The organism is Sporosarcina sp. FSL K6-6792 (assembly GCF_038004885.1).
GTDB classification, from domain to species: domain Bacteria; phylum Bacillota; class Bacilli; order Bacillales_A; family Planococcaceae; genus Sporosarcina; species Sporosarcina psychrophila.
In genome coordinates this window covers 2,620,344-2,677,145 of record NZ_JBBOSA010000001.1, presented here as the reverse complement: position 1 = coordinate 2,677,145, position 56,802 = coordinate 2,620,344, and the positions used below count along the sequence as shown (strand labels likewise).

Here is a 56,802-nt window from a genome sequence, read left to right as displayed (position 1 = left end):
GTTAAGTATTGCTGAAACGGGCTTGCCCAGGGCTTCAAGTTTGTCTACAACCGATTGAATTTCTTTTTTCTTCGCAGCATCTACTGGTTTTTTCAACGGATAGACGAGTGAAATCGTATCTTCGGAAGCACCGGCTTTTTCTAGCATATCAGCCGCTTTTTGCGAATCCGCACTGCTTGGAAGTTGTAGTGAGCCCGCTTCTTCTGCTTGTTTTGCCAAATTTGGTGCTAAAATGAATAACGCAATTGTCAATGTAAGTAAGCCGATGAAAATCGGCCATTTGAATTTTAAAATAGCTCTCAAAATTACATCTCCTTCATTTGTAAAATCTCTTTAAGTTTTCGGAAGGTCTCAACGAATGTCTCCAATTCCTTTTCATCAATCCGATCTTTAAAAAGTTTTTCAATATTTTCATAGACCGCATTATTGGACGTTTGAAGAACTTCGATACCTTCCGATGTAAGTCGTATGATTTTGGCACGCTGATCGTTTTCGTCACGCTCGGATGTCACAAGTCCTTTTTCCTCCAACTTTTTTAAACGGCTTGAGACGGCGCTTTTATGTACACCTTGAATTGTGGCAAGCTTTCCGCTCGAAAGTGCTCCATAAGTAGAAAGGATTTTGAGTACTTGAATTTGCTCAGGAGAATACTCTTTCCAAATGGGAATATCCATGTTTTTAATAACATGTTCTGTCCCGAAAATCATTACTTCTTCGAATAAATCAACAGCTTCTAGTAGTTTTTCTCTCAATATAGTCTACCCCCTAAACCAATAATAGTAGTTTAGGGGGTAAACGAATAAATGTCAACGGCAAAGTAATCGGCCATTTTATGATAAACTGAAGGAAGCAGATACAAAGGGGACTGAGAAGCTATGACAAATATGTGGCATGAACGTTTTTCCGTTGAAGAATACGTCTATGGCAAAGAACCCAACGGATTTCTTGTGGAGGCGGCACAGCAATTACCGAAGGGTAAAGTGCTTTGTATCGCGGAAGGTGAAGGGCGTAATTCGGTCTACTTGGCAACGCTTGGCTTCGATGTGACTGCATGGGATTATGCGCCGGCAGGACTGGAGAAGACAAAGCAGTTGGCAGATGAAAAAAGTGTCGTTGTAAAAACGGAACTGCACGATTTGGCAGAAGTGGCATGGGAAGAAGAGCAGTGGGATGCCATCGTTCACATCTTCGGACATTTCCCGGGAAACGTTATGGACTGTACACTAGCAGGGATTAAAAAGGCATTAAAACCTGGTGGATGCTATGTAAGTGAGTTGTATACGAAAGAACAGCTCCAGTACGGAACAGGCGGCCCACGGGTCGAAGAAATGCTGTGTAATCCTATTAAGATGCTCGAACAATTCGATGGTTATTTCGTCAAACACTTCCATATCGGGGAAGTCAATCGCGTGGAAGGCCAACTTCATACAGGAACCGCACACGTCGTGCAAAGTATGTTTCAAAAAAGAGAGGAAGAATAATATATGAATGGAAAGAATCGTGCAGATGTAACACCAGGCTTAAAAGTAGCAGTTATCTTGAAAAAAGATCAGCGGTCGGGCTCGAAAACGGAAGGTGTCGTTAAAGATTTATTGACGAACTCAAGTTTCCACCCGCATGGCATTAAAGTACGCTTAGAAGACGGACAAGTTGGACGGGTTTGCGAGATTTTATAATAAGAAAAGACTTAAAAAGGATAACCATGCGCAGTCTATTGCCGCGCGTAGTTATTCTTTTTAGGTAATAATTCAGGTTGGGGTGGACCATCAATGAACTTGAAATAAGGAAAGACGATACCAATGATAGATACCAAACTTATCGCTAATCCAATCATTATATATAAAGGTCTAATTCCCCATAACTCACTAACAATACCTCCAAAAACAATCCCAATTGGCATTGCCGTTCTACTAATTACTAATCTAACCGACATCACTTTCCCCATCATATGATTCGGAATCGCCCGCTGACAAATTGTGATGTTGTGAATACTGAAGAAAGCCATCATAATTCCTGCAATAATTTCGACGATAATCGCTAAAATGATTGCATTAATAATTCCTAACGAAATGTAGGTTAATCCACCGATTACTAGGGATCCTAACATGAACATTCTTCGACTTCGGAATTTTATCTTTCCAATTAACAGAGATCCGATGACATAACCCAATGGAAAGCCAGCCATAAAGAGGCCATACTCTTCATAATTCCCCTTCAGCACATCGGTGATATACGGTAAATTAATCACCATTGTGACACCAACGCCAAATTGGACGAATGCAAGGAAGATTCCTAGCCACACGATTGTTCGTTCTTTAAAAAAGTAATGGATGCCTTCCTTGAATTGTTCCAACCAAGTCTTCCGTATATCTTGAGGAACTCGTTGCTCGTCCATCCGTAACAGCAAAAATCCACTTAGCGCAAGTAATATAAACACGAGTAACAAAGTGAAATCCGTCCCTATATAATTAATAACAACTCCACCAGCCATGGGTGCCAAGAACATCATAAGCCTCGTTGTACCATCGAGATAAGCATTGGCCGTACTTAACTGTTCCTTAGCTACGATTGTCGGTGTAATCGCTTGACTTGCAGGAACGTAAAGTGGGGTGACAAGGCCAATGATGACCTGAACTACATAGATATGCCAAACTTCCAAATGGCCAAGGAACATTGATAAAAGTGGCACCAGAAAAATCAATGCCCGCGTCCACTGGGAGAAAATCATAATCCATTTGCGACTCCATTTATCAATGAACGGCCCACTGACGAGTTGAAACACGATTGAGGGGAGAAAGTACAGTAACCACATACTACCCAACGCCAGTTTTGACCCCGTGAGTTCATATACAATAATCGAATTGCAAAACGTGCCAAAGGAGCCGCCCAGTTCGGATATGGCACTCCCCGCCCACAATGAAACGAAGCCCCTGTTTTTTAAGACATGAGTATTCAAAAGTCATCGCCCCTTCTGGCATTATTGGGTTAAATAGAGTTCCAACTCTTTGGGCAGGGAAGCAACGGACTTTTCTTTCAAATAATAATTGGAGGACTTTTGACCAACTAAAGAAGCGGCCTTTAAAATTTTTAAATGGTGATGAACAGTTGTTTTTCCTAATTCGAGCTGCTCAGTTATATCCTTTAACGTGCAATCTTGTTCAGATAAAAGCTTAACCATACGGAGCCGGACTTCATCTCCCAATGCTTTATGTTTCTGAATTAAAAAGTAATCGGGAAGATACTTATCAGTTGGATCAATGCTTGTGTTCGGAATCGGATAATAAAAAACTTTCGTTTCTTCAATATCCGATACAATCGTCCAAGGCCGGTACGTCAATTGGGGAATCAATAAAACACGATGAACGCTTGGCTCAGGAATATACTCTGTTCCATTTGTGGCCCATGCAACAAATTCTTCAGGCGTTAGTTTGTCTTTCATACTTCTTTTTTCATCGAGATCTCTTTCCAAGATGGCTAACAAGGGATTTGTGTCTGCATCAAGAACTGTTTCAGTCCACAAAGACATGACAGTTAGTAAATGCTTTTTAAAGTCAACGCCATTTACATTGCTGATAAAGTCAATATAAGCAGGTAGAAAAGGGTTTTCCTTTGCTACTTGTTTTATTAAATCGACAGCAACTTTATCACCATTCGCCGCAAGCATCCTACTTTCTTGTAAATCTGTTCTGAAGTATGGGAGACAAGTATACTTCAGTTCCACATCGCTTAATTTGTTGACATAAATCTTGAATTTTTCAATGTCATTCGAATTTCTTTCAAAAGCGTGTAAAAGTTGAAGTAAACTTTTCCATGTATTGTGTTCTTCAACGTAATTCAGTTCGATAACTAACTCGTCAGGCATTTCATTTCGAAGTGTTTCAAATGAACCTTTTTTCTCGAGCGTGTCTAGCAGCGGTGTATTTGTGATCGCTGCAATACCTAATGCACATTCCCATAATAGAGAATACTCGAGCTCCACTTTGTACGATTCTCTTTTTCTACCTGTTATTGTTAGTGTATTCATACTAATCCGCCTCCTGCTTGGTAAAGTATACCTATTTGAAATGCGAAGTTCAATAATTATAGAATATTTTGTTCGATTAATTTTGAATATTTAATATAAATCATAAATAGATAGGTTGTGACTTTTATCCATCAAACGTGAAAGTATAAAAAACGTTTGTTTTAGAAATGTATGGAGAGCGACGGACAAGCGTTCATCCTACTCAGTAAGAAATCTCAATAATGATGCAGTAGTTGTTCAGGCCAAAGTGATCCGAGAGCATCTGTGTATAGGGCGTCTAGTGTTTAAACACAAAAGCAAGCAGTCATTTACTGGTTAATCAATAAATGTGTATTGGAAACATTTGTATGGAAAGAAACGTCTCGATAGGAGTGGGTGCACAATGAAGATTGATCTAAAAGTAACCGGAAAAATCAAGCGAAAATCGTTTGGATTGATAGTAATACAGTTTCAATCAATGGAGTTGAACTTAATGTGCAAAAAGATGTGTATGATTAGAGAGAACAATAACAGGCTCAATTGAGGTTCGCTATACAGAAATGTTTTAATACTAAGGGGGACTCAGCTTGAAAAACATCCTAATGATTGCAACCATCCTAATGATTATTGTAGCGGCGACGATATTGGCGTTGCCATTGGCTTTTATATCTGTTTTATTCATAACGCCGAATATGTATTATATAGTACCTTTGCTTATTGCAATCTACGTAATACTGGTTATTTTGATTCTATTCAAAACGATAGGTTGGACGAAATATCCGAACGGAAAAAAAGCTTTTTATGGCGTTGTTGCGCTGATAGCCGTTGTGGCATTGTCTTTCACGGCTTCCGGTATATATAAGCAGAACTTGGACAGGTTGGAGGATACAGAAGTGAACCTGCAACAATACAGTCCGTTCGCATCTGGGACGAAAGCTATGAAACTGGACGAGCCAGCGACCTTGAAGCTGGAATCGGATTTACCTGTCATAGATGGTGCGACCGCGCTTTACCCGATGTATGCTGGATTCGCACAGGCAGTCTATCCAGAAAAGGAATACAACCTCTATAACAGTGAAGTGATGTCGAATATGACAAACGTAGCCTACGAAAAGCTCATTGATGGGGAAGTCGATATAATTTTTGTAGCAGGTCCTTCTTCTACTCAATTGGCATCAGCAGAACGAGCTGGCAAAGAATTAACGCTGACACCAATCGGTAAAGAAGCATTCGTTTTTTTCGTCAATGCGAAAAACCCTGTAAAAACCTTGACGATGAATGAAATCAAAGGGATTTATTCCGGAGAAATAACAAATTGGAAAGACGTAGGCGGAAAGAAAAAAGCGATACGGGCATTCCAGCGGCCACAAGACAGCGGCAGTCAGACTGCACTTCAAAACCTGATGGGTGATGTGTCGATCATGGATCCTCCGGTTGAAAATGTGATTGATCTTATGGGAGGAATTATTGATGAGGTATCGGACTATACGAACTACAACAATGCATTAGGCTTTACTTTCAGATATTATTCAACCGAAATGGTCACTAACGATAAAATCCGATTGCTTCAAATTGAAGGAATTGAACCGTCATCAGAAACAATCCAGTCTGAAGATTATCCTCTTACGGCTGATATTTATGCCGTGACTGCGGGCAGTGATAATCCGCATATCGAGAAATTCATCGATTGGATTTTGTCTGACCAAGGACAGGCGATCATCGAGAAGACGGGGTATGTTACAAACCGATAGGCTGAAAACGGGATTGCTTTACTCGTGATAGTATAAGGAATAAAAACACTTCACGAATTTTTCACAACGAAAAGCTACACTGAAATTGATTTGATTATGTTCAAGTTTTTAAGTCCATAGTTTTAATCAGCAATTAAATTAGGAGGTATTACAGTGAAAAAGTTATTATTAATTACATTTGTCTTCATGTTTATTTTTACTACCAGTGCTCTGGCACATACAGGGTTAGAAACGTCTTCCCCAGAAGATGGAGAAGTTGTTACAGAAGAAATGCGCGAGATAGCCTTAACCTACGAAGGGAAAATCGAACAAGGCGGAACGTTAGAGGTCAGCAATTCAAATGGCCAATCTATTCCAGTTGAAGATATTTCCATAGCAGATACGCAAATGACAGGGACGTTTACAAATGCCTTGGAAAATGGTGACTATACTGTTGTTTGGAATATTATTGGAGCAGATGGTCATCCGATTGCAGGAGAATTTTCTTTCACTGTAGATGTTCCTGTATCTGAAACTGAAACTGCAGTTGAAAATGAAGCCGAGGCCGAAGCCAATTCGCAGGATGTAAATCAAGATGAAACGCCATTAGAAAATGTTGAAGATACTAAAAAAAATGAACAAAGTCAATTACCTTCTTATCTCATTCCTGTAATCGTTATTGTCTTAATTGCAATTATTGTGGGGATATTCGTCGGGTTAAGGAGAAAAAAATAATAAATGTTTATGGTAATTGTTAGTGAAATACTTTTATATCTTTGCGTATCGCTTCTTATAGGAAGTTTTCTTATCGCTCTAGTACCGAGTTCTTTTCGACCGGAAGTAAACATACCAAGAAGTGTACAAATTATAGCTACAATCGGTATCGCAGTGTTCTCATTTGCGCCTGTTTTAGTGCTAATCATATATTTGTACGAGAATATGGGACTTTCTGAAACACTACAGACAGTTCTACTTACTTTTGAAGTCGGCAAAGCATGGATTTTCACTTTTCTAGTTGTCAATGTCTTGTTCATTTTTATCGTTTGGTTTGATGATCGTGAGAAACCAATCTACTCTTATATAGGAATCATTTTTGTTGTCATTTTAATCATGGGAATTGGTTGGGCTAGTCACGCTAGTTCCCTTGATCATGTCAAAGGATTTTTAACGCATACAAGCCATTTTACGGCGGTGAGTATTTGGGTAGGAATCTTGCTTGTAGTTAGCTGGTTTTCAAAAGATCATTCAAACTGGTTGAATTTCTTGAAATGGTTCTCGCCTGTTGCCATTATTTGTTTTAGCATCACCATTGTGTCAGGACTTATTTTAATGACATTTGTAGTGGAGTTTAATGAATATGCCAATGCGTGGATGCTTCCGTATGGTCAATTATTGTTATTAAAACATTTAACGATCATTCCATTACTGGTATATGCAGGGATCAACAGCATACTTATTAGAAAGAAGTTACTTAAGGATAATGACTTTAATCCAATACCTTGGACAAGAGTGGAAAGCATACTTATTTTGGTTGTTTTTTCGATAACGGCTGCATTAGGTCAACAATCGCCGCCTAGCGAAAACATATTGAAAAATGAAGGACTTTCCAAGCTGTTCAGTTTCTTTTATCAAGGTCAGTTTCAGCAAGGAATGAATGTCGAACTTGTAGCAAATGCCACAGGTCTCTCTCTTCTACTGTTAGCGATTCTTTTCGTCGTTTTAACTGTGTACTCATTTATTAAGAAAGCACCGGTAATCGTTACTTTCATTTTGAGTATTCTTTTCATCTTTACAAGTTATTTAGCTTTACTACTTAGTATCCAATAGAAAAAGTGAAAGGTAGCTGACTTAGCTACCTTTTTTTCTATATAATGGGTACTATATATTCGGCACTACTTATTTAGAATTAACTAGGTGGTATACCTCACCAGTATAACGAACAAATCTAGCGAAGGAGCGACAAGTGTGAGCCGGAGCAATAAGACCGACAGTGATCTTCTGACGGGCTTATTGCGTGAGGCCATCACAAAGCGACAAAGCGGTATTGGAAGTACATTCTATTTGTTAAGTACCGACTATATAGCAGTATTTTTAATGAACGCAATGAATTGGAGGAGAGTCGAATGAATAAGCTGAATTTGATGGCAATGTTAGGAATCGAACATCCAATTATCCAAGCACCAATGGCGGGTGTGACGACGCCAGAGTTTGTAGCAACATCTGCAGAAGCGGGGATTCTCGGTTCAATTGGGGCTGGGTATCTTTCGGCCGAAGAGACGCGGAATTTCATTCGTGAAGTGAAAAGTCTTACGATGAAGCCATTTGCGGTGAATTTGTTTGTTCCAGAAACGGTGAATCCGAGTCAGGAGCAATTACGGGGGGCATATGAAGCACTCCAACCGATAGGTAAGGAACTCGGGATTCCTCAGTGGAATACGCCATTTTCAAAAACGGAATTTGAAGGGCAAGTTCAGGTACTAATAGAAGAAGGTGTGAAAGTCTGTTCATTTACTTTCGGACTGCCGGACGAAAAAACTGTGCAATTATTGAAGGGAAATGATGTATTTCTAATAGGGACAGCGACTTCAATAGAAGAGGCAGAACTGGCGGAGCAGGTGGGAATGGATGCAATTGTAGTACAAGGTAGTGAAGCGGGTGGTCATCGTGGTTCCTTTTTGGGCGAATTAACATTGATTCCCTTGAATGAACTACTGCTGAAAGTAGTCGCATCCGTTCGACTTCCAGTTATTGCAGCGGGGGGCATTGCAAGTAAAGAAACGATGGTTGATGTGTTAGCTAGCGGGGCACAAGCTGTCCAAATCGGAACTGTACTTCTGGCTGCTGACGAAAGTGGTGCACATTCGCTTTATAAGCAGGCAGTTTTGGACGCGGATGAAAGATGTACGGTGTTAACAAAAGCGTTCTCAGGTAAAATGGCGCGCGGTATTAGCAACCGTTTCATCAGTGAAATGAATGAAGCCATCATTGCTCCGTACCCATTTCAGAATGATTTAACAAAAGAGATTCGTAAAGAGGCGGCAAAGCAAGGGGAGACTGAATTCATGTCATTATGGGCGGGTGAAAGTGTGCATTTAAGCACCAGTGGAAAACTCAAGAACATTATTGAGAGATTTGTCTAACAACATAGTCCATTAGCTAATCCGGTTTGGTACACTAGATATAAAAACGGCGGTGGATCATATGCGGAAATATATTGGGGAAATTGGACTTATCATTACAGCAATTATTTGGGGCAGCGGGTTTGTGGGCAGTGCCGTAGCCTTGGAATACTACACGCCGTATCAAATTCTGGCAGGGCGCTTTTTAATCGGCGTACTCATTCTAGGAATCGTATTTAATAAACGGCTAAAAACGATAAAGAAAAGCACATTTATAAAAGGGTCGATATTGGGGATTTTCCTCTATATCGCCTTTGCGCTTCAAACGGTAGGTTTACAATATACGACACCTTCAAAGAATGCATTTTTAACTGCTATCAATGTAGTTATTGTTCCTTTTATAGGGCTCGTCATTTATAAAAAGAAAATCGATATTTTTGAACTCGGTGGGGCATTTATGGCGATAATCGGAGTAGCGGTACTATCACTTAAATTCTCTTCTGAAGTCAACGTAGGGGATCTACTAACATTATGCTGTGCAGTTGGATTTGCTTTCCATATTTTCTACACCTCTAAATTTGTAAAAGACGAGGACCCTATTCAGCTAACGATTATTCAAATGATGGCAGCAGCAGTCATCGGGTGTCTGTTTGTAGTATTTAAAGGTGAAACAACTTTTTCTACGCAAACGGAAGGTTTGATACCACTCCTCTATCTGGCAGTTTTTTCGACAACAATCGCATTTCTATTACAAACAGTTGCCCAAAAGTACATAACGGAAACAAAAGCGGCAATCATTCTATCCACCGAATCATTTTGGGGCATGGCATTTTCCGTTGCGATTTTAAGTGAAGTGATGACGGTGAAAATGGGGATTGGTGCCATCCTTATTCTTGGAGCGATTGTATTATCCGAGACGAAGCTTAGTTTTTTGAAAAAGAAACAGCTGAACGGAATGCTTGAAAGGCGGGATGACGGTGTTTAAGGCTGTTTATTGTGAAAAGTGTTCTAAAAAAATTAAGTTTAGGGGAGATTTAGTAACCGCAACTTTATTTTTTGTTATAGTCGCTTATCATGAAGATTGTTATGTAAAAGACTTGAAAGGGTTCAGGGGACTTTTTCTAGATAATCAACCGCTTAACGGTTTTCCGGGTAACTTTTTGTTTGTCACCGCAGTCTTAGTGAGTATCGGATTTGCTTTTGGTTCGATGAAGTGGGTCTCAATTATAGCCTTACTTCCAGTGTTATATAGAATATACTCTTACTTTAGGTTTGAAAGAAAATTGGAAAAGTAGATAGGTAGTGTCCATTCCTCTCAATCCTAGACAGTAAATTTTCGGTGACAGTCACGGAAAAGATGATTTAAAGAAAAAGGAGATTACAATGGAAATACACTACAAGTTAACTGAGGAAGATTACATACACTTCAATTTGTATCACATCAAAAATTCTAAAACTGGTAAGCGGGCGTTGGCGTTACAAAGGTTTATAACGCCATTATTCTTTATCATTATTTCCTATATTTACTCCTTGATAAGTGACATGCCGTTTCTACCGCTGTTTATCATTTTTTTAGTAACGAGTATTCTATGGGTTATTTTTTATCCGAAGTATTTTTATGGCCTCATTGCTCGTAATACTAAGAAAATGATTAAAGAAGGTAACAATGATGGCCTAATAGGGAATCATCAACTGAAATTGACGGAAGAAGGATTAATGGATACGTCTTCAAATAAAGAAACAAAAGTAACTTGGTTAGGCATTACAAGTTTTCAAGAAGACGATGGATATTTCTTTCTTTACAATAGTTCAGTGAGTTCCTATATCCTGCCCAAAAGAGAGATAGATGATGTAGACGAAATGAGACAATATATCCAATCGAATTTAATGCAGTAAAAAAGTAAATTGATCTATACTAAGTTGCCGAATCTAGTGGGGATCACAGAGCAGGACGATTCAACGAATTCATTGAAGGCTTTGGAGCTATTACTTGCACTCAAATATCAAAGTACGAGGAGAATCACAATGAAAACAGAGAAAGAAAAAATGCTAGCTGGCGAATTGTATTGTCCCTCGGATTTTGAATTAACAAAAGAACGAGAAAACGCTCGTCATTTAACGAGATTATTTAATGGGACATTGGAAAATGAACATAGTGAACGGACTAGATTATTAAAAGAGCTATTTGGTTCAACTGGTAAGGAACTTAATATTGAGCCTAGCTTGCGTTGTGATTATGGATCTAATATTCATGTCGGTGAAAATTTTTTCGCTAATTTTGATAGCGTGTTTTTGGATGTATGTGAAATTAGGATTGGTGATAATTGTATGATTGCTCCCGGTGTACATATTTACACGGCTACACATCCATTAGATCCATTGAAACGAATTTCGGGTTTAGAATATGGCAAGCCAGTCGCAATTGGTGATAATGTGTGGATTGGTGGGAGAGCTGTTATTAACCCTGGAATAACCATCGGAAATAATGTAGTGATTGCATCAGGAGCGATTGTGACAAAAGATGTACCGGATAATGTGGTTGTAGGTGGAAACCCGGCAAAAATTATTAAAGAGATTGATGTAGAGGGACACCTACTTAATGCAGCGGATTTTGAGGGAACGCGCGTAAATTCATAATACGAAGAAAAAATCGGTTAGAGAAATAATCATTTCTCTAACCGATTTTAATTTGCACAATATATTCAGCTTGGCAGATAACGATGGGCGAACACAAGAATCCCGAAACTGTTTGTCCAAGATTTAAAAGAGGTTTAAGTGCTGAACGTTAACCTTTAAACAGTAAAGAACTTTAATGCGTAAGTTTTACAGCTTTGAGATTTAAGCCTTGAGCTTTTATCATCATTACTTGTAGATTAAGTTGTAAGTTGGGTGTTGGTTTTACTTGTTCCCCAAAGAAATACCAACAAAAGAAGGGTCTTGTGGATATCGTTTTCGAATACTCATGCAAGGCTAGTTATACGGTAACTGTTGTAAGTGCATTGGATTCAGAAAGCACTGCGTCTACTTCTGCTTTGAAGTTTGTAATTTTTTCATCCAATGCTTCGATTCGTGTACTGATTTTGAGTGGATCGATTAAAATGTATTCATTTCGTTCCATGAATGCCTTTGTATGTAGCTCAACTTCTTCTTTTTTTGCGTTTTCTTTGCTACCTAAAATAGCCGTTAAGTACTCTTCTAAGCGTTTTGGAAGGGACTCATTTTCTTTTGTGAGCTTGTTGATGGCTATTCTCCGGGCTTCAATCATGGAGGTCAGTAACTTTTCTTCATTTTCAATAGAGGTTTTACGCTCGATTGCTTTAGCAACAGTCATAGTTTCACCAGCGACGATTACTTCTGTCATTGCGTTCGATTGCACAATTGCATCTTTAATGTGGATGCGCCGTTCGATTAATGAAACGACTTTATCAAAACCTGATTGGATTGTTTTTTCGTAGTCTTCGATGGAAATGCCTTTAATCTTTTGAGCAGATTTGCGGTCTGTCGCCACATGATCTGCGTCGTTAATAGCTTTCGCAATGCGCTCGTTTAAGGTTTTTAATTCTGATAAAGCGCGATGGATCGACATTGTTTGCATAGTCGTCATTTAATCATCCTCCATAATGGCTTTGTTTATGAAAGTATACCATAAATATCCAAAAGAAGTAGCGAGGAAGCAGATATATACAAATGTTAGAAGCCATTGGCGAGATTGATTATATTCTTCCACAAGATATTTTGTATATGTATCGAGACGAAAAAGTGACAAAATTATTATTCAAACTCCTGCTAACTAAGATCACCATGTAAAAAGCCGAGTAGATGTACTTGTTGAGCCTCCTTGTTTTCCTGTAATTCTTCCAAACTAGCATGTTACGCCAAACGCTTCTATTTTAGAAAACCTGCCATAGACTGAATATGTGGGGTTACATTCCGAAAAGGGGAATGAGAAGTATGTAGCGCGGCGAGGTAGATTCAAAAATAGTAAATGGGGGTGTATACATGATTACATTTTTCGGTTCAATTTTACTGTTAGTTGTTGCATATTTTACGTACGGAAAGTTTATTGAAAAGATTTTTGGCCCTACCGATGCTAGGAAAACACCTGCTTATGCAAATGCTGATGGAATCGATTACGTACCAATGAATAAACAAAAAAATGCGTTAATCCAGCTATTAAATATAGCGGGAACAGGCCCTATTTTTGGTCCTATTATGGGTGCCCTCTTTGGCCCGGTCGCATTTTTATGGATTGTTTTCGGAGCGATTTTTGCCGGAGCTGTGCATGATTATTTAACGGGTATGATCTCTATTCGGAATAAAGGGGCACATATCCCGGAATTAGCAGGGAAATTCTTGGGTAACGTTTCTAAACATATTGTAAACATTTTCGCTTTGTTACTCCTTCTGTTGGTTGGAACTGTATTTGTTACGACACCAGCATCACTATTAAGTCTGTTATTTAATGGTAAAGTTGCTTTGTGGATTATAATTACTGTTATTTTTATTTATTATTTCCTATCTACAATTCTTCCAATCGATAAAATTATTGGTAGACTCTATCCGTATTTTGGAGCTGTTCTATTAGTTGGAACAGTAGGAGTTGGGGGAGCTTTACTACTCTCGGATTATTCAATTCCAGAATTGACGTTAACTAACTTACATCCGGATAATTTACCTATATTCCCAATCCTATTCTTTACAATTACTTGTGGTGCACTATCTGGTTTTCATGCGACACAATCACCGATTATTTCTCGAACAGTAGAAAAAGAATCACAAGGTCGCTATGTCTTTTATGGCATGATGATTACTGAAGCGGTTATAGCAATGATCTGGGCTGCAGCAGCAATGAGTATGTTGGATGGGCAGACATTAAGTGAATTCATCTCAACAGGTACTCCTTCCTCTGTTGTGAATGAAGTATCCATGACATTGTTAGGTGCTGTTGGTGGAACGATTGCTGTATTAGGTGCTGTTGTACTACCCATTACGTCAGGGGATACAGCGTTCCGTGCCGCACGATCTATTATTGCTGATTACTTGAAGATTGATCAGAAGAAAATAGCGAAACGTTTAATGATCGCTGTTCCTCTGTTCGCTCTCTCGGTTTTGCTTACACAGATTGACTTCAACATCTTGTGGAGATACTTCTCTTGGGCGAACCAAGCGACTGCTGCTATCGCATTATGGATAGCGACCATGTATCTATTTATTAAAGGGAAGAACTACTTTGTGTCGTTAGTACCCGCGTTATTTATCACCTATATGGTATTCGTTTATATCTTAAATCAAAAGATCGGATTTAATTTAGATTTAAAATTATCGTTTATAGTTGGGATTGTGTTAACTGCTATTTTGGCGGTGATGTTCTTTGTGAAAGCTAAGAAAAATAAAGCAAATAAGATAGAGACAGATGTAATTATTGAATAAGGATAAAAATGGACGGTAAGAGTCCCTCTGACTGAAATTTCATTGTATAGTGGAATGAAGGAGGAGATTCACATGGAAACATGTATCGTTGAAGTTGAGGAGTTCACAGTGAAAGGGTATGGATTGAAAGGACCGCTGTCAGAAATTCCGAGTAAATGGGATGTACTGAATACGGAAATTGCCGAGGAAGGCATCGTTGCGGAAGAATCATTTGGGCTTTGCTTAGCGATGAAAGATGGGGAAATTCACTACATCGCCGGCGTCAAATCGAATCTTGCCAAAGGATTGCAGAATACAGAAGAAGCTGTGGTCCCGGCTGGCAAGTTCATCGTAGCAAAGGTAGAAGGTGGAATTCACGCGATACCAACCGCGTTTAATGCACTTATGAAAACGGATGGTATTCAACTGCGAAATTGTTTTAGTTTTGAACGATATGTTCATCCTGAAGGTTCGAAAGGGTATGACATTGAGGTTTGGCTACCGATTGAGTGATAGAAAAAAAGGTAACGAATTGTGTGTAATGAAGAGATTACGGTTCAGTCCGTGGATCTCTTTTTTATTATTAGAACATTTGGATAGTAGTTGACAATTGGTAGTCTAATCCATCAACATGACGGGAGGGGAAGGTGGGGGGGGAAATTGATAGAAATCTATAGAAAGACATGGATTTCCAGTTTTGTTATCGGGATAGGACTGTCGATTTTTTGTATTTTATTTTATTTCATTGGTTATACAAGTTTCATGGAAAATGGAGATGTGCTAGTTATAAATGGCATATTTGCGTTATGTTCGATTGGGACGGGATTTCGATTCAAAAGCGTACATGAGAAATTAGTCAATGAAACTATCGACATACCAGTAAGCACGTTGAACTTGGAGAATTTAGACGAATTGATACTAAAACGAATCCCTTCTTTATTGTTCAAAATGTATAACGTCGATTCAGATGGCAATCCACTGTTTGTCATTGAACCATCCAAAGGGCGGTTGTCGAGATGGCTAACATTTTTCGAACTATTTGAGAAGGGGTTTATCGTTCCGGTGCACTACGACGTCTTAGATACAAACGGACAACTGCTAGCGACACTCACAACCCGAAGTAATATAAAGCATGACGAACTTACATTAAAGAAACCGGATGGTACAGTAATGGCCGCTTATATGCAGCAACATTGGAAAGCAAAAGTCAAAAACCGAGGCGTTTTGTATCATGCAGATGGTTCGGTTTGGCGAGAACTTGAAGCGAAGTCAATAGCGGGCGATATCGACGTGAAAGATGATGAGGGACGTATGACGGCCAGATACCGTTTTGGTATTTTTCCATATGCAATGAGACCGGTCTTTCAAAGCACTGCCCATCATGAGCATATCCAGTTCGGGGCACATATTTCTTCTGATGAAAAGCTGGCGTATACAATGGTGTTTTTCCTATGGCTCAAAGGATGAATTAAATCTCTTTTAGGTGTTGACTCTCACGTTACGTCATACTTTATAGTTAGTTTTGAAGGGAGGCGGGTAGCGATGAAAGTGAAAGAAGTATCGCAGTTGACCGGTGTTAGTGTGCGCACACTCCATCATTATGATGACATCGGTTTGTTAACGCCGAATTGTACAACAGAAGCAGGGTACCGGCTTTATTCGGACGATAATTTGGCAACGTTGCAGCAAATTCTGTTCTTTCGTGAACTTGGCTTCTCTTTGAAAAAAATCAAAGAACTGCTTACGAGTCCTGCATTTAGTCGGCAGGAAGCTTTTGAAATGCAGCGTAAAATGCTCCATGAAAAGCGCAAGCAGCTTGATAGTATGATCAAAACGATTGAGAAGACAATTCAACATGGAAAAGGGGAATTAGTAATGACAAACGAAGAGAAATTTAAAGGGTTCGATTTCAGCAAGAACCCATATGAACAAGAGGCGAAAGCGCGTTGGGGCGATAAAGCGGTAGATGCATCTAAAAAGAAGGTTGCACAGTTCGGACCGGAAATTCAAGAGGAAATGAATCGCATATACTTTAATCTTGCGGAGCTCCGTAATACTTCACCGTCTTCGGACGAAGCGCAAGAAGCAATCGGCGATTGGTTCAATATGCTGAATACTAATTTTGGAACGTACTCGCTTGAGGCCTTTAAAGGACTTGGTGAAATGTATGTTGCGGATGAAAGATTTACGAAGAATATCGACCAGTTTGGAGATGGCCTTGCACTGTTTATGAGGGATGCGATGGCGGTTTATGTCGAAAAGGGAAACTAAGACAGAGAGTCTAGGATATAACTTTGCATCTCTGTAGGTCTGTGTTAAAGTCATGTATAATGGCTCACGAGAGACGTATAGTAGAACAAGGACTTTAAAATGGGAGCACCCGAACAAATGGGTGTCTATTATGGCTGTACTAATTCGCAGAGCGAACAAATTCGTTCGCTCTGTTTTTTTTGATTCGGTATCCGAACCATCTCGGGGAAATGAAACCCCAGCCCCTTATGAAACGTATAGTAAGTATAAAGAAATTTAGTTTATCCCGCATTAACGGGCAGTAAGATCCCCACTTCAAGTCATCAAGGACACGAGAAGAATAAGTGGGGGATCAACTCCTCGTAAAAGCCCGAATGGTTAAACTAACAATCAGAGGGGGATGATAACCCCCCTCTGATTGAAGATTAACTTTATCAACTGTCTTAAATACCCGTTACTATCTAGGTCCCGGGTCTTAGACAGTTTCCATCCACAGCCGGTTTAGTTAACCTATCGGAACGTACATAATGGATGTAACAGTAAGAGATCGCAAGGGGTTGATAGTCATGAAAAAAACAATATATATCGTGCTTACGGATACGGGGACGTTGCTGTCAAAAGCGATTGGGATGTATACGCGGAAGGATTTAAATCATACGTCAATCGCGTTTGATGAACAGCTGAACGAGATGTACAGTTTCGGTCGAAAGCAGCGGCATAATCCTTTCGTAGGTGGGTTTGTGAAAGAAAGTGCTACAGAGGGCATATTCCGGCAAGCAACATGTGAGGTTTATAGTTGTGAAGTGACAATTGAAGAATACACACGCATGCTTGATAAAATCCGCTTAATTGAACAGAATAAAGAACTTTATAAATATAATTTCATTGGTTTATTTGGCGTGGCTCTGAATAAGGGAATTCAACGCAAGCATGCATTTTTCTGTTCACAATTTGTGGCGATGGTCGTAAATGAAGGCGGCTTACAAATGTTTAATATTTCACCAAGTTTAGTGCAACCACATCATTTTTCACAATTGCCCTGTTTGGAGCCTGTTTTTGAAGGTGATTTACAGACGTATTTGGATCAGACGAGGGGCCAACAAGAACGACAGCCTATCCGTATGAGTGTGTGGAAGAGTTTAGCATTTCGATTACTGGCCTAAATAAGTAACCTAATTTATCGTGAGAGTACTTCGGTTTATCGAGGGGACTCTCTTTTTTATACCCGGTTTAAGTTCTTTGAAACTAGTAAGTAGGAAATGAGGGATGAAGTTGGATGAAGAACTGAAGGTTATTTTGCAACGGGTGTCTGATCTAGAAGGGGAAGTAAGCACGTTGAAGCGGCAATTGGCTGAAATGAAAACCCCTCCAAGCCCTGTTACGGAGAAAGTGGAAAAAGTTCATTTAGCCTCGATAATGGCACGTTTGCCTGAGCAACCAGTTCGGGAAGAAGTTCCGATTCAGCAGAAAATAAGGAAAGAATTCGATCTTGAGAAAGCGTTAAGCAACTGGCTTCCGCGAATATTTATGTTTATTCTACTACTTGGAGTTTTATGGGGATTGAAAGTTGGAATGGATAATGGATTTATCACCAATCCAGTACGAGTTGGAATGGGCTACACAGGAACAATTTTGCTCTATTTTCTTGGGACGCATTACTACAATGGTGGAAAAAAAGGGTTTGGTCTAACATTACTTGGCGGTTTTATCGGACTCGGAATTTTGACGACATTCGCGGCACATCTTTTATATGGCTATCTGAATTTCACGATTGCATTTGTGATAGGCGTGGCTTATATTATCGCCGGGTTGTTGTTATCGAGAAAAACAAAATCGGAAACGTTGACGATATTTTCTGGGATTGCAGGATTTTTACTTCCTTTTTTATTAGAAGGAGAAGGAGCAACTTCCATTCAATTCTGTGCGTACATCCTGTTGTTATTTTTATCACTGTTTTATGTGTCACTCAGTCAAAAGTATAAGTATACGTTCTACGTCATGTTTTCACTATTCCATTTAACGTTGTTCGTTTATGCACTTCTCGAGAGTGCGTTTGCGGAAGAATCGATACTTGTTGCGACGGTGTTAATTCAGCATAGTATGATTTTATTGTTTTACTTAAAAGGTCGAATTTCAAGGGATGTATTTTCAGAAGCACTTCTCTACTCGAATTTTGTCTTAACAATCGGCTGGATAAAACTACTTGACCATATGCAGGAAGTGACTGTTTACGGCTTGTTGGCGCTGTTGTATAGTGTGCTTGCGGTATATTCATTTTGGAAGAAAGAAAGCGCGCTACGAGGTATTTTGTCTGCTGTAGCCGTATTTGCAGTCACTGTATTCATCCTGGCCTTTGACATGGATGATACTCGGGTTATTCTAATATTGCTTCTAGTGAATGGGGCAATTGGAATTTGGGTAGGTTTGCGCTTCAACACACTTAGGACGATTGTGACCGGTTCAGTAATTTACTTATTTACGGTTCCAGCAGTCCTAACTACAATGCAAATAAATGCATTTTGGTCCATGGAGAATGCGGTGTGGCTTGTCTTTATTGGTTCATTCAGTTGGATATTTTACACGCTTTACCGATTTACGCCTTCTCGTTTATTGGGGAAAGCGAAGTCAATTGACAAAAGTTTGATCGTTGGTCAACTACTTGTTCTTGTCTATATTTTTAAATTAACAAAGCTAGGGCTTGCGAATACTTATGTATCGTTTGACACAGCTAATCATGTTCAGGCGTTTGTATTATTGGTGGTACTTAGTGCTATGTATTTCTTCCACAAATGGAGTAAAGGACTGTACTTGACGCATGGGGCAGTTATTCTGTTTCTGATAGCAGGTATGATAGTGCTGCTGACGGGCTTGGGTTCATATTATAAACACGGCGAGTTTTTATTTAATTTCTTTGTGCAATTTGCTTTTGTGGCCGCTTTTACGGCTGTAGTGTGGGCGATTGTAAAAGACCGTTTCTATCTTTCGAGCAAAGAGCTGAAGTGGGAGACACCGCAACTGGCGATTGTACTGCAAATTATCTATTTCATCGTCCTAAATAAATGGTACTTAGCCTTCACGACAGCTTATGAATGGGATTTGGAATATGTGTTGTTTGCACATACGTTCTTACTGTTTGCTTTTGCGTTTGTGTCAATCAGTATCGGTGGGAAAATGAATTGGAAGTATGTCAAAATTATCGGAGCGGTGCTCATTATCATTTGTGTGCTGAAGCTCTTCCTCGTCGACTTATCAAGCATTTCTATTCTTGTTAGGGCAATATTGTTCACCATCGTTGGTGTTGTCGGCCTGGTATATTCACGGACATTATTGAAGGAAGACTGAGAAAAGAAGCAATATGAAAAAGCAGCGGAATGATCAATTCCGCTGCTTTTTCATGTAAATGGGGGAAGATATAAGTTACCTTATGTCGGGTATATTTGACTCCAGGGTTCAATTTTCAGTATAATTCTGTTAACGGGAGGTTTACCATGACGAAGAATTTGCGAGTCAAGGCTGCACGGGCAGCTAAGGATATGTCACAAAAGGATGTTGCAGAGGCAATCGGGATTACAAGGCAGACGATGAATGCCATTGAAAATGGTGAATACAATCCTTCCCTGAAATTATGCATTGCCGTATGTAAAGTGTTGGATAAATCATTAGATGAATTATTTTGGGAGGGATGAAAGATGCAAAATGATCGCTTTGATGAATTTCAAATTGCGAAGAGACATCGTATTGGTTATCAAGCATTCATTTTGACAATAGCGCTCATTGTTGTGAATGGCATTATAAAAATGAATTATAGTTGGGCGGATCCTCTGATGGAAGTATTGGTACTCATTTATATTCCGATGATGTACTTGACGGTGATGGCAATTTGGAAAGGTGCGTATACGAGTAAAAAGGAGAAAAATCCAAATGTCTATATTCCGATGTTTGGGCTTGTTGTATTATTTGGTTGGTTTGTCATTGGACAATCGATCTGGAGTGATGTGTTTATCTTTACAGAAAACGGCAAACTGTCTAATAGCTCGGGCATATTATTTTCAACGACTTTCTTTACAGTGACCACAATTACGATGATTATTCGAAGAGCTATAGATTTTCGGATGATGCGGACGGAATCATGAATAAAACTTGCCGGTTTCGCAATTAATGATAAAACGTGCGATAATAAAGAAAACGATCAAGTAAGGATGACGAAATGACAAAAACAATCGATTTACAAGTAAATGCAAGAAATATTAAAGATTTCAAAAAAGGCTATCCGTTGATTTTAAAAGATGCGATTATTAATTCTGGCGTGCTTGCAACGGAAGCGGAAGGAACGATTGTACGATTAGTGGATAAAGATCGTCGCTTTGTTGCGAAAGGCTATTACGGCTTGCAAAACAAAGGTCTTGGCTGGGTACTGACGAGGAAAGAGGAAGAAGTAATCGACTTTGACTTCTTCGAATCAAGAATCGCCGCAGCATTTGCGAGACGTGAAGCTTTATTTGCGGATGCATACACGACAGCGTTCCGCGTGTTCAATGGTGAAGGCGATGGCATCGGCGGGCTGACAATTGATTATTTCGACGGCTATTTTATGGTGAGTTGGTATAGCGAAGGAATTTATTCGCTGAAGCATCATGTCTACAGCGTCTTTGATAAAATCATTGATTACAAAGGTATTTATGAGAAGAAACGCTTTGACACAAAAGGCGGATACATTGAACAGGATGATTTCGTTAAAGGGGAGCAAGGTGATTTCCCGATTATCGTCAAAGAGAATGGCATGAATTTCGCAGTCAATTTGAATGACGGCGCAATGACTGGGATTTTCCTTGATCAACGTGATATGCGTAAAGCGGTTCGCGATAAGTATTCTGAGGGTAGAAATGTGTTGAACACATTCTCGTATACGGGCGCATTTTCTGTTGCGGCACTACTCGGCGGCGCAGTTAAGACGACAAACGTTGACTTGGCGAAGCGTAGCAATGCGAAAACAATCGAGCAGTTCAGTGTGAATGCTATAGATTATGAACAGCAGGATATCAAAGTGATGGATGTCTTCGACTACTTCCGCTATGCAAAACGGAATGATTTGAAATTCGATCTAATCATCCTTGACCCGCCTAGTTTTGCTCGTACTAAAAAGTATACGTTCAGTACAGCGCAGGATTATCCGGCACTTCTTATGGATGCAATTGCGATTACTGAGAAAAACGGCATCATTGTTGCATCGACAAATAATGCGAGTTTCGGAATGAAGAAATTCAAAACATTCATCGAGCAGGCCTTCGAAGAAGCAGGATCTAGGTATAAAATTCTTGAGGAATCAACATTGCCGAAAGACTTCCGGACAAACCGTGATTACCCTGAATTCAACTATTTAAAAGTTGTTATTGTGCAGAAGACGAAATAAATGTGGAATACAAAAGCCGTGCTAGGATTCTTCTGGTGCGGCTTTTTTTTATTCATAAAAGAGGACTAAGCCTTTCAATCGAGAATTGATTAGGACAGAGATTGAATAGGGGTGGGCATATGACTGAGGCGATTTTACATGGAATTATCCTTGCATTTGGACTTATTGTGCCTTTAGGTGTCCAAAATGTGTTTGTTTTTAATCAGGGGGCATTGCAACCGACATTCATGAGAGCCCTACCTGTAGTCGTGACCGCAGGTATTTGTGACACAATCTTGATTGTTGCGGCGGTGTCGGGCGTATCACTTCTTGTCCTAACGTTTGCCTGGTTGGAAAATATTATCTTCAGTATCGGTATTCTCTTTTTACTCTATATCGGTTTTGTCTTATGGAAAAGTGATGCGATGTCGACGAAGGTGGATGGAGAGAGATTTTCTACAAAAAAGCAAATCATCTTTGCAGCATCGGTTTCTTTATTAAACCCTCATGCAATCCTCGATACGATTGGAGTTATCGGCTCAAGCTCGCTCAATTACGAGGGGGACGTAAGAATTGCATTTACGCTGACGACAATCATCGTTTCATGGCTTTGGTTTATCGGGCTTGCAACGGGCGGACGCTATTTCGGAAAGTTGGATTCGAGTGGGAAACTAATGGCGCTGCTGAATAAAGTATCCGCTTTAGTCGTTTGGGGAGTTGCTGTGTATATGGCAATCAGACTTATCAAGAATATGATGTAAGAGCCGTGCCGAGTAACAAACTGGCACGGTTTTTCTGTAATTTAACCTATGCCGGTCATAATCAGCCTCATGGAGAGCATAACCACGTCCATGGCGGTCATAACGTGCATCGTATCGAGCATTACTGCTTCCATGCCGGTCATAACACAAAGAATAGGAATGAATAGTAATAAATCAAAGCTCCTGGAGTTCCGCATTCAACTTCTTCGCCTGCCCTCTGAAATACAGATAGAAGGAAGTCCAAAATATGGAATAGCAGACAACGAACATTCCGAATACGAGTAAAAAGCTTTTCACAGTAAACGGAACCCAGCCGATTCCGAACGCGAGGATGAAGTAAAGGATAACTACCGTAACGAAATGTAACGCGGTCTGTTGGGACAAACGCAAAGACGTATTTTCAAAAAAGAGTGGTGTGACTGTGAAAAACCAACCACAGAAGATAGAACCGAGTGAGTTTTTCAAGAATAATTGTCCGTCTAGCATATCTTTACCGCTGAATAGCACAACTGAATTCGTCAATATGACTGCAATAAATGCACCGAAAAGAATACCGATGAAGCTTCTATATAAAAAGGTTTTCATTCGCCTTTCCTCCTATTCATTTTCAAGGATTCTTTAATGGCATTGACGTATGTTCGAGAGACGTATTCTTTTGTACCTGATTTAAAATACACACAAAGTGTTCCATTAAACGCCGCTTCGAAGCGGCTTAATTCATGTAGATTTGCAATGACAGATTTAGAGAGCCTAATGAATTTACTCGCCGGAAGAATTTTTTCAAGTTCGTATAACTTTTCTTTTAGTTTAAATGAGCCAGCAGAAGTCACGGCGATAACGCTATCTTTTTCTGTATGGAAAAAGTGGATTTCTGCCGGTTTTAAAATATGTTGCATATCGCCGTCTTTTCCGACGAGGAATTCTGTGTCTTGCCCTTTGATAAAATCTAGAATTTCTTGTACGGAATCATCCAATGTCGGGCATTCAATCGTCAACTTGGTTTCTTCATAATCGCGATCAATGTTTAATGATACTTTCATTGCGATGCACCCCTATCGGCAATAGTCTATACATTAAATTTACCATTGCCTGGTAGTCTGTCAAATACGTCTTTTAGTAGAAATATGGAGAACGAACAATGCGACAATCACTAAACAAGAAATATAGACGACGGATATAAGCGTACTGTTGTCAAAAGTAAGCTGTTCATTCCAAACATCAATGAACAAATTATTCATATGATAGAGCGGATTAAATTCGGCGATAACTTGTATAAATTTCGGCATCATATTGATTGGAAATGCAAAGCCACCTGTAAAGATAACGACTTGGAAAATAACGATGGAGAACACTAATGCACTTTTCATCTCGTTGAAAAAAGAGTAGATGGCAGATGCGATAACGAGCAGAGCAGCATTGAGTGCGATGAAAAATCCATAGGCCAAGATGAAATTCAGTACGTGAAACTGCAAATCATACAAGAGCATACCAATCGCATAAACGAACAGGTAGCCAAAACTTGTAATGATAATGGAGCGGATAATACTGGATAGCAGAAGCATATTTTTAGAAACGGGAGAAAGTCTAATTCGTTTTTCGACACCCGTCGTACGATGCGTCACCTGGTCAAACCCGAAAGCGAAAAATACAGTGGTGAACGTGATAAGTAAAATATACGAGGGTGTATATGTTTGTGCATAACTTAAGTTACCCGGGTAGGTTTGGTCTCCGAACAATTGCCCCATGAAAATGTACGTAACAGGCGGTACCACAATCGTGAAAACTAAGTAAAATAACTCTCTTGAAAACATGAGTAAGTCGTATTTTAACTGAGTCGCTAACATATTTTCTCCTCCTTATATGGATACTTTCTCGAGATAAAATTCATTGATGGATTTATAGCCTGATGCCAAAATAGCTTCTGTCGTATCGTAGATTTCATTCACACCATTATCTATAAGCATTACTTTGTCGCAGTACAATTCGATTTCATCCATATTATGTGTTGTCAGAATGACAGTACCGCCTGTTTTCTCGTTGCAATCGGTAATATACGTCCAAAGAATATTGCGCATATGCGGATCGAGACCAGTTGTCGGTTCATCTAAAATTAGAAGTTTTGGTTGTGATAAAAAGGCAATGGCTAAGCTTACAATCTGTTTCCATCCTCCAGAAAGTTTATCGAAGTACTTTTTTCGATGCGGTTGTAACTTAAAGTCAGCGATGATTGTTTCGATGTCAATTGGGGATTTGTAATAGGCTTTAAATAACCGCAGTAACTCTTGGACTTTCAGTGTCTGATAGAACTGTGTAGGCTGCAGGACGACGGAAATTTGTTTTCGAACTTGTTCCATCCGGTTTATTGAAAGTGCTTTAATATCTTCATCGAAAACGAAGACTGTTCCAGCGTCGTATTGTTTAATGGTCATAATAATTTCAAGGAACGTTGATTTGCCCGCCCCGTTTTTCCCGATAACCCCAATTACTTCACCTTCTTGTGCTTGAAAATCCAACCCTTTTAAAACGACGTTTGTTCCGTAAGCTTTTTTCAAGTTGCTAACGTTGATGATATTCATTGCTATCCCTCCGTTTGAAAGTTCTTTGTAACCAAAGTGTATGTTGTCTCGGTCTTGCTGTCTTCGGTATTCCCGTGAACCGCAATAATAGGAAGGTGACTTGTAGAAAACGTCCTATGAAATGCATTTGGTTTTCCGATAAATTAAAAGGACAAAGCTGGTAGAGAAGAGAATAAGTAGAAGAGGGGATGACGCGGATGAATTCATTGCAACCAAAAAAGCGCAGCAAGTTGCGAATATTCTTCGGGAAGAAAGTGTACCGATTGAGGCGGTATTCGGAGTGGTACATGGACGGAAAGAAGTATGCAACAAGGCGGTCAATGGAGAAGTTAAACCGTGTCATCTTCAAACATCGAACGCCGTTGCTCCGCAAATTGAAAGATGTAGAGATGGAATTGCAAACAAACAAAATTACGAATTTGAAAATAGCAGCAAAACGATTGAACGGAATTATGCTCCAGCCTGGAGAGACATTTTCCTATTGGCGCTTGATAGGCAGTACGACGAAGCGCAAAGGTTACGTCGACGGGATGATTTTGCATTATGGGCAAGTGACGACAGGAGTTGGTGGGGGCCTATGTCAGTTGTCGAACCTGATTTACTGGATGACACTTCACACGCCGCTCACAGTTACAGAGCGTTATCGCCATAGTTACGACGTATTCCCAGACTCGAAACGGAAACAGCCATTCGGAAGTGGTGCAACATGCGCTTATAACTATCTAGATCTACAAATAAAGAACGAAACGAACGAGCCATATCAGCTCCTCATTTATTTGACTGACACATTGCTTGTTGGTGAATGGCGTGCGCCTATGGCTGCGAATCGAACGTATAGAGTATACGAAAAAGACCACAGTTTCACGCGTGAATCATGGGGTGGTTATGTGCGCCATAATACAATCTATAGAGAAGCTTACAACCTGAATGGTGAACTTATCGATGACGAATTCATCACAGAAAACCACGCGATCACGATGTATGAGCCATTTTTGACATATGAGAAGTGAAGCGGGAATATTCGGTTGATCCCACAAGTGAAGTCTTAAATTGGGAGTGGGTTTGGGATGTTAGGTTTAAATAAAGACGTAGTGAAATTAGTGGAGCACACGAATAACTGGAAAAAACTTTTCAAGGTGGAAAAAGATCTATTGAACTCGTTGGTAGGGGAGCATGTAGTAGATATCCAACATATCGGTAGCACCGCAATTGCCGGAATTGCCGCAAAGCCACTTCTCGATATACTCGTGGGCGTTAAGTCGATGGGAGACGCGCAGAAATTTGATAAGCACAAGTTGAAAAAGGCGAACATTTACCATTTAGGACGTGTTCAGATCGAAGGGAAAGAAGTGTTTGCCAAGTTCTCAAATTTGGAGAACTTAACGAAGACACATGTCCTTCATGTTGTGGAATATGGTGGGGACTGGTGGCAAAAGCACATATTTTTCCGAGATTATTTAAATGACCATCCCGAAGTCGCAAAACAATATGAAGTACTGAAGAAGGAAATGGCGGAAGCGTTTCCTACTAATGAGCGTTCCTATGCAGAGGGTAAAAAGGATTTTGTAGATGGGATAGTACTTCTGCAAGAAGGAAAGATTGATGAAATTCGTTGAGCTTGGTTTTGGGAACACGTGGTTGTTGAGGACGGAAACAGAGTTAGAAGATGGTACTGAATTCGAAGAAAAAGGTATCATCGGTCCGCTAAAATTTCATTCAATATATATAAGAGTGTGGATATTTAAAACTGTTTTCATATTGGATATAAGAGAGGGTTTTAAAAGGGTGAACAAGAGCCGCAACAAATTTAAATTGATTTTTGGTGTGGTTAGTAAATGATTTTGAATTCCGAGCAAAGAGGTGAATGGAATGCTGTTTCAAAAAGGAAATCTACTCATCCGCGAATTGGAATGGAAGGATAAATACCTCCTTTCCAAATGGCTTTCAGATCCAGAAATTTTGCAGTATTACGAAGGGCGGGATAATCCGTTTGATGTGAAGAAAGTGGAACAGAAGTTTTTCGATGAAGAAGCCGATACAACACGCTGCATAATCGAATTCAATGAGGGACCAATTGGCTATGTTCAGTTTTATAAAATTGATGAAGCTGAAAGACGAAACTACGGCTATGGTGATTCATCAGAAATAATCTACGGGATGGATCAGTTCATCGGTGAATCGACTTATTGGAATAAAGGTGTCGGGACACAGCTTGTCCGTGCGATGGTGGCTTATTTAATTCAAGAAAAAGGCGCAGAACGGATTGTGATGGACCCGCAAACGTGGAATGAACGAGCCATTCGTTGTTATGAAAAATGCGGGTTTGAAAAAGTGAAATTGCTCCCGAAAAATGAATTGCATGAAGGGGAGTACAAAGATTGTTGGTTGATTGACTATACACTATATAGACCTTGAAATTGTAAGGAGAGAGATGAGTATATGAACAGTATCAGATTACAGCCCGTCGAAGCCGCAAAAAGGTTTATAACAGAACACTTCGCGGATTGCCAAGCTGCATTGCTTGCGGGGAGTGTTATCAGGGGCGAAGAAACAGCAACATCAGACTTGGATATCGTTGTTTTTGATGAAAAGATAGAATCGGCGTATCGTGAATCGCTTATAGAATATGGTTGGCCAATCGAAGTGTTCGTTCATAACTTTACGTCTTACAAGGTGTTTTTTAAGGAAGACTGTGAAAGGGCTCGCCCTTCATTGCCGCGAATGGTATCAGAAGGGATTATTTTATTCGATTCTGGTGTTCTTTCTTCAATAAAGGAAGAAGCTAATGAGTTATTGAAAAACGGTCCTACAGTATGGTCGGTAAAAACGATAGAAATGAAACGGTATATGATAACGGATGCGCTCGATGATCTAATTGGTTCAACAAATCGCGCGGAAGAAATTTTCATAGCAAATACACTTGCCGATGCCATCCATGAATTCTTCTTGCGGACAAATGTTCAATGGATTGGTGCGTCAAAATGGATTATGCGTGCTTTAAATCAATTTGATAAGAACTTTGCGCGAACGTTTGTACAAGCATTTGATGTGTTTTATAAAACGGGTAGTAAAGATGAAATTATTACACTAGCAGATGAAGTGTTGAAACCATATGGCGGCAGGCTATTTGAAGGGTATTCAATGGGGAAAGGAGACCGTATATGACAAGTACATATGTAGATTGGGTAGGCCATAAGTTGAAGCTGACATGGGAAAGCAGTCTCTTGCCGGAAAGGGATTTGATCACGAGTGTCCATGGCTTCTGTTTTAAGGACGGGCAACTGTTGATGGTCGATTTGGATGATCGGGGTTGGGACTTTCCGGGCGGTCATATCGAGGTCGATGAAACTGCGGAGGTGTGCTTTAGACGCGAGGCGATGGAAGAAGGCTATGTAACAGGAGATTCTGTACTCCTCGGTTCGATTGAAATCGACCATAATGAAAATCCGTTGTGGAATGAACAAAGTCCTTATCCGAAAATAGGATATCAGGTTTTTTACAAAATGGACATAACGGAATTACATCCTTTTGGAGCGGAGTATGAATCAAGCAGAAGAATTTTCATCCCCTCTGAAGACGTCTCCAAATACTATAAGGGTTGGCATGCAACATATGAAAAAATTATGTGTGAGGCGCAAGGAAGGTGCATAAATGAAAATCAGGAAATTACTACAACATGAAGCCCCACCTATCGAACTCTTGCTACTTGCCGACCCATCGCGAGAACAGGTAGAGCAGTACATAGCTAATGGGGAGTGCCGTGTTGCTGAAGAGGAAGGCGAAATCGTAGGTGTCTATGTGCTAGTTAAGTTAGGTATAACAACGATGGAGATTATAAATATAGCTGTAGATGAGCGTATACATGGTCGCGGGATTGGGAAGAAGTTAATGAGTGACGCAATCCAGACCGCAAAGGTGTTGGGCTGCAAGTTCCTGGAAGTTGGAACGGGTAACTCCAGCATTGGTCAATTGGCTTTTTATCAGAAATCTGGGTTTCGTATCGATGGTGTTATAAAAGACTTTTTCGTTGATCACTACGAGGAAGAGATCATTGAAAACGGTATCCAGTGCAGGGATATGATTAGACTGTCGATGGAAATTGTATAATCATAAAGTAATCTATGCTTGATTACAGCTATGAGCCATTTCATCTACTTTGTCACAAATACGTCCCGTGACAAGTCACTATCCATCTAGTAAAATAGAAGTGATATGTTGTGAATTTTCTGTAAGGGGCGATGACGCTATGAAGCGGATACTCATACTTCTTTTCATTGTTGGTATGATGGCAGGCTGTTCGAATGTGTATAGCGCAGAAGAGGGCTATCGCATGGCGGTTATCAATCATGGTTTCCCGGTTCCGAAAAATGCGAGTGAACTAAAGCCAGAAGCGTGTACGACGGAAATTTCGAAATCGGCAAAGTACAAGTTGAACGATATTGGCGGGGAGCAGGGAGAACCGCCGGAGCACTACTTGGAGGAAATAAAAAAGTGGGGCTGGACGGAACTTGAAGATGAACAAAAAGGGAATATCCACTTCTACGAAAAAGAAGGGAAAATCATGTCACTCATTTTTAAGGAAAATGTCTTTGATGTGTTTGAAATGAGTAGTGCATTGAAGATGTAGGAACTTAAGTGCTGTGGATTTCTTTTTTTTGAAACCATTTGGCATGTTCGTACGTACTAGTAACAAGAGATGATTGTGATGAACTGGAAAGTAGTCATTATTGCATAATATCTGTGCTATATGATATTGCTGTCAACACAAGAATTGTGGAATCCAAGATATTTGGATGGTTCGTCAGGTCATCTTTGAGGTTTACTATTCATTATCCAATGACGATTAGAATATTCATGAAAGTTGAATTTGGCATTGCAGGGTGGAAAAGGCTATAGGTAATCATCGTTTTGGTAGTTCGGTATCAGATGTAGTAAAATATATAATGATGGTGTTTTTACGAAAAGATAAAAAATTCATTAAAATGTAAAGGAGTGATTGGTTTGGCGATTATTTTACAAAAGGGTCAAAAAATTGATTTAACAAAAGGTCATCCAGGTCTTGAGAAAATTACTGTAGGGCTCGGTTGGGACCCAATTCAGAGTCAGAAAAAGGCTGGCGGATTACTCGGCGGACTTTTCGGTGGTGGTGGTAGTAGTGCTTCAAATATGGATATCGACGCTTCTGTTATCATGCTTCAAGACGATAAGTTTGCAAGCAATGACAACTTGATTTATTTTGGGAATTTGAAAAGTAAATGTGGTAGCGTAACGCATACAGGCGATAATATCACTGGAGAAGGCGACGGAGACGACGAGCAAGTGATTGTTGACTTGAAAAAGGTACCCGCAAACGTTAACAAACTTGTATTCGTTGTTAATATTTACGATTGTGTAAAACGTAAGCAGGACTTCGGCCAAGTAGAAAATGCGTTTATCCGAGTCATGAATTCAGCGAACAATGAGGAATTACTTAAATTCAACCTGTCCGAAAACTATGCAGGTTCAACTAGTTTAACTGTTGGAGAAATTTATCGTCACGGCAGTGAATGGAAATTCGGCGCTGTTGGATCAGGATCATCAGATGCAGGTCTTGGCGAAATGGTTAAAAGGTACTCATAAACTATAAAAAACAGAAAAGAGGATGACATAAATGGCTATTTCATTGAGTAAAGGACAAAAAGTAGATTTGACGAAAAGTAACCCGGGATTAACGAATATTACGGTTGGTGTTGGCTGGGATACGAATAAATATGACGGTGGAAAAGATTTCGATCTAGATTCGTCTATATTCTTATTAAATGCAGCGGGTGTATGTGCAGACGAAAAGGATTTCGTTTTCTTCAACAATCTTGAGGGTGGAAATGGTTCTGTCGTTCATACTGGTGATAACTTGACTGGTGAAGGTGATGGAGACGATGAGCAAGTCAAAGTCGCTCTTATGAATGTACCAACTACAGTTGAAAGAATTGCGTTCACGATTACAATTCATGATGCAGAACAACGTAGCCAGAACTTCGGGCAAGTTTCGAATAGCTATGTACGAATCGTCAATGATGCAAATGGTGAAGAGCTAATCCGCTATGACCTTGGTGAAGACTTCTCTATTGAAACGGCTGTTGTCGTAGGAGAACTATACAGACACGGTAGCGAGTGGAAGTTCAATGCGATTGGCAGTGGCTATCAGGGTGGACTTGCTTCACTTGTAAAGGACTATGGACTACAAGCTTAACTAATTGATGTAACAATATAGGTTGTATCCAGTGCCAGCTACTGACATCGGGGTAGGTAATTGATACTTCAGCTAGGCGTTTTACGGGGGAGCCGAAGCCGTAAGACTGGTTGCATCCCTTAAGCGCTGCAACGTTGTTGAATGCAATCACCTATTCAATCTATATCGTTATGAAAGATCTACGTTCTAATCATGATAAACAGGAGTGATTCAGATGGCGATTACATTATCAAAAGGTCAAAAAATCGATTTGACGAAGACAAATCCCGGCCTTGTAAGAGGCGTTATCGGACTAGGTTGGGATACGAATAAATACTCTGGCGGACAGGAGTTTGACCTCGATGCATCGGCGTTTCTTGTCGATGCAAGCAATCGTTGCCAGAATGATCATGACTTCATTTTCTATAATAATCTTAAGCATCCGAGTGGCGCTCTTCTACATACGGGCGATAACCGAACGGGCGAAGGAGATGGGGATGACGAGCAAGTAATCGTTGATTTCCCTAAAATCCCTGCGTACGTTGACCGCATTGGTATTACGGTTACGATTCACGATGCAGAAGCACGAAGCCAAAACTTTGGTCAGGTATCAAATGCCTTTGTTCGATTATCGGATGAAGCGACTGGAGAAGAGGTCCTACGTTTCGATTTAGGAGAGGATTTCTCTATTGAAACCGCAGTTGTTTTTTGTGAACTGTACAGGCACGGTAACGATTGGAAATTCAATGCGATCGGTAGCGGATTCTCCGGAGGACTAGGGGCACTTTGTCGAAATTATGGTTTAGAAGTATAAATTTACGGGCTGATAAAAGGTCGGAGTCTTTTATTGTTTTATTATCAGGAGGAACTAATGGAGATACTTAATGGAATAATCGATACATATGCCGCTTTTTTTGATTGGGGTATGTGGGTGGAAGTATTATCGGATCCGGTCAGTTGGGGCTTAATCGGTACCCTCATCATACTTGAGGGGCTATTGTCAGCTGATAATGCTCTCGTTTTGGCGGTCATGGTCAAACATTTACCAGAAAAACAACGAAAAAAGGCTCTGTTTTACGGGCTTCTTGGTGCTTATGTCTTCCGCTTTATCGCAATTGGGGTCGGTGTTTTCCTCATTAAATTGTGGTGGGTCAAGGCATTAGGTGCGGCTTATCTCGCATGGTTGGCGATTAAATACTTTATGGATAAGTCTAAAGAGGCAGGTAATGACGAAGAAATTGCAGGGATGAAAACAGAAGGTATTCTAATCCGTCTTTTCGGTACATTCTGGGGAACAATCGCTGCTGTAGAGATTATGGACATCGCCTTTTCAGTAGATAGTGTTCTTGCTGCTTTCGGTGTCAGTGAACAGATTTGGGTACTTCTTCTTGGAGGAATGCTCGGTGTCTTGATGATGCGTGGAATTGCTGGCGTATTTTTGAAGTTAATCGACAAGGTACCAGAACTTGAAACGTCAGCATATGTGCTGATTATGTTAATAGCGATTAAAATGGGATTGAGCGTTATCCATATTGAAGTCCACCATTACGTATTCTTTATCATTCTAATCCTTACATTCCTTGCTACATTCGTCGTTCACAACATGAATAAAAAGAAAATGGTTTAATACAAAGAAAAAAAGAAGGCTAGCCCCTTCTTTTTTCTTTTACCCTAAATCGAATAATAAATAAGGTTGGTGCTCAGATTGAGGTATTTTAATGACGTAGCTGCTATTGGCATAGAAGATTTATTTTATCGGAAACCGGAGACGGTTACGAAGCATACCGATAAACAACGGCTGTCATACAGTCTGGGGGCTTTATTGTATATGCCAGCAACCCGTGAGGATATAGCCCATCTCATTATTACCAACAAATTTAAAGAGCTTGTCACAGTAGCCATCTGTCTTGAAGATGCAATAGGAGATCATGAAGTTGAACGGGCGGAAAACAAACTGGTTACGCATATGCAACAAATTAGTGCTGCAGTTCAGGATGGTCGACTTACGGAAGAAACGACTCCACTTATTTTTGTTCGGGTAAGAAGTGCACAACAGATGCTGGACATAGGGGAGCGACTCGGTGATTCGTTGAAGAACCTCGTAGGCTTTGTGTTTCCTAAGTTTGCATCGGATAATGCGGAGGACTACTTATCGGGTCTGCGACAGTTGAATGAGCAAGCGAATACAGTTTTATATGGTATGCCGATTCTTGAATCGCCGAATGTTCTTTACAAGGAGCGTCGCTTGGCAGAGTTGCTTAGTTTAAAGGAGATCGTTGATCGGTATGCTGACTTCATTCTGAATATCCGGATTGGTGCTACGGATTTATGTGGGCTTTACGGGTTGAGGAGGGATAGTGAGACGACTGTCTATGAGATTTCCATTGTCAATGAGCTAATTACGGATGTCGTCAATATATTTGCAAGGCAACATGACGGTTTCGTAGTATCGGGTCCGGTATGGGAACATTTCTCATCAAACGGTCGTATCTTAAAACCACAACTGCGTGAAACGCCATTTCAAGAAAGTTCAGGTTCAGAGGGGCTTCTTCTTAGAAAAGAATTGATACGGAAAGATTTTGACGGATTAATTCAGGAAACATTGCTAGATAGAGCGAACGGGTTAGTTGGGAAAACAATCATTCATCCATCTCACCTATTGCCTGTTCAAGCATTACATGTTGTTACTAAGGAAGAATATGTGGACGCGCTTAGTATATTCCAGCAGGCGACAGGTGAAAAAGGGGTATTCAAAAGCGAATTTATGAACAAAATGAATGAGATTAAGCCCCACTTATACTGGGCACAAAAAGTGTTAATTAAGTCTGATATATACGGGGTGTACAATGAAAACATCACATTCATCGATTTATTATCCGAGTAAATATAAGCATCAAGTACGTGACACTATGCAAGTACATGTACAAATTGAAAAAAATCCATACGAGCTTTCAGTTGAAAGTTTATATGAGATGGCCGCAAGAATTAACAAAAAACGTTCTTTTTTATTCGTCAGTAAAGTGCTCGGGAAGCACATCTCTATTCCACCTCAACTGCCCTTGATTGCATCAGCATTGCTTGCTTCTGTTTATTATGAAGGTAAGACAACTAAACAAATACCTGGAAAAGAACAGCTCATCGAAGCAGTTAAGGACGGTTCCACTAAAAACTTGCAAGCAGCATATTCGATTGTACAACAACTCCACTGTCAACTTGATGAGCCGATTGTGTTCATCGGTTTTGCGGAAACGGCAACATCCCTCGGTCACGGCGTTTTTGACTGTTTTTCGGATGCCACCTACATTCATTCAACAAGAGAAGTGCTTGCTGATGAAGAGGTGACGCTCTACTTTGAAGAAGAGCATTCCCATGCAACAGATCAGCGTTGCTATGCACCGGAACAGTATTTGAATAATGACCACTCGATTTGTCTGGTGGACGATGAAATTACAACAGGCAAGACAGCATTGAATATCATTGCTTCTATTCAAAAGCGTTTTCCACGTAAGGAATATACAATATTATCCCTGTTGGACTGGCGAAGTGTAGAAGATCAGCAACGATTGAAGGCATTTGAAAAATTGCATGATGTGCGCATCACAACGTATGCATTATTAACGGGAACAATCCAAGTAGAAGGTACACCTGGTTTGGCTGAAGAGGCCAATGTTAGTAGCGAATTGGTAGTTGAAGTTCCTAGTTTTGAGAGAATCAGTCTGAAGTCATTACCTGTCCCTCTACCTCACTATACGTATGCTTCAATTGATTCTATTGGATTTAAAAATGCTTCAAATTATATGGCTCTGACTGGGAGATTCGGTATCTCGTCGGACAACAAGCAGGATGTTGAGGCATATTGTCAGCGTGTGGGAGACTATTTGCGGAACTATCGGACAGGAAAAAGAACATTATGTTTAGGTTCTGGGGAATTCATGCATATCCCGATGAAAACGGCTGTTTACATGGGTGAGGGCGTATCTTATCATTCAACGACGAGAAGCCCGATATTCCCAATTGACCGAGAAGGCTATCCGATAAAAAGTCGAATGGCTTTTGAAAGTCCTGAAGATCCAGCAACTATGAATTATGCGTATAATGTATCCGACATGGAATACGATGAAGTCTTTTTATTTTTTGAACGTCCAATAGACGACAACAGGCTTGAACCGATATTACGCCAGTTCAAAGGATTACCTGCAATCTATATTGTAGACTTCACTTGAAAGGTGTGAGTAGTAGATGGAACAAATGACTAAAAAACTGACTGGTAGTTATTCATCTGAAGATGTCATTTTTCTATTGAAAGATCTGTCAGATGCGAGTCTTGAAAAAAGTCTGATTGAACGGGAAGAGGCTATTCAAGGCGGCACCCATTATTCGGAAATGCTTCCTATTGAATACGAGCCAACAGAGGCCTACTTAACTCTTTTTCACGAGTCACTTCATACTTCAAAAAGAAAAGTAGCAACAGCGGTCGGAGCGGTTTCGGAACTCCTCATTGAGAAAAAAGGGAAGGACCTTGTTCTTGTTTCCCTGGCGAGGGCAGGTACACCGATCGGTATCTTGATGAAACGTTATATAAATGCGGTATATGGAGCAAATTTACCACATTATAGCGTTTCAATCATTCGAGGACGCGGCATCGATGAAAATGCAATACTTTATATTACACGTCAACATCCTGACAAGCGCATCGTTTTTGTTGACGGTTGGACTGGTAAAGGCGCGATTTCTATAGAGCTGACAAAGTCTGTCAAGTCATTTAAAGAGAAATATGGCATCATGCTAGACGACGAACTTGTTGTATTGGCGGATCCCGGTCACTGTGCTTCCTTATACGGGACGCGGGAGGACTTTCTAATACCAAGTGCCTGTTTGAATTCAACAGTATCAGGATTGGTCAGCCGCACGGTTCTGAACAGCCACTGGATAGGGGCAACGGATTTCCACGGAGCGAAATTCTATTCGGAACTTCAGGATAAAGATGTATCAAATTATCATATTGATGTCATTACGGCAGAATTTGAAGCGGCAGCGATGTTAATTGAAGAGACAAAAACGTCTTTAAAGAAATCAGATATGACCCCGACATGGCAGGGAATGAAAACAATCGCATCGATTCAGGAGCATTACGGCATTGAAAATGTGAATCTCATCAAACCTGGTGTCGGAGAGACGACACGTGTTCTTTTACGTCGTCTACCATGGAAGATATTAGTTAAGGATTTAAACGATGTGCGGCTTAAGCACATTTTTCAACTGGCAAAGGAAAGAGGTATACTTGTGGAGCTTTATGAACAGATGACTTATACTTGTTGTGGACTTATCAAACCATTGGAGAGAAAATTATGATGTTCGCAAGCGATTTAGATGGAACACTAATTTATTCGAAACGGCGCTTTGGCGAGGAAACCTTGAATGTATCTGTTCGTAATGTTGAGGTATATAATGGAAGAGAAATTTCATTCATGACAGAAAAAGCGATTGCACTATTACGTAAACTTTCTGATGAGATGATGTTTGTTCCCGTAACGACAAGAACAATTGAACAGTATAATCGAGTCTCGCTATTTCATGAAGAAATACGTCCTACATACGCGATTACTTGTAATGGCGGCGTTGTGCTGAAAGATGGACATATAGATACGCACTGGCAGGACTATATCCGTACTAAAATAGATGGAAGTACCGCTTCAGTGGATGATGTGAAGCGGAAAATAGAAGAGACTGCAGATGCATCGTGGTTGAAATCAATTCGTGTAGTAGAGCGATTTTTCGTCTACTTAATTATAGAACCACCGTTATCAGCAGAGTGGATCAACCATTATTCACAGTGGGCGGCAGCACATGGTTGGGCCTTTTCGATTCAAGGCAGAAAGGTATACTTCATTCCAACATTTATAAATAAATGGGATGCGGTGAACTATGTCGCAAAAAAAGAAGGAAAGCAAACGGTTTATACGGCAGGGGATTCCAATTTGGATGTCTGCTTGATTGAACAGGCGGAGTTTGGTCTGATACCACGGCACGGGGAAGCGGCAGCTAAATTTGGTCATCTAGGACTGACACAAAAAACAGGGATTTTGGCATCGGAGGAAATCATTGAAGCCATTCTTTCGAAGCGTCTCCAATTAACTCCTGGAATCCGTTGACGATATCGGACTACGCCCCTTCCATTGACGCAAAAAAATAGGTGATTGGGGGGAGTGAAGATGATAAGGAAACTGATACTTAAGAAGGTTGAATACTCGAATTGGGCAACCGAACTCAGCAAGCCAATTGCTACCCGCCCTGATTATCAATTGGGAGAAGAACGTATACAATACAGTCAGATTGCTACACGTATTGTCGGATCAGGTTTCGATGAAACAGAATATATGATTGAATTATACACAGCGAGTCAGGCTCCGGGTGTGTATGTATTATCTGAAACACTTGATAAGAGGATGCCGCCGGAACGCTTTCAATCGATCCAGCGAATTTATGATCTTATGCAAGAAAAACCGAAGCTATCGACTAACCGCTTTGTAGCCTTTTTGGAGGGGGCACAATTGCTTCCAAAATACGGTGAAGACCCTCATTTCAATAGATTAATCCGATCAGCACTCATTGAGGTGTTTGAACTATTCAAGAAAAATCATACGGGAGCATTTAATCATCCGGAATTCCGACGAGTTTTTCTTGATATCATCAAATGGACGTGGAATCATATTGATCCATGGGTGAAGGAAACACCAATTGACAAGGATATCCCGCACATTATTTGGTATGGCGATATGAACAAAAGTCAGATGTATTTTCTGTTCTATACAATCTTATTGGGAATGGATGTTGTCATTCTTCATCCGGAAGGAAAAGACGATTTTAAAGAGCTTGATCCTGACAACAACTGGTCCTTCTTGACGGAATATCCGACCACTATGAAAATCCAACCTTTCCCGCAAGAAGAACCGAAACGACAAGGGACAGTCGCATACCGTGCTTCGAAAGAAATCGATCACGTACTTCACCATGAAGGTTCTGCTTATTATAAGCCATGGCAATTCCGCAACCATCTCCCCGTGGCAGTTACATTAAAAACGACATATGACGAGATTTTTCTATTGGCGAAAGAAAAGGCATTTATACGACCAAGTTTCTCCGCCAATGGAGATGAAGTGAAAATACCCGCATTGTTCGCGAAAGTTTCCGGCGTTTCAACCAGCCGAAAAGAATATTGGGATAAAATGCATCGACTCACTAGCCAACCGAATTGTGTAGTAGTGAAAAAATTCCCATTCATACAAGAAACGAAAGCGAATAACCAATATCATTACCAGCATGCACTTGGCAAAGATGGTCGTTTGGTCCCGGAAAAAATGATGCAAAGCAACTGGTGGCAGTACGGTCAACTACATGACGGTGCTCAGCTAGGACTCGCGGCGGCCATTTCAAGGATTTGCGCCCATTCGAAAATGAAGGCACAGCCGGGGGAAACACCGGAACAAGTCTCTCTCTATTTGTTCACACAGGCAACTTCCATCCCGGAAGAATTGATCAATCTTTTGCAAACGTTTGATTATGCGCAAGAGGTTCCAAAAGTGATTTTATATAACAATGAAATTAATGGTATTTTGTCCAGGGCAGATGCAGCACTGTTGTTACTGTTGAATGAAATTGGACTTGATATCATCCTATACAATCCACCCGGTCACAATGATTTGGAACACTTCATAGGGAAAGAGTATTTTGATCATCATATGCTGGAAGACATGGTTTTCGATCTTTCCTTTCAGGAGAACAAAAAGGATGCATCAATTGTAAGCGGTTTTTTAAATCGACTTTTTAACGGAAGGGATTGATTGGCATGGAAGAAACAAAGAATTATGAAGTAGAAGTATTGACGGAAAATAAGGCGGAAGCACTCCGCTTACAGTTACGACAGGATCCAGAGGTCCAAAACTTAGTCCGGTCAATCGATACTAGAAACCAGACCGGATTATTAGAATTTGGGAAAGAACCGGCCGTTGAAATTTCTACTTTTGCTGATCGCATATTGGCTTCCATGCGTTCATCGAGTGTAACTGATTCAGGCGAGATGTTGAAACAACTTGGGAAAACGATGGATAAATTCGATAAAAATGACTTTGACGAGCCAAAAGGTTTTTTGGGCAAGTTTTTCAAGCGTGGAGATAAATTAATTGAAAAAGTGTTCGGCAAATACCAAACGCTCGGCAAGGAAATCGAAGGCATACACATCGAAATTTCAAAGTATAAAGACGAAATGATTCGTTCAACGACCAATATGGACGAAATGTATGACCAAAACTATAACTATTACATGGCACTTGAAAAGTATGTTGTAGCTGGGCAGATTAAAGCTGAAGAGCTGCGGGCGCTCGTTCCAGGTCTTGAACAAAGATCAGCAGGCGGCGATCAATTAGCGCAGATGGAATTAGATACTATGAATAATGCGATACAGTCGCTTGAAGAGCGGGTCTATGACCTTGAAATGGCGAGAATGGTCGCGTTGCAGACAGCACCCCAGCTCCGGGTCCTACAACGCGGAAACACGAAACTTATTGGGAAGATCAATTCGGCATTCATTACAACGATTCCAATATTTAAAAACGGCATTATCCAAGCAGTTGCTGCGAAACGTCAAAAACTTGTAGCGGATTCTATGGACGAACTTGATAAAAGGACCAATGAAATGCTACTAAAAAACTCGCAGAATATCGCTAGACAAAGTGTGGAAATTGCCCGTACTGCAGGTGGTCCGAGTATTAAAATTGAAACGATTGAAGAAAGTTGGAGCACAATCGTGAAAGGGCTTGAGGAAACGAGAGCTATTGAAGATGAAAACAAACGTACAAGGGAAGATGGTTTGAAACGGATTGCACAGCTACAGGACAGTATGAAAAATTTCGGTAAGTGACTGGAGGAACTGATATGATCGAACTGAAGAAAAAAGGGCAGTCCATAAATTTAACGAAAAAAGGAAATGATGTAGGTGAGATTCTAGTTAACTTGAACTGGAATCAAAATACCAAAGCGGCTAAAAGTGGCGGATTCCTATCCTCGCTGTTTGGTGGCGGACAGAAAAACTTTGATTTAGATCTTGGTTGCCTGTATGAATTGAATTCGGGAGAAAAGGGCTGTGTTCAGGCACTAGGTAATGCTTTTGGTTCGTTGAAAGATGGTCCATATATTCAGCTTGACCATGACGATCGTACGGGGGCTTCGACAGGCGGAGAAAATCTACGTATCAACGGTTCCCGTATTAAAGATATTAAACGCGTGCTTGTGTATGCATTCATTTATGAGGGCGCTGCAAATTGGTCAGAAGCGGGCGGGATCGTCAAGTTGACATACGGCGGTGGAGAAGATATTGTCGTCAAGCTTGATGAGCATCGTAACGGGCAAATTATGTGCGCAATTGCAATGATTGAAAATGTACAAAACGAGACGTTTAGCGTCAAAAGACTTGTCGACTATTTTCCAGGGCATGCCAAGATGGACCAGGCTTATGGATGGGGAATGAGTTGGCAAGCTGGTTCGAAGTAAAATCGGTATCTACTAAAAATGACCAGACATCAATTGATGTCTGGTCATTTTTAGTACTGTATATGTTGAACAAATGACCTATGTTAACTGAGCGAAGGCGCCTTACAAGGGGGGGGGGAGGCATCCCCGAGCGCCGTAGCAGTGTTGAAGGGAATCTTTATTTCAACTTATTTGGAATTCAGTGTTATAGGTTTATTTAACTTGATCGCCTTCACGTCTAAAGAATCCGTAAACACCAGCAGTTTGAACAATATTCGTAAACGCATTTGGATCTATTTCGTTAATTATTTTTTCCAAATCATATAATTCATAACGAGTGATCACAAGATAAAGCATATGCTTATCCTCTTTTGAATACGCGCCTTTTGCGGGAAGAATCGTTATGCCACGTACCATTTTCTGATGAATCGCATGCTGTAATTCGTCTGCTTTTTGTGTAACAATCATGGCGGTCACTTTTTCGTGACGTGTATGGAGTGCGTCAATCACAACTGTAGTTACATACAACGCTAACATCGTATATAATGCGTTTTCCGGTTCATACAGAAAACCTGCCAAGACGATTATGATACCGTTCAGCAGTAAAAAATAGGTTCCAATAGGCTTATCTTGTAAGCGTGATAGGACCATAGCGATAATATCCATTCCGCCTGTAGATGCCCCAAGTTTCATCGAAATCCCAACGCCTACTCCTGCAATTACACCGCCAAACACTGCATTTAGAATAATATCGTTTGATAGAGATAGGACAGGTAATAGTTCTAAGAAAATTGTAACAAAGATAACGGAAACGATGCTATAGATGGTAAATCCTTTACCTACTTTGTACCATCCTAATATAAAGACGGGAATATTGAATAGTAACAATAATATTCCTGTACTAATCTCAACGCCGATGAAATCATTTAATACACTAGATGTCAGTTGCGCGGCCCCCGCAAATCCGCTGGCATAGACATTTGCATTGATTAAAAAGAAGTTAAGCGAGATTGCAAGTAACAAGGAACCAAAGATAACGACAATAATGCGTTTTGCTTCTAAGAAAAACATGACAACCTCCTGTTGTTTTCAATAAAGATGAAATAACTTGTTAGAACTTCCATTGTAACGAACCATATATAGAAATGGTACCCTTAAACGTTTAATGAAATTCCTGTTGGAGGGAATTTATGTTGTGTTTGATGAGAGTGGGGAGGGGAAGTACTGCTAGCATTATTAAAAAGCTGTCCTTAAAGCATGTATATGGCGGAAATTGTATTTTATAAGTAATACCATTGAATTCGCTGTGGCGCTCGGGGATGCCCCCCACGATAAGCCAGTAGAAAAACCACTGGCCGATCTCGTGGCTCCAGCTATTCCTGTTAAGGCGCATTCGCTTAGTTTATGTAGGTATTCAGTTGTTCACCATTTTTAGTTTTCGCAATTAGGGGGGACCATTTGGTTTACCTATACGAGGGGGAACTGAAAAAAGAGCATAAAAGCTATGCTCTTTTTTCATTCAACAATTATCCTAGCAACCCGGCAGCAATTTTCTTCGCAGTTACAATATCTTTCGTTCCATGTACAAGCATGCGACCGTCACGGAACAGTACGATGCGGTGACCGTTGTATTCACAGGCAACGAGATGTGGGTTGTGAATTAATTTTGAGACGCTTCCGCGAATTGATTCGGCAAAAGGGAGGAGTTCAAACTTTCTACTTTTAGGCCAAGACAATTGAACGGTGTCACGTCCACAAAGCACCGCTGTTTTCATAGACTCACGGGCAGAAAGGAACGGATACACTGCATTTTCGGAACAGCTTGGACAACCGGCTTTCTTCATGCTTGCAACTCCAATTGAAGCGCGGTCGCCTGTCCATAAATCAGCAGATTCGAGTTTCGGTCCAAAAGGTGTTCCTGTTATATATTTCAACACGTCAGTAACTTGCCGAGCCGCTGTAGTAACCACAACCGGGCTGATGACGCCGACTGTATCACATGTTAATGTCTGTGATGGCAATGTTTCTAGCAAGCAATGTAGACACGGCTGGTTGTCTTGAATGCCAATCGGAAACGTTAGGCCATAACTTCCGACACATGCCCCCATGAAAAAGGGGATGCCGAGTTTCAGCGCTGCATCGTTCGCTAGCAGCCGTGTTTCAATATTGTCTGTTGCATCCAAAACTAAATCATGGTCGGTCATTAGATCGAGGACGTTTTGTGGCGTTACATCGACTACAATACCTGTTATAGCTACATCGCTATTAATCGCCGTCAATCGTTTCTCCGCCGCAACTGCTTTTGGCAATTGCTCAATGACGTCTTGTTCCGTATACAGTTGCTGGCGATGCAGATTGGTCGACTCGATAATGTCTCGGTCCACAATCGTTACGCGTCCAACGCCTGCACGGACGAGCATTTCAGCACCGGATGAGCCAAGCGCGCCGGCACCTAATATGAAAATGCTAGCTTTACGAATTCTTTTTTGACCGACATCGCCAATTGGAGCGAATAATGCCTGACGTGAATATTTTTCAATCAATTCGTTACAAGTCCTTCCAGTGGGCTACTTGCAACCGCATAATCGCGCATCGGCATCCGGCCTGCTTCATAGCCGAGTCGTCCAGCTTCAATCGCGAGCTTCATGGCAAGGGCCATTTTAATCGGATCCCCCGCTTCAGATACCGCTGTGTTCAATAAAACCGCGTCAGCGCCAAGCTCCATCGCATAAGCTGCATCTTTCGGCGAGCCAATTCCTGCATCGATAATAACGGGTACATTGGATTGTTCAATGATGAACGACAAGTTAAGTGGATTCAAAATACCACGCCCTGATCCGATTGGGGAAGCGCCTGGCATGATTGCATGAACGCCCATTTCGCATAACCTGCGTGCGAGCACAACATCATCTGACGTATAAGGCAGGACGATGAATCCTTCATCTAACAGCATTTCAGTTGCCCGAAGTGTTTCTACTGGATCCGGGAGCAATGATCGGTCACAGCCGATGATTTCAACTTTAATCATGTCACAAAGTCCTGATGCTTTCGCCAGTTTCGCAATGCGTACCGCTTCTTCCGCCGTTTTTGCGCCCGCTGTATTTGGTAATAGTGTATATTTCGAAAGATCGAGTTGCTCCAAGAAATTTGGTTGTGATGGCTCGAAGATATTCATACGTCTTACTGCGAACGTAAGAATTTCTGACTCCGATACATGCACTGCCTCTTTTTGCACATCAAATGACGGGTATTTTCCTGTACCTAGTAATAGTCTTGAATTGAATGTTTTATTGCCGATTTTTAGCATAATTATCCTCCTCCTACAAAGTGAATGATTTCTATTTGGTCGCGGTCGTTGATCGGTTTGTCATATGCGTCTTTCGCAAGAATATCGCGGTTCAATTCCACGATGACGATGCGTTCCGCAAGTTCAAGATGCCCAAGCAGTTCCTGCACATTTTTAACTTCTGCGGGCATGTCATACCGATTGCCATTCAGTTCGATTGTTCGCTTCATGAAAAATCCCCCTTTTCGGATCAAATGCCTTAATCCGTTCTGTATTCACTTCATTTCCGATGATCAAATCACGAATCAAGCAGGCGGTTGCGGGCGCCAATAAAATCCCGTTTCTGAAATGACCAGCCGCAATATACATATTTTCATTCCCTGGAATCCTACCAATATACGGCAAGTCGTCAACGGTTTTTGGACGTAGACCTGCCCATCTGTTCATAACAGGAAGGCGGGAAAGACCAGGTATAAAACGTTCCGCAATCGCACTTAATGCCAAATTACCGGCATCTGTTATCTGCAAGTCTGTATGCCCGTATTCCATCGTGGCCCCGATGACGAGCGTTCCACCCGGGCGTGGAATAACGTAACAGCCTTTATGGAAAAGTGTATAAGGTAATTGCATGCCTACCGCATTGAGTTGCATACATTGGCCTTTCACTGCGGTCATTTGCAGCCCTGACACAAGCTTGGCACTCGCTGCGCCGCTTGCGATGACTAGATGTTTTGCGTTGATAATGGACGACGCAATGCGTATCTGATAGCCGCCATTTAACAGTGTGATTTCATCGACTGTGGCCTGTTCTGAAACAGTAGCACCCAAACTTTTAGCCGCTGCGCAAAATGCCAGACAAGCCTTTTCAGGATGAACATGTACGTCTTCTTCAAAAAGATACGCACCAAAAGCAGGAGGGGCGACATGTGGAATTCGTTCGCGAACTTGTTCAGCTGAAAGATGAACTGCGTTTTTCCAATGGGAAAGGGCAATTCGTTCTTCTTCGGAACAAGCAAACTGAACAATACCACCAGTTGTATAACCGAAGTCAACCCCTGCATCACGTTGGAATTCTGAATACAGTTCCTGACTTTCTTGCGCGAATGAATAAAAGGTGTCATTCAAATATTCAGAGTGTGCACCAAGCATGCCGCCAGCCGCCCGAGTAGTGCCTTGAGCGATTTTATCGCGTTCAACAAGGTGAACTGACAAACCCTCTTTTGCTAAATAATAAGCTGTACTGCAACCAATAATCCCTCCCCCAATAACGACAACATCAACTGGTTGTGACATGGTTGGCATCCTTATAGGCTGTTGTGGCAACTTCAGGATTGTCACTGCCAAAAATGGACGACATCACTGCAATTCCTGCAACTCCGCCTTGATTTAATTGCGGAAGGTGATGCGGCTGAATTCCACCAATTGCGTAGATAGGAATTGCTAGCGATTCAACGATTTGAAAAAGCTCATCGGTTCCACGGGGAGGGAGGCCTACTTTTGAACTTGTCTCGAATAAATGACCATAAAGAATCCAGTCAGCACCTTCTTTATAAGCAGTTTCAGCTTCACCATAAGAGTGGACAGATCTGCCGAAGGAGATAGCCGGGAATTTTTTTTTGAGTAGCGTTAGCGGTTCGCCGTATCCGGGTAGTTGAACTTTTTTAATCCCCGTAATTGAAGCGACGTTCGTTCGTCCATGGACAATTAGTTTAGTTGAATCAAAGCCAGCTTCGATTAATTGTCGAATCAACGCTATTATTTCTGAATCCATTTTCGATTTCTCACGTAAGATGGCTCCGTCGATAAAAGGTTCGATTGCTAGCAGGGTATCAAGCAATTGACTATGTTCCATTTTGTCATCTGTTACGGCAATTATCTTCATCGAACTCCTCCTTATCGAAAAGAAATAGTATATGTTATCACTTGGGAACAGGGTCTAGTTTCAGGCGCCAACCCATCAATTCTTCCAGCGCTTTTAAGGGCTGAGCGGCGCCTTTTGCTTTTCTTGTTGTCTAGACTTCAGGCGCCAGCCCCTCGAGTCGCTTCAGTCTTGCCGAAAAGGCAAAGAGCGCCTTTATCGTCAAGCCTTCCAGCGCTTTTCGGGGCTAGGCGGCGCCTTCTGCTTTTCTTGTTGTCTAGACTCCAGGCGCCAGCCCCTCGAGTCGCTTCAGAATTGATGGGAAAGGCAAAGATCGCCTTTACCATCAATTCCTCCAGCGCTTTTCGGGGCTAAACGGCGCCTTCCACTTTTCTCTATTGTCTAGCTCCAGGCGCCAGCCGCTCGAGTCGCTTCAGTCTTGCCGAAAAGGCAAAGAGCGCCTTTATCGTCAAGCCTTCCAGCGCTTTTCGGGGCTAGACGGCGCCTTCTGCTTTTCTTGTTGTCTAGCTCCAGTCGCCAACTCCTCGGGTCATAAGTCGTTTTACTGCGAGGGCTGAAGGACGCCCTCTTCGTAAACCGTCTTATGCCTGTCGGAGCTGAGCGGCGCCTTCTGCTTTTCTTGATAAAAAAAGACCACTTTCCAGGTATGGAAAGTGGTCTGTCGATGGCATTAGAATGCACTGATAGGAAGACACGCCACTTCCCTACGCAGGTACAAACCTGTTCAGGTGATAAGGGTAGCGGAGTGGAACTCGTTTCTCAGTCCTTTAAAAGGATTCCCCTAATGGTCGAATATGTTATGAAGTTGTCAATCTATTAGTAGCATAGCACGTCAATGGAATGAATGAAAGGATGAACAGTTGCGCTTAGTCGTCTAAGTGGACGTTATGATGCACTTGTTGAACATCTTCTAAATCATCCAGTACGTCAATCATTTTCTCGAATTGTGCTTGAGCTTCTGGTGACAGAGTCAAGTCGTTTTGTGCAAGCATTGTTATTTCAGCGACGTTAAACTCTGTAATACCGGCACTTTTTAAAGCTGCCTGTACAGCATGGAACTGGTCTGGCTCAGCATAGATGATGACCGATTCCTCTTCATCTAGAATATCACGCACTTCGACGTCCGCATCCATTAGAAGTTCGAGAACGTCGTCGGCGGACATACCTTCAATTCCGATAACTGCAGTCGCATCAAACATGTAGGAAACGGATCCGCTGACACCCATATTACCGCCATTTTTACCGAATGCGGCGCGTACTTCTGATGCAGTACGATTGACGTTATTTGTCAGTGTATCGACAATAACCATCGAGCCATTTGGTCCGAATCCTTCATAGCGAAGCTCGTCAAAGTTTTCTTCTGAACCACCTTTTGCTTTTTCAATTGCCCGGTCAATAATCGCTTTTGGTACACTATATGTTTTTGCGCGTTCTACGACAAATTTTAGCGCTTGATTCAATTCAGGATCAGGCTCGCCTTGCTTCGCTACTACATAAATTTCACGTCCGAATTTTGCATAAATGCGACTCGTGTCCGCATCTCTTGACGCTTTTTTCTCTTTGATATTGTTCCATTTACGGCCCATGAATTTCCACTCACTTTCGATTAAGCATAGATTTACTACAATAAGTATACAACAATTATATGCAAGTAGACGAGTGGGAATTATTAAAAATGGGCTATTAGGTTGTGTAAGGGAGAAATTTTTTACCTGTATATGTTGAATTAAAGAATCCCACTAAATTTACTGTGGCGCTCAATAAGGAGAGAGTATTAATTCGGGGTGTGGATTGTAGAACGCTTGGCGCTTTGGGGATGCCTTTGCCGCGCCTGCGCTAGGATGTTCATTATCGAGAGAAATGTGAGTTCGAGATGTATATGCCGAGATTATAATGTGATTATTTTTTGCTACTACTTATAGTCAAGAAAGATACACTCCTGGTTGCAGATTTCATCACAGATAAAGAAAAGCTCTTTCTCACATAGACCATCCAGCGCAGGAGCGTCTTCGTGGTAGCCGGAGCGATAAGACTGAAAGTGGTTTCCTTTCTGGCTTATCGCGGGAGGCATCCACAAAGCGCCGAAGCGGTATTAGGGGGAATCCTAATTCATTTCAAATACAAGTTTTTTTCAGTGGCCTTCCAAAAGCCCTTGTAAAGCGCATACGCCGTATTCATTTGTTCAACATATATACTGTCTTTCAATTATGAGAATTTGTCTACTATCGTACAGTTTTGGCGTTATGGAAAGAACATTATCCGATATTTAAGAAAAACTCTTTTTCTTATGACGATTCTCAATTATACTAAAGGTGAACGTTCATCCTACTATAGAAGGGAACAGACGCATGGAACTCATATATAAAGGGAAGACGAAAGATGTATACAAATTGGACGGCAACAATGTACTACTGAAATTTAAAGATGATGTAACCGGAGAAGACGGGGTTTTCGATCCTGGCGCGAACACAGTTGGCTTATCGATTGAAGGCGCGGGGCAATCCGGACTTCGGATGACGAAATATTTCTTTGAAAAAATGGCGGATAAAGATATTCCTACTCATTATGTAGATGCTAATATTGATGAAGTAACGATGACAGTACGATCAGCGAAGGTATTCGGCAAAGGCCTTGAAGTGATTTGCAGATACCGCGCTGTTGGAAGCTTCTTACGTAGATACGGTGCGTACTGTGAAGAAGGACAACCTTTGGATGCCTTCGTAGAAGTCACGCTCAAAGACGATGACCGTAACGACCCGCCGATAAACAAGGATGGACTAGCACAACTTGGTCTATTGACAACTGATGAATACGTTACGCTCGAAGCATTAACGAAAGAGATTTCAGGCGTAGTTAGAGCTGAACTTGCAACAAAAGGTCTTGACTTGTATGATATTAAACTCGAGTTTGGACGCGACGCTGAATCAGGTAAGATCATGCTGATTGACGAAATTTCCGGTGGGAATATGCGCGTCTATAAAGACGGTACATATATTGCACCAATGGATCTTGAAAAATTGATACTTGCATAAATGACAAACCGCTGTTAATTCCACGAAACTGGAGTTGGCAGCGGTTTTTATTACAATCAAATAAATGTACTTTACGAGTACTGTAAGATAAAGTTTGATAAAGAGGATAATGGATATCTACATTAGATTAATAAAAGAGGCGAATTTTATGCAAATGAAAACAGGCGTTGAGCAGTCTGTTTATGCGATTCTCATGCTAAACATGCTGCCAGATAGAGCGGTACTGCCAGGAGATGCAATCAGCCAGCAACTGGGAACCTCACCAACATATTTTCAAAAGTTGTTGAGAAAACTGGTCAGTGCAGACTTGATTACTTCTGTGTCAGGTGTAAAAGGCGGGTTCAAATTAAAGAAAAAGCCCGAAGAGATTCGGATATACGATATTTATGTCGCAATAGAGGGTCAGCAATCCCTTTATTCCGCAAGTGGGATTCTCGACGACATGCTTGATTTGGAAAAAGAAGATACAGGTTGTTTGTTAACGGACTTAATGGGAGAAGCTGAATCGGTTTGGAAATCCGTACTGAAGCGTGAAACAATCGCATCCCTATCAGATGGAATTCAGACAGAGCGCTATCAAGAGAAAGTGGAATTTCTACAAGAATTGATTCGCGAAAAAATGGTTCTATGATTGAAAAGAGTGGCAGCTAGGAGGATGGCATTATGGGGAAATTCCAATCACATAATGGTTTTACACGAACGTTTAAGGAAAACAAATTAACGCTTGGGTTTATGTTTCCTTTGGAGCTGGATGCTGGAAGTCTCCCCAAGATGGATTTGAAAGAGCAAATGACGCTTGTGAAAAAAGTAGAAGATCTAGGATTTGCTTCTTTGTTTGTTAGAGATTCTCCGTTATTCGATCCTAAATTTGGAGATACAGGTGTTATATATGATCCTTTTATTTTTCTCGCCTATGTAACAGCACATACGAATAAACTCGCGCTTGGTACTGCAAGTGTCGTCACAACATTACGTCACCCCCTTCACTTAGCCAAATCGGCTGCATCTTTGGATGAAATGTCTAATCAACGTTTCTTGTTTGGCGCTGCAACTGGTGACCGCCCAATCGAATTTCCCGCATTTAAAGTGGAGCGTAATGATAGGGCAGAATTGTTTCGGGAGTCGTTAACGGTCATGAAAAAAGTGCGGGAAGAATCATACCCACAGGTTCATACAGAAAGGGTTGGCATGACAGAAGGGGATATTATTCCGAAGCCTGTCTTAGCCGATATCCCCGTTTTAGCAACAGGCTATTCTGGTCAAACGACTGAATGGCTGGCAGAACATATGGATGGCTGGATGTTTTATGCGCAAGAAGCAAATCGTCAGCGTGAAATGATCAAACTTTGGCGACAGGCAACGGGTGAGTTTAAACCATTTATACAACCATTGGTTATCGACTTATCAGAGAATCCGTTGGCCGCACCGAACCCGGTACCCATAAAAGTAGGCTTTAGGTCAGGTCATAAGTTTCTAATCGATTACTTGTATGCTTTACAAAATATTGGTGTTAATCATGTCATATTGGGTTTGAAAACGGGTAGCCGCCCCGTGGAAGATGTAATTCAGGAAATAGGGGAATATGTACTTCCTCACTTTCCATCAATTGAGAAGTGAAGCCATTGAAAAGTAAATGATAGGGGAAGAGGGAGAAAAAATGATTAAAGACTTAGACCGCATTAATGAGCTAGCAAAAAAACAACGTGAAGAAGGTTTGACAAATGCCGAAATGGTTGAACAAACAGTATTGCAGCAAGCCTACTTACGAGAAATTCGTGGGCAAGTTCTGAACACTGTTTCAGGTATAACTGTGATTGACCCACTCGGGGAAGATGTCACACCTGAGAAGCTTCGCCAAGAGAAGGGACGTTAAACATATGAGATTAAGTATACTAGATCAAGCACCTGTTACTAGCGGAAATACTGCCCCGGGTGCTTTGAAAAAAGCAGAAGAACTGGCTATCTTGGCAGATGAATTAGGCTATCATCGGATGTGGATGGCTGAACATCATGGAACAAAATCATTTGCAAGTTCAGCGCCCGAAGTAACAGCAGCTCACTTGGCTGCCAAAACGAAAAACATTCGTATTGGTACAGGCGGCGTAATGATGATGCATTATTCGCCATTGAAACTAGCTGAAGTATTTAAAACATTGAGTGCATTTTCACCTGGACGAATTGACTTTGGTGTCGGTCGCGCGCCGGGTGGCGATAACCAAGCTATTTATGCACTATCTGAAGGACGCAAACCGAGGGTCAATGATATGTATGAGAAATTTGAGACGGCACTCCAATTGATTAACGATGAAGTGCCGGAAGACAATTTGTACAACAAAACAATCGCAACCCCTTCTACTATCGTTTTACCGGAAGCATGGTTGCTTGGTTCGAGCGGCAACAGCGCAATCCAGGCAGGTCGGATGGGTGTAGGCTATTCGTTTGCGCAGTTCTTCAACGGCGGTATGACTAAAGAGATTTTAGATGCATATAAAAAGAATTTCCAACCCTCGGCGTTCTTGGAAAAACCGGAAATCAATGTGTCCTATATGGTAACGGTAGCTGAAACAAAAGAAGAGGCTGAATTCGAAGCTGTACCTCAGGACATTGCCCGGTTAATGCTAATGAAAGGTCACCTCGGGCAATCCTTAACACCTGAAGAGGCCCAAGATTATCCGTTGACGGAAATGGATCGTATGACCATTAAAGAAAATCGTAAACTGCATTTAGTGGGAACAGCTAAAGAGATTGCGACGCTGTTACAAACAGAGCAGGAGCATTACGGATTTGATGAAGCCATGATTTGCAGCATTCCTCATTCGCAAAAGAAACGCTTGGATGTTTATCGTTTATTAGCGAAGGAACTGTTTTAAAGTTAATTAAATAAAAGAGATAAACCGCCGCCAATTCGACGTAAACTGGAATTGGTAGCGGTTTTTTACTTGTTTGTATCATCTGCCGATTTCTCAAGTGTATAAAATATAGTGAAGATACCTAGTGAAATAACGATTAGTTCATGAATAATGGTTCCACCCAAATTTAATTCATCGGCTAGGATTCCACCAAGAATTCCAGTATAGCCAGCAATACCTATCGACATAACTGAGATGATGTAAAGTAAATACTGAGCTATTCCGAGCTTTTTACTTCTCCAAATAAAGACAATACTTGATAATAATCCGATGATTAACAATTCATCAATTCTATTCAAATAACTTTGCAAATCAGCTAAAGACATTGTAATTGTAAAGAAAGACATGCGATTTCCACCCTTTCTGTCAAAGGTAAGATGAAGTGATATGGAATTAGTTTCCTGGTGTGTTAACCCGATCTGTGTTTAAGCAATCGCAGAAGAAACTATAAGATATAGATAATTGAACATATGAATACGTGTAAAAACGGAGTGAAGGCACTCCCTAAGCGCTGAAGCGTAATTGAAATGAATCATTATTTCAACTTAGATAGGAAAATAATTCTACTTTCCATACATATTAAAATGAATTAAAGCCATCCTCCTTAGTAAAGAGATAGTGAGGAGGAATTATATTGAAACAAAAAATTGTACTATCCATTATGTTGTCTGCGCTATTGATTGCTGGTGGGTGTGGAAAGAATGGAGTGAAATTACCGGTCACTGGAGAAAGCGTCCAGTCGGTGACGTCGCCGATTTTGAACACGAAAGGGGATAAAATTGGTGAAGCCAGCTTTGTTGAAGGAATCGACGGTGTGACAATCAATATCCAGGCTGAAGGATTGTCGCCAGGCAAACATGGCGTTCATATTCACGAAATGGCTGTGTGTACACCACCTGATTTTAAATCTGCAGGAGACCATTTCAATCCGGGACATAAAGAACACGGGTTTGATAATCCAAAAGGGTTTCATTTAGGTGATCTACCGAACCTCGAAGTCGATGCAGATGGTAAGGTCACTGCTGAAGTGACGACTGCATTAGTTACGCTAAAGCCAGACGTTAAGAACTCACTTCTTGACGCTGACGGCAGTTCGCTTGTTATTCATGAAAAAGTAGATGACTACAAAACGGATCCATCGGGTAACTCAGGTGATCGAATTGCCTGTGCGGCAGTGAAGGGCGGTTCTTAAGCGAGCATATATGTAGTCCAACCGACCATATATAGCGCACGCCGAGCATATATGTAGCCAAGCAATCATAAACAGCACTCGACCGATCATATATGTAGCCAATCGATCATAACCAGCGCTTGGCCGATCATATATGTAGCCAACCAATCATAAACACACGTGACCGATCATATCTAGCGTCCACCTGCCGAAACAAACAATCAATCACCATACACCAGCCCTATTTCAGCAAAAAATTCTCTGTATAATAAGGCTGCAATTTTTCATTGAACGAAACGCCCGTACCCAGGTGGCTGTAAGTATCAAGCAAAATATTTTCACGATGTCCCTCGGAATTCATAAGGCCTTCATGCGCGAAAATACTGCTTGATTGGCCATATGCAAGGTTTTCACCTGCACCCCGGAAACTGACGCCGTCATCTTTCATTCGATCGAATGGGGATTTCCCTTGCTTGTTTTCGTGGCTAAAATAATCATTATTTGCCATATCCGCACTGTGTTTGCGCGCTGTAACTGCTACGTTTGACTCCCATTTTAGGATGGAAAGTCCGTGACGGACGCGCGCTGCATTTGTTAAGTCAAAAAGTTGTTGTTCGAACCCGTTTCGTAAGTTTGCATCACCGCCGGCATAGATGCCGGTTTTTTTCTTTTCCAGTGAATCGTTAATTAGCTGAATGGCTGTAACTTTGTCATTTTGATGTAAATCATAAAAAACATAAGTGTAGGTATCGCCTGATTTGAAGACGTCAAAACCTTCACTTTCCTGGAGCATGTAAATGTTCAAACCTTTTCGGATTTCTTTAATCGGTTCGTCGAATGTTTCGCGCACCGTTGATTTTAAAGAACCATATTTGATGCCAGCAGTTGATGAAATGAGGTCGTCATTTGTATAAATGGCGTTCACTATCTGTTTATCATCGAACGAAACCATGACGAAGTTTTGATAGCCATCATGATAAGTGAACCATTCGGTACCGTATTCGTTCATAGAGTGATTTTTTGGCTCCCCAAGTTCAGCTGACACTTTTTCTTGTGGGCTACCAAGTTCGATATTATGGATTGAGACCTGTGTTTTCACGGGTTTATCCAACACTGGTTTCTCTGCAACAGGGATAGATTCTTCGGTTTCGGCTGTCTTTGATGTTAGGTAAGATAGTGCTTTATCTATGGTGTTGCTAATGGAACGGATTGTTGTGTCGAGGGATTCCTTTGTCAAAAGAGTATCGATTTTTTCATCGACAGGTTCAAGAAAAGAGATGTCGACATATTGTGAGACTGGTTCTTCCCAGTACGGTTTTGTGAAATAAAGTGCAGCAATGAAAAGGATGAAAAAGAATAATCGTTTCATGGAATCGCCTCCTACCTGCTATTGTAACCCCATGGGACTAGTTGAATACAGTATGAAGGTATTTATGGTGACGGTAATAAACTGGGTTCGCTCCATTTCCAGTACTCGTCGAAAAGCTGTATACTAATAGAACAACTGATGAACGGGGTTTTCAACGTATGACTATATCAAAAAAAATATTCAATGCACAAGTGATGGAAAGCAACTCGCATTTATTTAGATGTCCAATCTGCGCATCTGGAATGGTCATGGAGGACAAGTCACGGCTCGTTTGTGTAGACAATCACTCATTCGATTTATCAAAAAATGGCTATGTCAATTTAGCACCGCAGGCACATGTGACGAAGTATGATAAATCGCTATTTGAAGCAAGAAAAACGGTAATGAGCAGTGGGTTTTTCAATCAGGTTCTGGAATTTATTACACATAAAGTTCGTGAGCATATAGAAGGGCGGGAACAGGCCTTCATTCTGGACGCGGGTTGCGGGGAAGGCACGCACTTGTCGGCAATTCTTTCACAGCTGCCTAGCAAAACAACTGGAATAGGCATTGATCTTGCAAAAGAGGGGATTACTGCGGCGGCGAAAGAGTATCCAGGTTCAATTTGGAGTGTCGCGGACCTGGCGAATTGCCCGTTCCAAGAAAGCCAATTCGATGTTATTTTAAATATTTTATCGCCGGCAAATTACGCCGAGTTTACGCGTCTTCTAAAACCAGATGGATTGTTTGTAAAAGCAGTACCGGAAAGCGGTTATCTAAAGGAGTTACGAGCTGTTTTTTATGATGATGAAGAGCGCACAGACGATACGGATCCCGTTGCGCGCTTTGCGCAACACTATGACGCTGTCACAACGGAACGGATTACGTATGTTTTCCCGTTATCGTCGGGGCTTCTTGCGCCGCTTATCCGCATGACTCCGCTCACGTGGGGCGCGAGTGAGGAAAAGATTGAAGAAGCGCTAGGAATGGATATACAGAACATTACAATCGACTTCACCGTCATTTCAGGTGTGAAGCGGGTTGAGTAAAGAAAGGGGCGAGGAAGATGTTTGGTGGAATTAGCAGTGTTCCAAGCTGGTTTTATATTCTCGCGATTGCGGTAGTTATACTATTTATTATTATTATGGAATGGAAGACGCGCTAAAGGGGGATTCATTTATGACTAAAAAAAAGGTTAGTAAACGACAGAAACCGAAGTTGTCTGTTACTCATAAGGCTATGCAAGTGGAAGCGATTCTCGATAATGAAGGATACATTGAAAAAGTCCGCATTGACGGAGGTCATATGACAGGTGCGGAAGGTGAAAGACTGACTTTCGATGACGTGATCTTTAAAGATGTATCGTTTGCGGGAAGTGATTTAGCGGGAGCAGAATTTGTTGATGTAGTGTTTGATACGTGCGATTTATCCAATGTTAATTTTCAAAGTGCCATGTTCCACAGGTGTGAAATCGTTAATTCGAAACTGACGGGTGCGGACTTTGCGAATGCGAAAGTGGGGCATACGTTAATCAAGGAATGTGATGGGCGCTATATTAACTTCAGCTTCTCTAGCATGAAGGAAGTTGAATTCGCTGAGTGTAATTTAACAGATGGCGATATTTATGAAAGCTCATTTAATAACGTGCAATTTAAGTTGTGTAAGCTGGATAATATTAACTTCACTGAAACGGACTTGAATGGTGTTGACTTGTCGGATAGTACATATGACCGGATTGAAGTCACGCTCCCGAAAATTGCAGGCTGTATTGTGTCAAAAGATCAGGCAATTGGCTTCGCACGTGTGCTTGGATTATCCGTGAAAGAAGAATAATGGTATACTTAAACGAAATCAGAGTGGAAAAGAGTGAACATATATGTTGACATTTGAAGAGAAACAACAGATTATCGAAACAATTCCCGAACTTACACGTAAAGATGTGTCAATGAAACGGGTCAACTATCATTATGAAGAAAGCTTATATGAAAAAACAGTCGTCGTTCAGCATCTTCACCCGAACGGTAACGGTTTTATCTATGTAGCGGGAATTCCTGGTTATGATACGGATGAACGTGGTCTCGTCAATATCCGTGAAGCTTCAGAAGAGGAACTACGGAAAATTATTGCAGATTCTATCAAGGCTTTATCTGAAGGAGCACCTGAACCGCAGGCTATTGTACAAAAGTTTGTGAACAATGAAGGTGAAG

Annotated in this window: 66 protein-coding genes, 1 pseudogene and 1 riboswitch (2 of these 68 running past the window's edge); of the genes and pseudogenes, 49 read left to right on the top strand and 18 right to left on the bottom strand. The window is 41.0% G+C overall.

The features are described 5' to 3' along the window. Both MKZ26_RS13080 and MKZ26_RS13075 read right to left on the bottom strand, forming a co-directional pair. Nucleotides 1-303, bottom strand: partial view of an MMPL family transporter gene (locus tag MKZ26_RS13080; RefSeq protein WP_340766465.1) — the 5' end (the start) only. The gene continues 2,166 nt to the left of window position 1, outside the view; the window shows 303 of its 2,469 coding nt (coding positions 1-303); it begins with the start codon at nt 301-303; its stop codon lies off the left edge, out of view. A 2-nt stretch (nt 304-305) separates the two neighbouring features. After that, nucleotides 306-752 carry a MarR family winged helix-turn-helix transcriptional regulator gene (locus tag MKZ26_RS13075; protein ID WP_067204903.1) on the bottom strand — a complete coding sequence of 149 codons (447 nt, stop codon included), beginning with the start codon at nt 750-752 and terminating at the stop codon, nt 306-308. A 123-nt stretch (nt 753-875) separates the two neighbouring features. On the opposite strand from MKZ26_RS13075, the gene MKZ26_RS13070 reads away from it, so the two are divergent. Together MKZ26_RS13070 and MKZ26_RS13065 are read left to right on the top strand one after the other, a co-directional pair. Beyond that, complete coding sequence (locus MKZ26_RS13070; protein ID WP_340766464.1) at nt 876-1,481, top strand: class I SAM-dependent methyltransferase; 606 nt, start codon at nt 876-878, stop codon at nt 1,479-1,481. Nucleotides 1,482-1,484: 3 nt separating this feature from the next. Continuing rightward, complete coding sequence (locus tag MKZ26_RS13065; RefSeq protein ID WP_067204907.1) at nt 1,485-1,676, top strand: YwbE family protein; 192 nt, start codon at nt 1,485-1,487, stop codon at nt 1,674-1,676. Between the two features lie 35 nt (nt 1,677-1,711). Here MKZ26_RS13065 and MKZ26_RS13060 read toward each other — a convergent pair whose 3' ends face one another. Together MKZ26_RS13060 and MKZ26_RS13055 are read right to left on the bottom strand one after the other, a co-directional pair. Then, a complete protein-coding gene (locus MKZ26_RS13060) occupies nt 1,712-2,956 on the bottom strand; it encodes an MFS transporter (protein ID WP_340766463.1) in 1,245 nt (414 codons plus the stop codon). Between the two features lie 21 nt (nt 2,957-2,977). Continuing rightward, a complete protein-coding gene (locus tag MKZ26_RS13055; RefSeq protein WP_340766462.1) occupies nt 2,978-4,024 on the bottom strand; it encodes an ArsR/SmtB family transcription factor in 1,047 nt (348 codons plus the stop codon). Between the two features lie 414 nt (nt 4,025-4,438). Between MKZ26_RS13055 and MKZ26_RS22370 the strand changes: the two are divergent. From MKZ26_RS22370 to MKZ26_RS13015, 9 genes and pseudogenes are all read left to right on the top strand, one after another. Next, nucleotides 4,439-4,522, top strand: a pseudogene (locus MKZ26_RS22370) (DUF5412 family protein); the annotation flags it as partial. Nucleotides 4,523-4,590: 68 nt separating this feature from the next. Continuing rightward, nucleotides 4,591-5,754, top strand: a complete 1,164-nt coding sequence (locus MKZ26_RS13050) for a PstS family phosphate ABC transporter substrate-binding protein (RefSeq protein WP_340766461.1) — start codon at nt 4,591-4,593, stop codon at nt 5,752-5,754. 153 nt (nt 5,755-5,907) lie between these two features. Beyond that, entirely contained in the window at nt 5,908-6,468 is a 561-nt protein-coding gene (locus MKZ26_RS13045; RefSeq protein WP_340766460.1) for a copper resistance CopC family protein, read from the top strand. A gap of 3 nt (nt 6,469-6,471) precedes the next feature. Next, nucleotides 6,472-7,560: a copper resistance D family protein gene (locus MKZ26_RS13040; RefSeq protein WP_340766459.1), complete on the top strand. Its 1,089-nt coding sequence runs from the start codon at nt 6,472-6,474 to the stop codon at nt 7,558-7,560. 138 nt (nt 7,561-7,698) lie between these two features. After that, the gene (locus tag MKZ26_RS13035) at nt 7,699-7,860 is read left to right on the top strand and encodes a hypothetical protein (protein ID WP_340766458.1); all 162 of its coding nucleotides are present in this window, start codon (nt 7,699-7,701) and stop codon (nt 7,858-7,860) included. Continuing rightward, nucleotides 7,857-8,873 carry an NAD(P)H-dependent flavin oxidoreductase gene (locus tag MKZ26_RS13030; protein WP_340766457.1) on the top strand — a complete coding sequence of 339 codons (1,017 nt, stop codon included), beginning with the start codon at nt 7,857-7,859 and terminating at the stop codon, nt 8,871-8,873. The genes MKZ26_RS13035 and MKZ26_RS13030 overlap by 4 nt, the downstream gene beginning before the upstream one ends. Before the next feature lie 61 nt (nt 8,874-8,934). Next, nucleotides 8,935-9,837 (top strand): DMT family transporter, encoded by a 903-nt coding sequence (locus MKZ26_RS13025; protein ID WP_340766456.1) that lies wholly within the window; start codon nt 8,935-8,937, stop codon nt 9,835-9,837. 398 nt (nt 9,838-10,235) lie between these two features. Further along, nucleotides 10,236-10,748, top strand: coding sequence for a YcxB family protein (locus tag MKZ26_RS13020; protein WP_340766455.1), 513 nt, complete (start codon nt 10,236-10,238; stop codon nt 10,746-10,748). Between the two features lie 129 nt (nt 10,749-10,877). After that, the gene (locus MKZ26_RS13015) at nt 10,878-11,489 is read left to right on the top strand and encodes a maltose acetyltransferase domain-containing protein (protein WP_340766454.1); all 612 of its coding nucleotides are present in this window, start codon (nt 10,878-10,880) and stop codon (nt 11,487-11,489) included. A gap of 337 nt (nt 11,490-11,826) precedes the next feature. Here the strand turns inward: MKZ26_RS13015 and MKZ26_RS13010 are convergent, their stop codons facing one another. Continuing rightward, complete coding sequence (locus MKZ26_RS13010) at nt 11,827-12,456, bottom strand: hypothetical protein (RefSeq protein WP_340766453.1); 630 nt, start codon at nt 12,454-12,456, stop codon at nt 11,827-11,829. A 395-nt stretch (nt 12,457-12,851) separates the two neighbouring features. On the opposite strand from MKZ26_RS13010, the gene MKZ26_RS13005 reads away from it, so the two are divergent. From MKZ26_RS13005 to MKZ26_RS12960, 10 genes are all read left to right on the top strand, one after another. Next, nucleotides 12,852-14,282: a carbon starvation CstA family protein gene (locus MKZ26_RS13005; protein WP_067204934.1), complete on the top strand. Its 1,431-nt coding sequence runs from the start codon at nt 12,852-12,854 to the stop codon at nt 14,280-14,282. A gap of 72 nt (nt 14,283-14,354) precedes the next feature. Then, nucleotides 14,355-14,774, top strand: a complete 420-nt coding sequence (locus MKZ26_RS13000; protein ID WP_340766452.1) for a GyrI-like domain-containing protein — start codon at nt 14,355-14,357, stop codon at nt 14,772-14,774. Nucleotides 14,775-14,921: 147 nt separating this feature from the next. After that, nucleotides 14,922-15,728 (top strand): hypothetical protein, encoded by an 807-nt coding sequence (locus tag MKZ26_RS12995; protein ID WP_340766451.1) that lies wholly within the window; start codon nt 14,922-14,924, stop codon nt 15,726-15,728. A 75-nt stretch (nt 15,729-15,803) separates the two neighbouring features. Then, nucleotides 15,804-16,532, top strand: a complete 729-nt coding sequence (locus MKZ26_RS12990) for a MerR family transcriptional regulator (protein ID WP_340766450.1) — start codon at nt 15,804-15,806, stop codon at nt 16,530-16,532. A 545-nt stretch (nt 16,533-17,077) separates the two neighbouring features. Further along, entirely contained in the window at nt 17,078-17,674 is a 597-nt protein-coding gene (locus tag MKZ26_RS12985; protein WP_255428558.1) for a hypothetical protein, read from the top strand. A 103-nt stretch (nt 17,675-17,777) separates the two neighbouring features. After that, nucleotides 17,778-19,853, top strand: coding sequence for a DUF2339 domain-containing protein (locus tag MKZ26_RS12980; protein ID WP_340766449.1), 2,076 nt, complete (start codon nt 17,778-17,780; stop codon nt 19,851-19,853). Between the two features lie 146 nt (nt 19,854-19,999). Then, entirely contained in the window at nt 20,000-20,197 is a 198-nt protein-coding gene (locus tag MKZ26_RS12975; RefSeq protein WP_067204946.1) for a helix-turn-helix transcriptional regulator, read from the top strand. A gap of 3 nt (nt 20,198-20,200) precedes the next feature. After that, nucleotides 20,201-20,644 carry a hypothetical protein gene (locus MKZ26_RS12970; protein ID WP_340766448.1) on the top strand — a complete coding sequence of 148 codons (444 nt, stop codon included), beginning with the start codon at nt 20,201-20,203 and terminating at the stop codon, nt 20,642-20,644. Between the two features lie 74 nt (nt 20,645-20,718). Continuing rightward, the gene (locus MKZ26_RS12965; protein ID WP_067204951.1) at nt 20,719-21,921 is read left to right on the top strand and encodes a class I SAM-dependent rRNA methyltransferase; all 1,203 of its coding nucleotides are present in this window, start codon (nt 20,719-20,721) and stop codon (nt 21,919-21,921) included. Nucleotides 21,922-22,040: 119 nt separating this feature from the next. Beyond that, complete coding sequence (locus tag MKZ26_RS12960) at nt 22,041-22,661, top strand: LysE/ArgO family amino acid transporter (RefSeq protein WP_067204954.1); 621 nt, start codon at nt 22,041-22,043, stop codon at nt 22,659-22,661. A gap of 174 nt (nt 22,662-22,835) precedes the next feature. Here the strand turns inward: MKZ26_RS12960 and MKZ26_RS12955 are convergent, their stop codons facing one another. From MKZ26_RS12955 to MKZ26_RS12940, 4 genes are read right to left on the bottom strand one after another with little or no spacing between them, the layout of a single operon-like run. After that, nucleotides 22,836-23,246 carry a DUF3021 domain-containing protein gene (locus MKZ26_RS12955; protein ID WP_067204957.1) on the bottom strand — a complete coding sequence of 137 codons (411 nt, stop codon included), beginning with the start codon at nt 23,244-23,246 and terminating at the stop codon, nt 22,836-22,838. Further along, nucleotides 23,243-23,701, bottom strand: coding sequence for a LytTR family DNA-binding domain-containing protein (locus MKZ26_RS12950; protein WP_340766447.1), 459 nt, complete (start codon nt 23,699-23,701; stop codon nt 23,243-23,245). The genes MKZ26_RS12955 and MKZ26_RS12950 overlap by 4 nt, the downstream gene beginning before the upstream one ends. A 60-nt stretch (nt 23,702-23,761) precedes the next feature. Continuing rightward, complete coding sequence (locus tag MKZ26_RS12945) at nt 23,762-24,505, bottom strand: ABC transporter permease (protein WP_340766445.1); 744 nt, start codon at nt 24,503-24,505, stop codon at nt 23,762-23,764. A 12-nt stretch (nt 24,506-24,517) separates the two neighbouring features. After that, a complete protein-coding gene (locus MKZ26_RS12940) occupies nt 24,518-25,237 on the bottom strand; it encodes an ABC transporter ATP-binding protein (RefSeq protein ID WP_340766444.1) in 720 nt (239 codons plus the stop codon). A 197-nt stretch (nt 25,238-25,434) separates the two neighbouring features. Between MKZ26_RS12940 and MKZ26_RS12935 the strand changes: the two genes are divergently transcribed. The 19 genes from MKZ26_RS12935 to MKZ26_RS12845 all read left to right on the top strand — a co-directional run bounded on the left by MKZ26_RS12935 (nt 25,435) and on the right by MKZ26_RS12845 (nt 40,991). Beyond that, nucleotides 25,435-26,247 (top strand): VanW family protein, encoded by an 813-nt coding sequence (locus MKZ26_RS12935; protein WP_340766443.1) that lies wholly within the window; start codon nt 25,435-25,437, stop codon nt 26,245-26,247. A 57-nt stretch (nt 26,248-26,304) separates the two neighbouring features. Then, nucleotides 26,305-26,853: a GrpB family protein gene (locus MKZ26_RS12930; protein ID WP_340766442.1), complete on the top strand. Its 549-nt coding sequence runs from the start codon at nt 26,305-26,307 to the stop codon at nt 26,851-26,853. After that, nucleotides 26,840-27,076 carry a DUF3977 family protein gene (locus MKZ26_RS12925; protein ID WP_340766441.1) on the top strand — a complete coding sequence of 79 codons (237 nt, stop codon included), beginning with the start codon at nt 26,840-26,842 and terminating at the stop codon, nt 27,074-27,076. Before MKZ26_RS12930 ends, MKZ26_RS12925 begins: the two co-directional genes overlap by 14 nt. A gap of 30 nt (nt 27,077-27,106) precedes the next feature. Beyond that, entirely contained in the window at nt 27,107-27,652 is a 546-nt protein-coding gene (locus MKZ26_RS12920) for a GNAT family N-acetyltransferase (protein WP_340766440.1), read from the top strand. 24 nt (nt 27,653-27,676) lie between these two features. Then, nucleotides 27,677-28,402 carry a nucleotidyltransferase domain-containing protein gene (locus MKZ26_RS12915; RefSeq protein WP_340766439.1) on the top strand — a complete coding sequence of 242 codons (726 nt, stop codon included), beginning with the start codon at nt 27,677-27,679 and terminating at the stop codon, nt 28,400-28,402. Then, nucleotides 28,399-28,917 carry an NUDIX hydrolase gene (locus tag MKZ26_RS12910; RefSeq protein ID WP_340766438.1) on the top strand — a complete coding sequence of 173 codons (519 nt, stop codon included), beginning with the start codon at nt 28,399-28,401 and terminating at the stop codon, nt 28,915-28,917. Before MKZ26_RS12915 ends, MKZ26_RS12910 begins: the two co-directional genes overlap by 4 nt. Next, nucleotides 28,889-29,344 (top strand): GNAT family N-acetyltransferase, encoded by a 456-nt coding sequence (locus MKZ26_RS12905; protein ID WP_340766437.1) that lies wholly within the window; start codon nt 28,889-28,891, stop codon nt 29,342-29,344. The genes MKZ26_RS12910 and MKZ26_RS12905 overlap by 29 nt, the downstream gene beginning before the upstream one ends. A 139-nt stretch (nt 29,345-29,483) precedes the next feature. After that, entirely contained in the window at nt 29,484-29,864 is a 381-nt protein-coding gene (locus tag MKZ26_RS12900) for a hypothetical protein (RefSeq protein ID WP_067204984.1), read from the top strand. A gap of 374 nt (nt 29,865-30,238) precedes the next feature. Then, complete coding sequence (locus tag MKZ26_RS12895) at nt 30,239-30,856, top strand: TerD family protein (RefSeq protein WP_340766436.1); 618 nt, start codon at nt 30,239-30,241, stop codon at nt 30,854-30,856. 31 nt (nt 30,857-30,887) lie between these two features. Further along, nucleotides 30,888-31,466, top strand: coding sequence for a TerD family protein (locus MKZ26_RS12890; protein ID WP_340766435.1), 579 nt, complete (start codon nt 30,888-30,890; stop codon nt 31,464-31,466). Nucleotides 31,467-31,680: 214 nt separating this feature from the next. Next, nucleotides 31,681-32,259, top strand: coding sequence for a TerD family protein (locus MKZ26_RS12885; RefSeq protein ID WP_340766434.1), 579 nt, complete (start codon nt 31,681-31,683; stop codon nt 32,257-32,259). A gap of 57 nt (nt 32,260-32,316) precedes the next feature. Further along, on the top strand, nt 32,317-33,072 hold the full coding sequence (locus MKZ26_RS12880; protein ID WP_340766433.1) for a TerC family protein: 756 nt from the start codon (nt 32,317-32,319) through the stop codon (nt 33,070-33,072). Between the two features lie 69 nt (nt 33,073-33,141). After that, complete coding sequence (locus tag MKZ26_RS12875; RefSeq protein WP_340766432.1) at nt 33,142-34,329, top strand: HpcH/HpaI aldolase/citrate lyase family protein; 1,188 nt, start codon at nt 33,142-33,144, stop codon at nt 34,327-34,329. Then, the gene (locus MKZ26_RS12870) at nt 34,292-35,668 is read left to right on the top strand and encodes a phosphoribosyltransferase family protein (RefSeq protein WP_340766431.1); all 1,377 of its coding nucleotides are present in this window, start codon (nt 34,292-34,294) and stop codon (nt 35,666-35,668) included. The genes MKZ26_RS12875 and MKZ26_RS12870 overlap by 38 nt, the downstream gene beginning before the upstream one ends. A gap of 16 nt (nt 35,669-35,684) precedes the next feature. Continuing rightward, on the top strand, nt 35,685-36,797 hold the full coding sequence (locus MKZ26_RS12865; protein ID WP_340766430.1) for a cysteine protease StiP family protein: 1,113 nt from the start codon (nt 35,685-35,687) through the stop codon (nt 36,795-36,797). After that, on the top strand, nt 36,794-37,597 hold the full coding sequence (locus tag MKZ26_RS12860; protein ID WP_340766429.1) for a hypothetical protein: 804 nt from the start codon (nt 36,794-36,796) through the stop codon (nt 37,595-37,597). The genes MKZ26_RS12865 and MKZ26_RS12860 overlap by 4 nt, the downstream gene beginning before the upstream one ends. Before the next feature lie 60 nt (nt 37,598-37,657). Next, nucleotides 37,658-39,286, top strand: coding sequence for a YceG family protein (locus MKZ26_RS12855; RefSeq protein WP_340766428.1), 1,629 nt, complete (start codon nt 37,658-37,660; stop codon nt 39,284-39,286). 5 nt (nt 39,287-39,291) lie between these two features. Then, entirely contained in the window at nt 39,292-40,362 is a 1,071-nt protein-coding gene (locus tag MKZ26_RS12850) for a toxic anion resistance protein (RefSeq protein WP_340766427.1), read from the top strand. 14 nt (nt 40,363-40,376) lie between these two features. After that, on the top strand, nt 40,377-40,991 hold the full coding sequence (locus MKZ26_RS12845; RefSeq protein ID WP_340766426.1) for a TerD family protein: 615 nt from the start codon (nt 40,377-40,379) through the stop codon (nt 40,989-40,991). A 192-nt stretch (nt 40,992-41,183) separates the two neighbouring features. Here MKZ26_RS12845 and MKZ26_RS12840 read toward each other — a convergent pair whose 3' ends face one another. From MKZ26_RS12840 to MKZ26_RS12810, 7 genes are all read right to left on the bottom strand, one after another. After that, nucleotides 41,184-42,041 (bottom strand): YitT family protein, encoded by an 858-nt coding sequence (locus tag MKZ26_RS12840; RefSeq protein WP_067205014.1) that lies wholly within the window; start codon nt 42,039-42,041, stop codon nt 41,184-41,186. A gap of 455 nt (nt 42,042-42,496) precedes the next feature. Further along, nucleotides 42,497-43,513, bottom strand: coding sequence for a ThiF family adenylyltransferase (locus tag MKZ26_RS12835; RefSeq protein WP_340766425.1), 1,017 nt, complete (start codon nt 43,511-43,513; stop codon nt 42,497-42,499). Beyond that, the gene (locus MKZ26_RS12830; protein ID WP_340767656.1) at nt 43,510-44,283 is read right to left on the bottom strand and encodes a thiazole synthase; all 774 of its coding nucleotides are present in this window, start codon (nt 44,281-44,283) and stop codon (nt 43,510-43,512) included. The genes MKZ26_RS12835 and MKZ26_RS12830 overlap by 4 nt, the downstream gene beginning before the upstream one ends. Then, nucleotides 44,280-44,486 carry a sulfur carrier protein ThiS gene (gene thiS, locus MKZ26_RS12825; protein ID WP_340766424.1) on the bottom strand — a complete coding sequence of 69 codons (207 nt, stop codon included), beginning with the start codon at nt 44,484-44,486 and terminating at the stop codon, nt 44,280-44,282. The genes MKZ26_RS12830 and thiS overlap by 4 nt, the downstream gene beginning before the upstream one ends. After that, nucleotides 44,449-45,549: a glycine oxidase ThiO gene (gene thiO, locus MKZ26_RS12820; RefSeq protein ID WP_340766423.1), complete on the bottom strand. Its 1,101-nt coding sequence runs from the start codon at nt 45,547-45,549 to the stop codon at nt 44,449-44,451. Before thiO ends, thiS begins: the two co-directional genes overlap by 38 nt. After that, nucleotides 45,533-46,138: a thiamine phosphate synthase gene (locus tag MKZ26_RS12815; protein WP_340766422.1), complete on the bottom strand. Its 606-nt coding sequence runs from the start codon at nt 46,136-46,138 to the stop codon at nt 45,533-45,535. The genes thiO and MKZ26_RS12815 overlap by 17 nt, the downstream gene beginning before the upstream one ends. A gap of 681 nt (nt 46,139-46,819) precedes the next feature. Beyond that, nucleotides 46,820-46,928, bottom strand: a riboswitch (TPP riboswitch). A gap of 73 nt (nt 46,929-47,001) precedes the next feature. Further along, complete coding sequence (locus MKZ26_RS12810) at nt 47,002-47,721, bottom strand: YebC/PmpR family DNA-binding transcriptional regulator (RefSeq protein WP_067205029.1); 720 nt, start codon at nt 47,719-47,721, stop codon at nt 47,002-47,004. A 762-nt stretch (nt 47,722-48,483) separates the two neighbouring features. On the opposite strand from MKZ26_RS12810, the gene MKZ26_RS12805 reads away from it, so the two are divergent. From MKZ26_RS12805 to MKZ26_RS12785, 5 genes are all read left to right on the top strand, one after another. Next, nucleotides 48,484-49,167, top strand: coding sequence for a phosphoribosylaminoimidazolesuccinocarboxamide synthase (locus MKZ26_RS12805; protein ID WP_340766421.1), 684 nt, complete (start codon nt 48,484-48,486; stop codon nt 49,165-49,167). A 148-nt stretch (nt 49,168-49,315) separates the two neighbouring features. After that, the gene (locus MKZ26_RS12800; protein WP_340766420.1) at nt 49,316-49,798 is read left to right on the top strand and encodes an RrF2 family transcriptional regulator; all 483 of its coding nucleotides are present in this window, start codon (nt 49,316-49,318) and stop codon (nt 49,796-49,798) included. Between the two features lie 32 nt (nt 49,799-49,830). Then, nucleotides 49,831-50,784: an LLM class oxidoreductase gene (locus MKZ26_RS12795; protein ID WP_340766419.1), complete on the top strand. Its 954-nt coding sequence runs from the start codon at nt 49,831-49,833 to the stop codon at nt 50,782-50,784. 40 nt (nt 50,785-50,824) lie between these two features. After that, entirely contained in the window at nt 50,825-51,040 is a 216-nt protein-coding gene (locus tag MKZ26_RS12790) for a DUF896 domain-containing protein (RefSeq protein ID WP_340766418.1), read from the top strand. Nucleotides 51,041-51,044: 4 nt separating this feature from the next. Continuing rightward, nucleotides 51,045-52,037 (top strand): LLM class flavin-dependent oxidoreductase, encoded by a 993-nt coding sequence (locus tag MKZ26_RS12785; RefSeq protein WP_340766417.1) that lies wholly within the window; start codon nt 51,045-51,047, stop codon nt 52,035-52,037. 65 nt (nt 52,038-52,102) lie between these two features. Here the strand turns inward: MKZ26_RS12785 and MKZ26_RS12780 are convergent, their stop codons facing one another. Then, nucleotides 52,103-52,423 (bottom strand): hypothetical protein, encoded by a 321-nt coding sequence (locus MKZ26_RS12780; RefSeq protein WP_340766416.1) that lies wholly within the window; start codon nt 52,421-52,423, stop codon nt 52,103-52,105. A 287-nt stretch (nt 52,424-52,710) separates the two neighbouring features. Between MKZ26_RS12780 and MKZ26_RS12775 the strand changes: the two genes are divergently transcribed. Beyond that, on the top strand, nt 52,711-53,268 hold the full coding sequence (locus MKZ26_RS12775) for a superoxide dismutase family protein (RefSeq protein WP_340766415.1): 558 nt from the start codon (nt 52,711-52,713) through the stop codon (nt 53,266-53,268). 220 nt (nt 53,269-53,488) lie between these two features. On the opposite strand, the gene MKZ26_RS12770 is transcribed toward MKZ26_RS12775, so the two are convergent. After that, the gene (locus MKZ26_RS12770) at nt 53,489-54,616 is read right to left on the bottom strand and encodes a CAP domain-containing protein (RefSeq protein WP_340766414.1); all 1,128 of its coding nucleotides are present in this window, start codon (nt 54,614-54,616) and stop codon (nt 53,489-53,491) included. Nucleotides 54,617-54,774: 158 nt separating this feature from the next. Between MKZ26_RS12770 and MKZ26_RS12765 the strand changes: the two genes are divergently transcribed. From MKZ26_RS12765 to MKZ26_RS12755, 3 genes are all read left to right on the top strand, one after another. After that, nucleotides 54,775-55,644: a putative RNA methyltransferase gene (locus MKZ26_RS12765; RefSeq protein ID WP_340766413.1), complete on the top strand. Its 870-nt coding sequence runs from the start codon at nt 54,775-54,777 to the stop codon at nt 55,642-55,644. Between the two features lie 130 nt (nt 55,645-55,774). Further along, nucleotides 55,775-56,428, top strand: coding sequence for a pentapeptide repeat-containing protein (locus tag MKZ26_RS12760; protein WP_067205055.1), 654 nt, complete (start codon nt 55,775-55,777; stop codon nt 56,426-56,428). 43 nt (nt 56,429-56,471) lie between these two features. Further along, nucleotides 56,472-56,802, top strand: partial view of a hypothetical protein gene (locus tag MKZ26_RS12755; RefSeq protein ID WP_067205058.1) — the 5' portion only. Its footprint extends 146 nt past the window's final position; the window shows 331 of its 477 coding nt (coding positions 1-331); its start codon is at nt 56,472-56,474; the stop codon falls past the right edge of the window.

Bases quoted from the DNA above. Each gene is read 5' to 3' on its own strand.
- MKZ26_RS13070 (WP_340766464.1), top strand. From the start codon at position 876: ATGACAAATATGTGGCATGAACGTTTTTCCGTTGAAGAATACGTCTAT.
- MKZ26_RS13065 (WP_067204907.1), top strand. From the start codon at position 1,485: ATGAATGGAAAGAATCGTGCAGATGTAACACCAGGCTTAAAAGTAGCA.
- MKZ26_RS13055 (WP_340766462.1), bottom strand. From the start codon at position 4,024: ATGAATACACTAACAATAACAGGTAGAAAAAGAGAATCGTACAAAGTG.
- MKZ26_RS13040 (WP_340766459.1), top strand. From the start codon at position 6,472: ATGTTTATGGTAATTGTTAGTGAAATACTTTTATATCTTTGCGTATCG.
- MKZ26_RS13030 (WP_340766457.1), top strand. From the start codon at position 7,857: ATGAATAAGCTGAATTTGATGGCAATGTTAGGAATCGAACATCCAATT.
- MKZ26_RS13025 (WP_340766456.1), top strand. From the start codon at position 8,935: ATGCGGAAATATATTGGGGAAATTGGACTTATCATTACAGCAATTATT.
- MKZ26_RS13020 (WP_340766455.1), top strand. From the start codon at position 10,236: ATGGAAATACACTACAAGTTAACTGAGGAAGATTACATACACTTCAAT.
- MKZ26_RS13015 (WP_340766454.1), top strand. From the start codon at position 10,878: ATGAAAACAGAGAAAGAAAAAATGCTAGCTGGCGAATTGTATTGTCCC.
- MKZ26_RS13010 (WP_340766453.1), bottom strand. From the start codon at position 12,456: ATGACGACTATGCAAACAATGTCGATCCATCGCGCTTTATCAGAATTA.
- MKZ26_RS13005 (WP_067204934.1), top strand. From the start codon at position 12,852: ATGATTACATTTTTCGGTTCAATTTTACTGTTAGTTGTTGCATATTTT.
- MKZ26_RS13000 (WP_340766452.1), top strand. From the start codon at position 14,355: ATGGAAACATGTATCGTTGAAGTTGAGGAGTTCACAGTGAAAGGGTAT.
- MKZ26_RS12990 (WP_340766450.1), top strand. From the start codon at position 15,804: ATGAAAGTGAAAGAAGTATCGCAGTTGACCGGTGTTAGTGTGCGCACA.
- MKZ26_RS12985 (WP_255428558.1), top strand. From the start codon at position 17,078: ATGAAAAAAACAATATATATCGTGCTTACGGATACGGGGACGTTGCTG.
- MKZ26_RS12980 (WP_340766449.1), top strand. From the start codon at position 17,778: ATGAAGTTGGATGAAGAACTGAAGGTTATTTTGCAACGGGTGTCTGAT.
- MKZ26_RS12975 (WP_067204946.1), top strand. From the start codon at position 20,000: ATGACGAAGAATTTGCGAGTCAAGGCTGCACGGGCAGCTAAGGATATG.
- MKZ26_RS12970 (WP_340766448.1), top strand. From the start codon at position 20,201: ATGCAAAATGATCGCTTTGATGAATTTCAAATTGCGAAGAGACATCGT.
- MKZ26_RS12965 (WP_067204951.1), top strand. From the start codon at position 20,719: ATGACAAAAACAATCGATTTACAAGTAAATGCAAGAAATATTAAAGAT.
- MKZ26_RS12960 (WP_067204954.1), top strand. From the start codon at position 22,041: ATGACTGAGGCGATTTTACATGGAATTATCCTTGCATTTGGACTTATT.
- MKZ26_RS12955 (WP_067204957.1), bottom strand. From the start codon at position 23,246: ATGAAAACCTTTTTATATAGAAGCTTCATCGGTATTCTTTTCGGTGCA.
- MKZ26_RS12950 (WP_340766447.1), bottom strand. From the start codon at position 23,701: ATGAAAGTATCATTAAACATTGATCGCGATTATGAAGAAACCAAGTTG.
- MKZ26_RS12945 (WP_340766445.1), bottom strand. From the start codon at position 24,505: ATGTTAGCGACTCAGTTAAAATACGACTTACTCATGTTTTCAAGAGAG.
- MKZ26_RS12940 (WP_340766444.1), bottom strand. From the start codon at position 25,237: ATGAATATCATCAACGTTAGCAACTTGAAAAAAGCTTACGGAACAAAC.
- MKZ26_RS12935 (WP_340766443.1), top strand. From the start codon at position 25,435: ATGAATTCATTGCAACCAAAAAAGCGCAGCAAGTTGCGAATATTCTTC.
- MKZ26_RS12930 (WP_340766442.1), top strand. From the start codon at position 26,305: ATGTTAGGTTTAAATAAAGACGTAGTGAAATTAGTGGAGCACACGAAT.
- MKZ26_RS12925 (WP_340766441.1), top strand. From the start codon at position 26,840: ATGAAATTCGTTGAGCTTGGTTTTGGGAACACGTGGTTGTTGAGGACG.
- MKZ26_RS12920 (WP_340766440.1), top strand. From the start codon at position 27,107: ATGCTGTTTCAAAAAGGAAATCTACTCATCCGCGAATTGGAATGGAAG.
- MKZ26_RS12915 (WP_340766439.1), top strand. From the start codon at position 27,677: ATGAACAGTATCAGATTACAGCCCGTCGAAGCCGCAAAAAGGTTTATA.
- MKZ26_RS12910 (WP_340766438.1), top strand. From the start codon at position 28,399: ATGACAAGTACATATGTAGATTGGGTAGGCCATAAGTTGAAGCTGACA.
- MKZ26_RS12905 (WP_340766437.1), top strand. From the start codon at position 28,889: ATGAAAATCAGGAAATTACTACAACATGAAGCCCCACCTATCGAACTC.
- MKZ26_RS12900 (WP_067204984.1), top strand. From the start codon at position 29,484: ATGAAGCGGATACTCATACTTCTTTTCATTGTTGGTATGATGGCAGGC.
- MKZ26_RS12890 (WP_340766435.1), top strand. From the start codon at position 30,888: ATGGCTATTTCATTGAGTAAAGGACAAAAAGTAGATTTGACGAAAAGT.
- MKZ26_RS12885 (WP_340766434.1), top strand. From the start codon at position 31,681: ATGGCGATTACATTATCAAAAGGTCAAAAAATCGATTTGACGAAGACA.
- MKZ26_RS12880 (WP_340766433.1), top strand. From the start codon at position 32,317: ATGGAGATACTTAATGGAATAATCGATACATATGCCGCTTTTTTTGAT.
- MKZ26_RS12870 (WP_340766431.1), top strand. From the start codon at position 34,292: ATGAAAACATCACATTCATCGATTTATTATCCGAGTAAATATAAGCAT.
- MKZ26_RS12865 (WP_340766430.1), top strand. From the start codon at position 35,685: ATGGAACAAATGACTAAAAAACTGACTGGTAGTTATTCATCTGAAGAT.
- MKZ26_RS12860 (WP_340766429.1), top strand. From the start codon at position 36,794: ATGATGTTCGCAAGCGATTTAGATGGAACACTAATTTATTCGAAACGG.
- MKZ26_RS12855 (WP_340766428.1), top strand. From the start codon at position 37,658: ATGATAAGGAAACTGATACTTAAGAAGGTTGAATACTCGAATTGGGCA.
- MKZ26_RS12850 (WP_340766427.1), top strand. From the start codon at position 39,292: ATGGAAGAAACAAAGAATTATGAAGTAGAAGTATTGACGGAAAATAAG.
- MKZ26_RS12845 (WP_340766426.1), top strand. From the start codon at position 40,377: ATGATCGAACTGAAGAAAAAAGGGCAGTCCATAAATTTAACGAAAAAA.
- MKZ26_RS12840 (WP_067205014.1), bottom strand. From the start codon at position 42,041: ATGTTTTTCTTAGAAGCAAAACGCATTATTGTCGTTATCTTTGGTTCC.
- thiS (WP_340766424.1), bottom strand. From the start codon at position 44,486: ATGAAGCGAACAATCGAACTGAATGGCAATCGGTATGACATGCCCGCA.
- thiO (WP_340766423.1), bottom strand. From the start codon at position 45,549: ATGTCACAACCAGTTGATGTTGTCGTTATTGGGGGAGGGATTATTGGT.
- MKZ26_RS12815 (WP_340766422.1), bottom strand. From the start codon at position 46,138: ATGAAGATAATTGCCGTAACAGATGACAAAATGGAACATAGTCAATTG.
- MKZ26_RS12810 (WP_067205029.1), bottom strand. From the start codon at position 47,721: ATGGGCCGTAAATGGAACAATATCAAAGAGAAAAAAGCGTCAAGAGAT.
- MKZ26_RS12805 (WP_340766421.1), top strand. From the start codon at position 48,484: ATGGAACTCATATATAAAGGGAAGACGAAAGATGTATACAAATTGGAC.
- MKZ26_RS12800 (WP_340766420.1), top strand. From the start codon at position 49,316: ATGCAAATGAAAACAGGCGTTGAGCAGTCTGTTTATGCGATTCTCATG.
- MKZ26_RS12795 (WP_340766419.1), top strand. From the start codon at position 49,831: ATGGGGAAATTCCAATCACATAATGGTTTTACACGAACGTTTAAGGAA.
- MKZ26_RS12790 (WP_340766418.1), top strand. From the start codon at position 50,825: ATGATTAAAGACTTAGACCGCATTAATGAGCTAGCAAAAAAACAACGT.
- MKZ26_RS12785 (WP_340766417.1), top strand. From the start codon at position 51,045: ATGAGATTAAGTATACTAGATCAAGCACCTGTTACTAGCGGAAATACT.
- MKZ26_RS12780 (WP_340766416.1), bottom strand. From the start codon at position 52,423: ATGTCTTTCTTTACAATTACAATGTCTTTAGCTGATTTGCAAAGTTAT.
- MKZ26_RS12770 (WP_340766414.1), bottom strand. From the start codon at position 54,616: ATGAAACGATTATTCTTTTTCATCCTTTTCATTGCTGCACTTTATTTC.
- MKZ26_RS12765 (WP_340766413.1), top strand. From the start codon at position 54,775: ATGACTATATCAAAAAAAATATTCAATGCACAAGTGATGGAAAGCAAC.
- MKZ26_RS12760 (WP_067205055.1), top strand. From the start codon at position 55,775: ATGACTAAAAAAAAGGTTAGTAAACGACAGAAACCGAAGTTGTCTGTT.